General features: G+C 39.4%; 58 protein-coding genes and 5 tRNA genes (1 of these 63 cut by a window edge). 22 read left to right on the top strand and 41 right to left on the bottom strand.

The window, feature by feature from the left end:
• Nucleotides 1-1464, top strand: the 3' portion of a protein-coding gene (locus ACFSR3_RS03050; protein WP_379819666.1) for a B12-binding domain-containing radical SAM protein. The gene continues 777 nt to the left of window position 1, outside the view; the window shows 1464 of its 2241 coding nt (coding positions 778-2241); its start codon lies beyond the left edge, outside the window; the stop codon is at nt 1462-1464.
• Between the two features lie 10 nt (nt 1465-1474).
• Here the strand turns inward: ACFSR3_RS03050 and ACFSR3_RS03045 are convergent, their stop codons facing one another.
• The 4 genes from ACFSR3_RS03045 to ACFSR3_RS03030 form a co-directional block, all read right to left on the bottom strand.
• On the bottom strand, nt 1475-1861 hold the full coding sequence (locus tag ACFSR3_RS03045; protein WP_379819665.1) for a hypothetical protein: 387 nt from the start codon (nt 1859-1861) through the stop codon (nt 1475-1477).
• A gap of 82 nt (nt 1862-1943) precedes the next feature.
• A complete protein-coding gene (gene rimO / locus ACFSR3_RS03040) occupies nt 1944-3272 on the bottom strand; it encodes a 30S ribosomal protein S12 methylthiotransferase RimO (RefSeq protein ID WP_379819664.1) in 1329 nt (442 codons plus the stop codon).
• Between the two features lie 141 nt (nt 3273-3413).
• Nucleotides 3414-4934, bottom strand: a complete 1521-nt coding sequence (locus ACFSR3_RS03035) for an OmpP1/FadL family transporter (RefSeq protein ID WP_379819663.1) — start codon at nt 4932-4934, stop codon at nt 3414-3416.
• Nucleotides 4935-4999: 65 nt separating this feature from the next.
• Nucleotides 5000-6091, bottom strand: a complete 1092-nt coding sequence (locus ACFSR3_RS03030; RefSeq protein ID WP_379819662.1) for a hypothetical protein — start codon at nt 6089-6091, stop codon at nt 5000-5002.
• A 100-nt stretch (nt 6092-6191) separates the two neighbouring features.
• Here ACFSR3_RS03030 and proS point away from each other — a divergent pair, with 100 nt between their 5' ends.
• The 6 genes from proS to ACFSR3_RS03000 all read left to right on the top strand — a co-directional run bounded on the left by proS (nt 6192) and on the right by ACFSR3_RS03000 (nt 9440).
• Entirely contained in the window at nt 6192-7664 is a 1473-nt protein-coding gene (proS, locus tag ACFSR3_RS03025; protein ID WP_379819661.1) for a proline--tRNA ligase, read from the top strand.
• 82 nt (nt 7665-7746) lie between these two features.
• Nucleotides 7747-7818 (top strand) — tRNA-Glu (locus tag ACFSR3_RS03020).
• A gap of 21 nt (nt 7819-7839) precedes the next feature.
• Nucleotides 7840-7911: transfer RNA gene (locus ACFSR3_RS03015), tRNA-Glu, on the top strand.
• A 35-nt stretch (nt 7912-7946) separates the two neighbouring features.
• Nucleotides 7947-8201 (top strand): 30S ribosomal protein S20, encoded by a 255-nt coding sequence (gene rpsT / locus ACFSR3_RS03010; RefSeq protein ID WP_169521470.1) that lies wholly within the window; start codon nt 7947-7949, stop codon nt 8199-8201.
• Nucleotides 8202-8502: 301 nt separating this feature from the next.
• The gene (locus ACFSR3_RS03005; protein WP_379819660.1) at nt 8503-8757 is read left to right on the top strand and encodes a hypothetical protein; all 255 of its coding nucleotides are present in this window, start codon (nt 8503-8505) and stop codon (nt 8755-8757) included.
• Nucleotides 8758-8909: 152 nt separating this feature from the next.
• Nucleotides 8910-9440: an AidA/PixA family protein gene (locus tag ACFSR3_RS03000; RefSeq protein ID WP_379819659.1), complete on the top strand. Its 531-nt coding sequence runs from the start codon at nt 8910-8912 to the stop codon at nt 9438-9440.
• Nucleotides 9441-9442: 2 nt separating this feature from the next.
• Here ACFSR3_RS03000 and ACFSR3_RS02995 read toward each other — a convergent pair whose 3' ends face one another.
• The 8 genes from ACFSR3_RS02995 to ACFSR3_RS02960 form a co-directional block, all read right to left on the bottom strand.
• Nucleotides 9443-10669 carry a multidrug effflux MFS transporter gene (locus ACFSR3_RS02995; RefSeq protein ID WP_379819658.1) on the bottom strand — a complete coding sequence of 409 codons (1227 nt, stop codon included), beginning with the start codon at nt 10667-10669 and terminating at the stop codon, nt 9443-9445.
• A 128-nt stretch (nt 10670-10797) separates the two neighbouring features.
• Complete coding sequence (locus ACFSR3_RS02990; protein ID WP_379819657.1) at nt 10798-12228, bottom strand: glycosyltransferase family 2 protein; 1431 nt, start codon at nt 12226-12228, stop codon at nt 10798-10800.
• Nucleotides 12215-13060, bottom strand: a complete 846-nt coding sequence (locus ACFSR3_RS02985; protein ID WP_379819656.1) for a HEAT repeat domain-containing protein — start codon at nt 13058-13060, stop codon at nt 12215-12217. Before ACFSR3_RS02985 ends, ACFSR3_RS02990 begins: the two co-directional genes overlap by 14 nt.
• Entirely contained in the window at nt 13061-14284 is a 1224-nt protein-coding gene (locus ACFSR3_RS02980; protein ID WP_379819654.1) for a YaiO family outer membrane beta-barrel protein, read from the bottom strand.
• Nucleotides 14281-14649, bottom strand: coding sequence for a response regulator transcription factor (locus ACFSR3_RS02975; RefSeq protein ID WP_114757789.1), 369 nt, complete (start codon nt 14647-14649; stop codon nt 14281-14283). The genes ACFSR3_RS02980 and ACFSR3_RS02975 overlap by 4 nt, the downstream gene beginning before the upstream one ends.
• A 96-nt stretch (nt 14650-14745) precedes the next feature.
• Nucleotides 14746-16743, bottom strand: a complete 1998-nt coding sequence (locus tag ACFSR3_RS02970; protein ID WP_379819653.1) for a GAF domain-containing hybrid sensor histidine kinase/response regulator — start codon at nt 16741-16743, stop codon at nt 14746-14748.
• Between the two features lie 227 nt (nt 16744-16970).
• A complete protein-coding gene (locus ACFSR3_RS02965; RefSeq protein ID WP_379819652.1) occupies nt 16971-17435 on the bottom strand; it encodes a hypothetical protein in 465 nt (154 codons plus the stop codon).
• Between the two features lie 293 nt (nt 17436-17728).
• On the bottom strand, nt 17729-18637 hold the full coding sequence (locus ACFSR3_RS02960; RefSeq protein WP_379819651.1) for a phytanoyl-CoA dioxygenase family protein: 909 nt from the start codon (nt 18635-18637) through the stop codon (nt 17729-17731).
• A 232-nt stretch (nt 18638-18869) separates the two neighbouring features.
• On the opposite strand from ACFSR3_RS02960, the gene ACFSR3_RS02955 reads away from it, so the two are divergent.
• The gene (locus ACFSR3_RS02955; RefSeq protein ID WP_379819649.1) at nt 18870-20249 is read left to right on the top strand and encodes an exonuclease domain-containing protein; all 1380 of its coding nucleotides are present in this window, start codon (nt 18870-18872) and stop codon (nt 20247-20249) included.
• On the opposite strand, the gene ACFSR3_RS02950 is transcribed toward ACFSR3_RS02955, so the two are convergent.
• From ACFSR3_RS02950 to ACFSR3_RS02920, 7 genes are all read right to left on the bottom strand, one after another.
• Nucleotides 20242-21138 (bottom strand): helix-turn-helix domain-containing protein, encoded by an 897-nt coding sequence (locus tag ACFSR3_RS02950; RefSeq protein ID WP_379819648.1) that lies wholly within the window; start codon nt 21136-21138, stop codon nt 20242-20244. The two genes, ACFSR3_RS02955 and ACFSR3_RS02950, sit on opposite strands and share 8 nt — an antisense overlap.
• Before the next feature lie 66 nt (nt 21139-21204).
• A complete protein-coding gene (locus tag ACFSR3_RS02945; RefSeq protein ID WP_379819647.1) occupies nt 21205-22209 on the bottom strand; it encodes an aldo/keto reductase in 1005 nt (334 codons plus the stop codon).
• A 113-nt stretch (nt 22210-22322) separates the two neighbouring features.
• Complete coding sequence (locus ACFSR3_RS02940) at nt 22323-23090, bottom strand: helix-turn-helix domain-containing protein (RefSeq protein ID WP_379819646.1); 768 nt, start codon at nt 23088-23090, stop codon at nt 22323-22325.
• A gap of 77 nt (nt 23091-23167) precedes the next feature.
• A complete protein-coding gene (locus tag ACFSR3_RS02935; RefSeq protein WP_379819645.1) occupies nt 23168-24139 on the bottom strand; it encodes an aldo/keto reductase in 972 nt (323 codons plus the stop codon).
• A gap of 105 nt (nt 24140-24244) precedes the next feature.
• Nucleotides 24245-24841, bottom strand: a complete 597-nt coding sequence (locus ACFSR3_RS02930; protein WP_379819644.1) for a Crp/Fnr family transcriptional regulator — start codon at nt 24839-24841, stop codon at nt 24245-24247.
• 41 nt (nt 24842-24882) lie between these two features.
• Nucleotides 24883-25383: a hypothetical protein gene (locus tag ACFSR3_RS02925; RefSeq protein ID WP_379819643.1), complete on the bottom strand. Its 501-nt coding sequence runs from the start codon at nt 25381-25383 to the stop codon at nt 24883-24885.
• A 104-nt stretch (nt 25384-25487) separates the two neighbouring features.
• Entirely contained in the window at nt 25488-25841 is a 354-nt protein-coding gene (locus ACFSR3_RS02920) for a winged helix-turn-helix transcriptional regulator (RefSeq protein ID WP_379819642.1), read from the bottom strand.
• Between the two features lie 102 nt (nt 25842-25943).
• Between ACFSR3_RS02920 and ACFSR3_RS02915 the strand changes: the two genes are divergently transcribed.
• The gene (locus ACFSR3_RS02915) at nt 25944-26687 is read left to right on the top strand and encodes an SDR family oxidoreductase (RefSeq protein WP_379819641.1); all 744 of its coding nucleotides are present in this window, start codon (nt 25944-25946) and stop codon (nt 26685-26687) included.
• Nucleotides 26688-26793: 106 nt separating this feature from the next.
• A complete protein-coding gene (locus ACFSR3_RS02910; RefSeq protein WP_379819640.1) occupies nt 26794-27300 on the top strand; it encodes a GNAT family N-acetyltransferase in 507 nt (168 codons plus the stop codon).
• A gap of 66 nt (nt 27301-27366) precedes the next feature.
• Here ACFSR3_RS02910 and ACFSR3_RS02905 read toward each other — a convergent pair whose 3' ends face one another.
• Nucleotides 27367-27945 (bottom strand): PhnA domain-containing protein, encoded by a 579-nt coding sequence (locus tag ACFSR3_RS02905; RefSeq protein WP_379819639.1) that lies wholly within the window; start codon nt 27943-27945, stop codon nt 27367-27369.
• A 241-nt stretch (nt 27946-28186) separates the two neighbouring features.
• Between ACFSR3_RS02905 and ACFSR3_RS02900 the strand changes: the two genes are divergently transcribed.
• Both ACFSR3_RS02900 and ACFSR3_RS02895 read left to right on the top strand, forming a co-directional pair.
• A complete protein-coding gene (locus tag ACFSR3_RS02900) occupies nt 28187-29029 on the top strand; it encodes an SDR family NAD(P)-dependent oxidoreductase (RefSeq protein ID WP_379819637.1) in 843 nt (280 codons plus the stop codon).
• A 74-nt stretch (nt 29030-29103) separates the two neighbouring features.
• A complete protein-coding gene (locus ACFSR3_RS02895) occupies nt 29104-30024 on the top strand; it encodes a helix-turn-helix domain-containing protein (RefSeq protein ID WP_379819636.1) in 921 nt (306 codons plus the stop codon).
• Between the two features lie 66 nt (nt 30025-30090).
• On the opposite strand, the gene ACFSR3_RS02890 is transcribed toward ACFSR3_RS02895, so the two are convergent.
• Nucleotides 30091-30663, bottom strand: coding sequence for a dihydrofolate reductase family protein (locus ACFSR3_RS02890; protein WP_379819635.1), 573 nt, complete (start codon nt 30661-30663; stop codon nt 30091-30093).
• A 233-nt stretch (nt 30664-30896) separates the two neighbouring features.
• Here ACFSR3_RS02890 and ACFSR3_RS02885 point away from each other — a divergent pair, with 233 nt between their 5' ends.
• Nucleotides 30897-31322, top strand: coding sequence for a VOC family protein (locus ACFSR3_RS02885; RefSeq protein ID WP_379819634.1), 426 nt, complete (start codon nt 30897-30899; stop codon nt 31320-31322).
• A 181-nt stretch (nt 31323-31503) separates the two neighbouring features.
• Here ACFSR3_RS02885 and ACFSR3_RS02880 read toward each other — a convergent pair whose 3' ends face one another.
• From ACFSR3_RS02880 to ACFSR3_RS02860, 5 genes are all read right to left on the bottom strand, one after another.
• A complete protein-coding gene (locus tag ACFSR3_RS02880) occupies nt 31504-32397 on the bottom strand; it encodes a hypothetical protein (protein WP_379819633.1) in 894 nt (297 codons plus the stop codon).
• Nucleotides 32398-32422: 25 nt separating this feature from the next.
• A complete protein-coding gene (locus tag ACFSR3_RS02875) occupies nt 32423-33244 on the bottom strand; it encodes a hypothetical protein (protein WP_379819632.1) in 822 nt (273 codons plus the stop codon).
• A gap of 141 nt (nt 33245-33385) precedes the next feature.
• Nucleotides 33386-33468 (bottom strand) — tRNA-Leu (locus tag ACFSR3_RS02870).
• Between the two features lie 46 nt (nt 33469-33514).
• Nucleotides 33515-33587 (bottom strand) — tRNA-Lys (locus ACFSR3_RS02865).
• 35 nt (nt 33588-33622) lie between these two features.
• A tRNA-Lys gene (locus ACFSR3_RS02860) sits at nt 33623-33695 on the bottom strand.
• Between the two features lie 228 nt (nt 33696-33923).
• Between ACFSR3_RS02860 and ACFSR3_RS02855 the strand changes: the two genes are divergently transcribed.
• The gene (locus ACFSR3_RS02855) at nt 33924-34439 is read left to right on the top strand and encodes a shikimate kinase (RefSeq protein WP_379819631.1); all 516 of its coding nucleotides are present in this window, start codon (nt 33924-33926) and stop codon (nt 34437-34439) included.
• On the opposite strand, the gene ACFSR3_RS02850 is transcribed toward ACFSR3_RS02855, so the two are convergent.
• Together ACFSR3_RS02850 and ACFSR3_RS02845 are read right to left on the bottom strand one after the other, a co-directional pair.
• Nucleotides 34436-34936 (bottom strand): phosphoribosyltransferase family protein, encoded by a 501-nt coding sequence (locus ACFSR3_RS02850; RefSeq protein WP_379819953.1) that lies wholly within the window; start codon nt 34934-34936, stop codon nt 34436-34438. The two genes, ACFSR3_RS02855 and ACFSR3_RS02850, sit on opposite strands and share 4 nt — an antisense overlap.
• A 52-nt stretch (nt 34937-34988) precedes the next feature.
• On the bottom strand, nt 34989-35381 hold the full coding sequence (locus ACFSR3_RS02845) for an RNA-binding S4 domain-containing protein (protein ID WP_114757769.1): 393 nt from the start codon (nt 35379-35381) through the stop codon (nt 34989-34991).
• A 100-nt stretch (nt 35382-35481) separates the two neighbouring features.
• Between ACFSR3_RS02845 and ACFSR3_RS02840 the strand changes: the two genes are divergently transcribed.
• Entirely contained in the window at nt 35482-36474 is a 993-nt protein-coding gene (locus tag ACFSR3_RS02840) for a hypothetical protein (RefSeq protein WP_379819630.1), read from the top strand.
• A gap of 418 nt (nt 36475-36892) precedes the next feature.
• On the opposite strand, the gene ACFSR3_RS02835 is transcribed toward ACFSR3_RS02840, so the two are convergent.
• The 5 genes from ACFSR3_RS02835 to ACFSR3_RS02815 all read right to left on the bottom strand — a co-directional run bounded on the left by ACFSR3_RS02835 (nt 36893) and on the right by ACFSR3_RS02815 (nt 41201).
• Entirely contained in the window at nt 36893-37129 is a 237-nt protein-coding gene (locus tag ACFSR3_RS02835; protein ID WP_114757767.1) for a hypothetical protein, read from the bottom strand.
• Nucleotides 37130-37299: 170 nt separating this feature from the next.
• Nucleotides 37300-38259: a transketolase family protein gene (locus ACFSR3_RS02830; RefSeq protein ID WP_379819629.1), complete on the bottom strand. Its 960-nt coding sequence runs from the start codon at nt 38257-38259 to the stop codon at nt 37300-37302.
• Nucleotides 38260-38405: 146 nt separating this feature from the next.
• Entirely contained in the window at nt 38406-39254 is an 849-nt protein-coding gene (locus tag ACFSR3_RS02825; RefSeq protein WP_114757765.1) for a transketolase, read from the bottom strand.
• A 173-nt stretch (nt 39255-39427) separates the two neighbouring features.
• Complete coding sequence (locus tag ACFSR3_RS02820) at nt 39428-40753, bottom strand: serine hydrolase domain-containing protein (protein WP_379819628.1); 1326 nt, start codon at nt 40751-40753, stop codon at nt 39428-39430.
• A gap of 307 nt (nt 40754-41060) precedes the next feature.
• Nucleotides 41061-41201 carry a hypothetical protein gene (locus tag ACFSR3_RS02815; RefSeq protein ID WP_379819627.1) on the bottom strand — a complete coding sequence of 47 codons (141 nt, stop codon included), beginning with the start codon at nt 41199-41201 and terminating at the stop codon, nt 41061-41063.
• 338 nt (nt 41202-41539) lie between these two features.
• Here ACFSR3_RS02815 and tgt point away from each other — a divergent pair, with 338 nt between their 5' ends.
• The 5 genes from tgt (at nt 41540) to dnaB (ending at nt 47380) form a co-directional block, all read left to right on the top strand.
• Nucleotides 41540-42670, top strand: a complete 1131-nt coding sequence (gene tgt, locus ACFSR3_RS02810) for a tRNA guanosine(34) transglycosylase Tgt (protein WP_114757762.1) — start codon at nt 41540-41542, stop codon at nt 42668-42670.
• A gap of 26 nt (nt 42671-42696) precedes the next feature.
• On the top strand, nt 42697-43773 hold the full coding sequence (locus ACFSR3_RS02805; protein WP_114757761.1) for an LptF/LptG family permease: 1077 nt from the start codon (nt 42697-42699) through the stop codon (nt 43771-43773).
• Nucleotides 43760-44644, top strand: a complete 885-nt coding sequence (locus tag ACFSR3_RS02800; protein WP_379819626.1) for a DMT family transporter — start codon at nt 43760-43762, stop codon at nt 44642-44644. Before ACFSR3_RS02805 ends, ACFSR3_RS02800 begins: the two co-directional genes overlap by 14 nt.
• A 76-nt stretch (nt 44645-44720) precedes the next feature.
• Nucleotides 44721-45674, top strand: a complete 954-nt coding sequence (locus ACFSR3_RS02795; RefSeq protein WP_114757759.1) for an acetyl-CoA carboxylase carboxyltransferase subunit alpha — start codon at nt 44721-44723, stop codon at nt 45672-45674.
• A gap of 164 nt (nt 45675-45838) precedes the next feature.
• On the top strand, nt 45839-47380 hold the full coding sequence (dnaB, locus tag ACFSR3_RS02790) for a replicative DNA helicase (RefSeq protein ID WP_114757758.1): 1542 nt from the start codon (nt 45839-45841) through the stop codon (nt 47378-47380).
• Between the two features lie 411 nt (nt 47381-47791).
• Here dnaB and ACFSR3_RS02785 read toward each other — a convergent pair whose 3' ends face one another.
• Nucleotides 47792-47968: a histone H1 gene (locus ACFSR3_RS02785; RefSeq protein ID WP_114757757.1), complete on the bottom strand. Its 177-nt coding sequence runs from the start codon at nt 47966-47968 to the stop codon at nt 47792-47794.
• Between the two features lie 186 nt (nt 47969-48154).
• Between ACFSR3_RS02785 and ACFSR3_RS02780 the strand changes: the two genes are divergently transcribed.
• Nucleotides 48155-49417 carry an asparagine synthetase B gene (locus tag ACFSR3_RS02780; RefSeq protein ID WP_169521403.1) on the top strand — a complete coding sequence of 421 codons (1263 nt, stop codon included), beginning with the start codon at nt 48155-48157 and terminating at the stop codon, nt 49415-49417.
• Between the two features lie 77 nt (nt 49418-49494).
• Here ACFSR3_RS02780 and ACFSR3_RS02775 read toward each other — a convergent pair whose 3' ends face one another.
• The 6 genes from ACFSR3_RS02775 to ACFSR3_RS02750 all read right to left on the bottom strand — a co-directional run bounded on the left by ACFSR3_RS02775 (nt 49495) and on the right by ACFSR3_RS02750 (nt 53998).
• Nucleotides 49495-49854: a hypothetical protein gene (locus tag ACFSR3_RS02775; RefSeq protein ID WP_379819625.1), complete on the bottom strand. Its 360-nt coding sequence runs from the start codon at nt 49852-49854 to the stop codon at nt 49495-49497.
• 104 nt (nt 49855-49958) lie between these two features.
• On the bottom strand, nt 49959-50303 hold the full coding sequence (gene rplT, locus ACFSR3_RS02770) for a 50S ribosomal protein L20 (RefSeq protein WP_114757755.1): 345 nt from the start codon (nt 50301-50303) through the stop codon (nt 49959-49961).
• A 97-nt stretch (nt 50304-50400) separates the two neighbouring features.
• The gene (rpmI, locus tag ACFSR3_RS02765; RefSeq protein ID WP_114757754.1) at nt 50401-50598 is read right to left on the bottom strand and encodes a 50S ribosomal protein L35; all 198 of its coding nucleotides are present in this window, start codon (nt 50596-50598) and stop codon (nt 50401-50403) included.
• Between the two features lie 122 nt (nt 50599-50720).
• Nucleotides 50721-51272 (bottom strand): translation initiation factor IF-3, encoded by a 552-nt coding sequence (infC, locus tag ACFSR3_RS02760; protein WP_169521605.1) that lies wholly within the window; start codon nt 51270-51272, stop codon nt 50721-50723.
• A gap of 29 nt (nt 51273-51301) precedes the next feature.
• Nucleotides 51302-53248, bottom strand: coding sequence for a threonine--tRNA ligase (thrS, locus tag ACFSR3_RS02755; RefSeq protein ID WP_379819624.1), 1947 nt, complete (start codon nt 53246-53248; stop codon nt 51302-51304).
• Between the two features lie 342 nt (nt 53249-53590).
• On the bottom strand, nt 53591-53998 hold the full coding sequence (locus ACFSR3_RS02750) for a hypothetical protein (protein WP_379819623.1): 408 nt from the start codon (nt 53996-53998) through the stop codon (nt 53591-53593).
• A 121-nt stretch (nt 53999-54119) separates the two neighbouring features.
• Here ACFSR3_RS02750 and ACFSR3_RS02745 point away from each other — a divergent pair, with 121 nt between their 5' ends.
• On the top strand, nt 54120-55241 hold the full coding sequence (locus ACFSR3_RS02745; protein WP_379819622.1) for an acyltransferase family protein: 1122 nt from the start codon (nt 54120-54122) through the stop codon (nt 55239-55241).
• Nucleotides 55242-55954: 713 nt separating this feature from the next.
• On the opposite strand, the gene ACFSR3_RS02740 is transcribed toward ACFSR3_RS02745, so the two are convergent.
• Nucleotides 55955-56353: hypothetical protein (locus tag ACFSR3_RS02740; RefSeq protein ID WP_379819621.1), on the bottom strand; the 399-nt coding region annotated here is incomplete at its 5' end.

Here is a 56353-nt window from a genome sequence, read left to right as displayed (position 1 = left end):
AATACGGAACTTCGCTCACTTACGGATATCCGCGTGATGGAGTTTTTCGATTTCATTACACTGGATGATGGCGAAGCTCCTGTAGAATGCCTTATCGAACATATTGAAGGTAAGCGAAATATCGATCAGCTAAAACGCACTTTCGTACTGATGGATGGCGAAGTAAAATATATTGATAATTCAGGTTGCAGGGATTACAAGCAGTCTGATGTGGGTACGCCTGATTATTCGGATCTGTTGCTTGATGATTATATCTCGGTAATTGAGATCGTGAACCCTATGCACCGTATGTGGAGTGATGGCCGCTGGAATAAGCTAACCATGGCACACGGTTGCTATTGGGGTAAGTGTACGTTCTGTGATATATCTCTTGATTATATAAAAGTGTATGAACCGGTCGCGGCTAAACTGCTTGTTGACCGTATGGAAGAACTTATTACCCAAACCGGGCAAAATGGATTCCACTTTGTAGACGAGGCTGCGCCACCGGCATTAATGCGAGAAGTGGCATTAGAAATACTGCGTCGTAATCTTGCTGTTACCTGGTGGACGAACATCCGTTTTGAAAAGAGCTTTACGGCCGACCTTTGCAAACTGCTAAAGGCTTCAGGCTGTATTGCAGTTTCGGGTGGACTTGAAGTAGCATCAGATCGTTTGCTTGATCTGATTCAAAAAGGGGTAACCGTTGCACAGGTGGCACGCGTAACCCGAAACTTTACCGAAGCCGGTATAATGGTGCACGCTTACCTGATGTATGGTTTTCCAACACAAACGGCACAGGAAACAATTGATTCCCTTGAGATGGTACGCCAGATGTTTGAGGCGGGCATCTTGCAATCAGGTTTTTGGCATCAGTTTGCCATGACGGCTCATAGTCCGGTTGGGATGTATCCTGAAAATTTTGGAGTACTGAAAGAAAGTGAAAGTATTGGTAGCTTTGCTAATAACGATATAGTGCATATCGATAAGTCGGGGGCTAACCACGACAAGTTTAGCTTTGGACTAAAGAAGTCGTTGTTCAATTATATGCACGGTATTTGTTTCGACTACGAATTACAGGATTGGTTTGAGTTTAAAGTGCCACGTACTAAAATTGTCCATGATTATATTTACAATGTGCTTCAGGATGATGACAGCTTCAATGTAAAACCTACTGCTAAAGTAGTATGGACAGGGGGAAAACCTGTAGTATCTTATTTTACTAAAAATAAAAAGGGCAGGAGTTTTGAAACGGCTTCACTTACTTTTCATGATAAAAAAGAAAGTTTTACAGTTCAGGCTGATAAAGAGCAAGGGGAATGGCTGGCTTCATTCCTTGTAAAATCAGCAGTATCAGGTAAAGAAGTGATGACGTTTGCCAAAGCAAAACAAAGCTATGAAGATGCCGGCCTTGATGATTTCGAATTGCTATGGTATAGCAAACCCGTAAACACTTTACGCGATTACGGGCTTTTAGTATTGTAAAAGGATTTTTTTAGAACTTTTTAGATTCTTCCATTTTAGTGTATTTCTCGGCTTGTTCTTTAGAGAGCAGCGGCAAAACTTTTTTGTATATCCTTGCAGAGATGGCAGATGCTTTATCTCTTCTTTCATCGGCACTCATGTCTCTGTTTGTATTAAGATTCATGATACTTTCCCTTTCTCCTTCTATGATTTCTTTTATTGCTGCTTTTTGAAAATCGTCAAGAGTAAGTGCTTTGGTAAGATATTCTGTTGATTGTTCTACAAAGTCTACTTTTTCAGGTTTTCTGGAGTCGCGTTTGTATTGGTTTGGGGCAATACGACGGTCTACCTGCGCGCTTACTTCTGTTGAAAATAAAAATGCAAAAACAATAAGTATAAAAGATGCTCTAAGTTTCATAGGTGTTAAATAATAAATTCAAACATACTGAATTTGTGGGAAACAAAAAAGCTAAAGTTTTTAGGCTTTAGCTTCTGTTTATTTAGTTTGACGGTAAATCTGCCGGAACACCATAAAGGTCAAATTCGGTAGCGTCGGTAATTTTTATATTTACGAACTCACCTGTTTTAAGGTAAGCTATAGAAGCATCAATAAGTACTTCGTTGTCTACGTCCGGGCTGTCAAACTCGGTACGTCCTACAAAGTGAGCTCCCTCTTTACGATCGATGATGCAACGGAATGTTTGTCCGATCTTTTCCTGATTAAGTTCCCATGAAATCTGCGATTGAATATCCATAATCTCATTAGCACGTTGTTGTTTAACTTCGGCCGGAACATCATCTTCAAGCAGGTAAGCATGTGTGTTCTCTTCGTGAGAGTAGGTAAAGCAGCCAAGACGCTCAAAGCGCATTTCTTCCACCCAGTTTTTTAGAATCTGGAAGTCTTCTTCAGTCTCCCCCGGATAACCAACAATAAGTGTTGTTCTGATGGTCATTCCCGGAACCGTTTCTCTGAATTCTTTAAGGAGTTTTGTTGTTTTTTCCTGAGTAGTACCGCGACGCATTGATTTCAATACATTGTCGCTAATATGCTGTAGCGGGATATCTATATAGTTACAGATCTTTGGTTCACGCTTCATCAGGTCAAGTACATCCATAGGGAATCCTGAAGGGAACGCATAGTGAAGACGTATCCACTCAATACCTTGAACCTTGGCAAGGTTTTCAAGCAGTTCGGCAAGGTTACGTTTTTTATAAAGATCAAGACCGTAGTAAGTAAGATCCTGAGCGATAAGTATAAGTTCTTTTACGCCATCACGTGCAAGTCCTTCCGCTTCTTTAACCAGTTTTTCGATTGGCTGTGAAACGTGTTTTCCGCGCATAAGCGGAATAGCACAAAAACTGCACGGACGGTCACACCCTTCGGCGATTTTAAGGTAAGCGTAGTTTTTTGGAGTAGTGGTAAGGCGTTCTCCTAAAAGCTCATGACGATAGTCGGCTCCAAGTGCTTTCAATAGTCCCGGCAGCTCGGTAGTTCCAAAATACTGGTCTACGTTAGGGATTTCTTTTTGAAGATCCGGTTTGTAGCGTTCGCTAAGACATCCGGTAACAAAAACCTTATCTACAATACCCTGTTCTTTTTTGTCAACATAATTCAAGATCATGTTTACCGACTCTTCCTTTGCATTGTCAATGAATCCGCAAGTATTGATAACGATGATGTTACCCTCCTGATCCGCAGGGGCTTCGTGGGTTACATCTTTACCGCTTGCCCTAAGTTGTCCCATCAGCACTTCACTGTCATAAACGTTCTTAGAACATCCCAGGGTTATTACATTGATTTTATTCTTCTTTAACGATTTGGTTCTCATGTACTTGAAAATTGGAGTGCAAAATTAAGCATTTATTTCTATTTGTGTGGGGTTTAGTCTTCTAAGTTTCGCATAAGGGTGTTAAAAAAGCCGGACCTCATGGGAGAACCGGCTTCTTTTCCTTTATATGTAAGATGAAAATTAAAGGTCTATGGTATAAGAAAGCGTTATGTTATTGTTGGTGCTTTTGATGCGTGCACTGTCGGGGAAAGCTGTTGGAAGCATTTGTGACTGATAACTTCGCTGGTACCATGAGTATGCAAGGTCAAGTCTTGATATTCCAAAAGAATAACCTATACCTCCGGTAGCGCCGTTAAGATCGCCAATTGTTCTGCTTGTTTTATATGGGCTTTCCTCATAGCGGTAACCGGCTCTAAGGCTAAGTTGTTTAATTCGGTATTCTGCACCAACCCTTATCGTGCTGGCAAGATCAAGTGTGCTGCTTAGCTGATCGTTAATAGTGCCGTAGCCATGGCTTTTGTATTCGGTGTTACTGTAATCTTTAAGTGTGTAGTCAACACTTAATAATCCGCTTTTTCCAAAAACATACGCTGCACTTGCAGTCCATTTAGCCGGGTTTTTAATAGTATATCTGTCATAAACGAATACTGTTGCAGGGTCAAAAACAAAATTAGAAGCAGTACTGTTCTGGTCGCATTCAGGGCAATAAGAAGCTATTCTTTGCGAAACTTCATTACGTAATGTCATCCAGGTAGGAGACTCGTAAGCTATACCGGCCCTGAAAGCTTCGGTAAACTTGTATATTGCACCAAGGTTGAATGAAAAACCGCCTCCGTAAGTGTAACGTTGGTTGTCAAACTGTATTTCCTGCATTCCTGCACCTGAAGTGTTGTTAGGATCTTCGTAAAAGGTGGTGTTTTCGATATAATCGGTAAAATGGGCGTTCAGGTTAATGCCTAAATAAAGACGCTCTTTTAGCTGAGCAGCAAAGTTAAAAGCTACTTTTCCGTTAAAGCCTGATGTGGCAGTATAGTTTTCCTGGTAGTAATTTCCAGTCTGTGGAATGTTGCTTACATATGCCGGTCCGTTCGGATCAGTTCCGGGATTGAAAGCGTAAGCATTGTAGCCTAAATAAGCTTGCTGGTCATTGTAGCTTAAATTTTCAAAATAAGCATTATTAAGTGTATTAAGAGATATGGCTCCTTCATTGCCTACACCGTTAGCGTATCTTAAGAAATATTGGTCTATCGAATTGCGGGTATTAACGCCACGCGAAAAGCTGCGATTGTAAAAAGAGTTGTTGTTTTCGTAGTTAAAGCCAAGAGTGAATTTGCGTACTGTTGCGGCTTCGTTATTGTTGTTGAATACGAAAATGGCACCAATCTGATTAAGGTCAAAGTTGTTGTAATTCTCCTTTTCGGTATTGCCAAAATAATTTGACTTATTGTTTACATTGTAAGATGATAATGAAGCAGTACCGGAATTGTAGTTGAATATTGCAGCTCCGGCAGGGTTTATGGTCATGGCGGAAAGGTCACCACCTACGGCTCCCATTGCGCCGCTCATTCCTCGGAAACGGGCTGTTCCTGTTAGGTTATCTGTAGTGTAACGTACTGCGTTTTCGGCAGTATTTAGTGTTTGCTGAGCTTGCATAATACCTGTAGAAACTAAGCAGGCTGCAAAAAGTAAATATCTTTTCATAACATTGATTTTTAGCTAAAAAATCCCCATGCTCTTTAAACGTAACATGGGGACCTTGTATTGTGTTATCCTCTACGGCCTCCACCGCCACCGCGAGAGCCGCCGCCACCGCCGCCACCTGAGCGTCCGCCTCCAAAGCTGCCACCACCGCTGCTGCGTGATGGTGTACTAAAAGTAGGGCTGCTGCTTCTTGTTGGCGCGCTGCTTCTTGAAGGAGTGTAAGTATTGTTGCTGCGTGAGGAATTGTTATAAGAGTTGCGGCTATTGTTGTAGCTATTTCTTGAATTTCCTTCACTGCGATAAACGTTTCCTGAAGATCGTACCGTTGAAGACCCGCGTGCAGCTGTATTGAATCGGCTACTGCCATTTACGTTGTTGATACTTCTGCTACTGTTGCTTCTTGAGTAGGCACTGCTTCTGCTGCTGCTGTATGCACTTCTGCTGTTTGCGTAAGAGGCTCTTGAACCTGCTCTGCTGCCGCTATAGTATTGACCTCTGCTACCTGCATAATATGCTGTAGAACGTGGGTTGTAGTAATGGCCTCCACCACCGTAGTAGTATCCACCGCCATAATATCCGCCGTAGTAAGGGTATCCACCCCAACCCCAGCCATAGTATGGATAACCCCATCCGTAGCCATAATAAGGATAGCCCCAGCCAAGACCCCAGCCCCAGCCGCCTCCCCAACCTAAGGAAAGACCCCAGCCGCCATAATAGCTTCCGTAGTAAGGGTACCCCCAACCTCCGTAGCCGTAGCCTCCATAACCGCCTCCGTAGATATTTACGGTAGTGTTGCTGGTTTCTTCACCCCATCCGGGATAAGAGTTGTAGTTGTCGGCATAACCTTCAGTGCGTACTGTTGTTGCATCAATCGAGTCGTTAGTGTTTTCCGGAAGAGGAAATTCGTTTTGTAATGATTTGAAATAAGCTGAATAGTTCTGGCCTGAATTTTCGCCATCTCTATAATAAGTTACATTGCCGTCATTGTATTTATATACAGGATTACCATTAGCGTCGCGCGGTACAGATCCGTATACGCCATCACTGTCATGCGACGAGGTGTTTTGGTAGGAACTGCAGGAGGTAATAGCCAATCCTAAGATTCCCAATAGGCTGTAAAGGGAAAATCGCTGGATATTGAAGTAATTAGTTTTCATGGCTTTGCTTTTTTTATTGTTGAAGTATTCAAAAATAGTTAGTTTTGCTGAACTATATTATATATAAAAGTAAAACAATATTTGTGCCAATTTATTTAAAATGAGTAAAAATCTAACTACAAGAGCAGAAGATTATTCCAAATGGTATAATGAACTGGTTGTAAAAGCAGACCTTGCTGAAAATTCAGGGGTTAGGGGATGTATGGTTATCAAGCCATACGGCTATGCAATATGGGAAAAAATGCAGGCTGAACTTGATAAGAAGTTCAAAGAAACAGGACACCAAAATGCTTACTTCCCCTTATTTATACCCAAGTCGTATTTCAGCAAAGAGGCAAGCCACGTAGATGGTTTTGCTAAAGAGTGTGCGGTTGTTACTCACTACAGGCTGAAAACAGCCGAAGACGGGTCTATAGAAGTAGATCCTGAAGCTAAGCTTGAAGAAGAGCTTATTGTAAGGCCTACATCAGAAACGATTATATGGGATACTTACAGGAAATGGATACAATCGTACCGTGACCTTCCTATACTTGTTAACCAGTGGGCAAACGTAGTGCGCTGGGAAATGAGAACACGTTTGTTCTTAAGAACTGCCGAATTCCTTTGGCAGGAGGGGCATACGGCTCACGCGACACAACAGGAAGCTATTGCAGAAGCAGAACAAATGATGAATGTATATGCTGACTTTGCTGAGAACTTTATGGCTATTCCGGTTGTAAAAGGGGTGAAGACAGCTAATGAGCGTTTTGCAGGGGCTTTAGAAACCTATTGTATCGAAGCGCTTATGCAGGATGGTAAAGCGTTACAGGCAGGTACATCACACTTCCTTGGGCAGAACTTTGCAAAAGCTTTTGATGTGAAGTTTACCAACCAGGAAGGTAAGCAGGATTATGTATGGGCAACATCATGGGGAGTGTCTACGCGACTTATGGGTGCGCTTGTAATGACGCATTCTGATGATAACGGACTTGTACTGCCTCCAAACCTAGCTCCAATACAGGTGGTGATCGTACCGATATATAAAGGCGACGATCAACTTGCAGCTATTTCAGAAGAAGTAAACAAGTTAGTAGCTAAGCTGAGAAAATTAAACATTTCGGTTAAGTATGACGACAGGACTACCCAAAAGCCGGGATGGAAGTTTAATGAATATGAACTGAAAGGTGTACCGCTTCGCGTGGCTATAGGTCCAAACGATCTTGCTAATGGTACTTTTGAAGTAGCAAGAAGAGATACACTTACCAAAGAAGTTGTAGCTGCTGCTGATGTAGTAACGTATTTACAGGACAAACTTGACGAAATTCAGGCAAACCTGTTCAATAAGGCACTTGACTACAGAAACTCGCATATAACAGAAGTAAATACCTTTGAGGAGTTCAAAGACGTGCTTGATAACAAGGGTGGATTTGTGGCTGCACACTGGGATGGTACTCCTGAGACAGAAGAAAAAATAAAAGAGCTAACAAAGGCAACAATTCGTTGTATTGCATTAGACAGAGTTGAAGAGCTGGGTACGTGTGTGTTAACAGGTGCTCCAAGCGCGGGAAGGGTACTGTTTGCAAGGGCTTACTAAAAATTTTTTCATTTTTTTTGTTTCAACTCTTGCGGAAGTAAAAAATAGTTGTACATTTGCAACCGCAATAGAGAAACAAAATGGCCCGTTCGTCTATCGGTTAGGACGCCAGGTTTTCATCCTGGTAAGGGGGGTTCGATTCCCCCACGGGCTACTGAAATTTTGAGAATACAATGGTCCGTTCGTCTAGGGGTTAGGACGCCAGGTTTTCATCCTGGTAACAGGGGTTCGATTCCCCTACGGACTACAATTACAACATTAACAAGTTTATAAGTTAAGAAAATGGCAAATCACAAGTCAGCATTAAAGAGAATCAGAACTAGCGAAAAGAAGAGAGTGTTGAACAGATATCAGCACAAAACTACTCGTAATGCTATCAAAGCAATACGTTTAGCTACTGTGAAAAGTGAGGCTGCTGCTAAATTATCTTCAGTTATCTCAATGATTGATAAATTAGCTAAGAAAAACATCATTCACGCTAACAAGGCTTCAAACCTTAAGTCTAAATTGACTAAACACGTTGCTTCTCTAGCATAAGCTAAAAGACAACAATCCAATATACAAGGCTCTCCGTAAACACGGAGAGCTTTTTGTTTTGGTGATAGTTCATATATTTTATTAGATTTGGTTTGAGTTGTACGGATTGCAAACACATGTTACACAGTTATTGCTGACCTCATTAATATACAATATGAAAAATTACATATTACTTTTAAGCGTGATATTGTTATTAAGTTGAAAATATGGAAATAACAATATCAAATTTAATAACCTTCTTACGGAAGGTGGAAAAGATGAGACTTGGTGGTTCGAAGCTTTGGAGGATGATAATTATGTATTGATATATTATCATAGGTCTTACAATAAGAATTATAAAACCTATGATAAATATAAGGTTCTTACTGAGAATATTCCTCTCGATGAGAAGGAGGGATTTGAAGAATTGACATGGTATTTTAGAGAAAAGGATAGTTTGTTGTCGCTCGGGCCAAGATTAGAATATAAAGTAGTAAGCTATTCAAAAGATACTATACTGCTTTCTGGTTATAAATATAAAGGCAGTTTTAGAATGATAAGAACTCCCGATAGCTAATAGTTCGGATATGTAATGAATATCTCGTAAGGAAACCGCAGATTTGTAATCCGCACCATCGGCTAGTAACTTACAAGCTGCTAAAATCAGGTATTTCTACGTGGTTTTTGTGTCTGATTAAAAATCATCTTTGCAGATAAACGTGTTGCAAGATGATGTTAGACTACCAAATACCGCCAGCCATGGAACTGAATGCAATTGATGCCGGACTACTTACCGTTACTTTTATTATAGATACCCAATATATACTCACTAATTTTCCTGATGCCGCGCTAAATAAAAAAAGCCCTGTGCGCATCGATGGAAGTGCATTTTCAATGTTAGCCGATATGAGATCGGTGGTTACGGGTTACAATACCAGAAACCTTGTTCTGAAAGGGGCGATCGCTGATGTAATTGTTTTTGCTGCAGAACCTAAATATTATATTGCCAGGGAGTGTGTACAATTGTTTTCTGTGAGTCCTATGATTGGAAGGCTCGACATTCAGCCTTTCAATGATGGAATCGAATCCGAAGGGGAGAAACATAAAATACCTGAAGGAAAAAAATTCATGGCTATGATACGCCGTAAAGGCACAGAACAACTGGAGATACGTTTTTCGGTTTATACCCTGCAGCCAGATGGTACTTACGGACTTCACGGAATTTTTTACACAGACCAGCTCAAACTCGAAGTGGAATAGTTTTAATGCGCTATGATAGTGTCTGAGCTATCACTTTGGGCAAACTCTTTAATGTTTTTTCTTCCTATTAGCAGAATACCAAGTCCTATTAGTGTGGTTGAAGCCATGATAGCCACCATTGGTACCATAGAGTCTTTTACCAGTATTCCCACAGCCATAGATGCCAGTGAGCCCATTCCCATTTGCAAAGCGCCCAATAGTGCCGAAGCGCTGCCCGCATTCTTAGAAAATGGTGCAAGTGCTAATCCTGCAGTATTAGGATTGGTTAATCCAAGACACCCCAGGTAAAGAAACAGCATTATTATGGTAGAGTACAATCCCAGCCAGTTGTTTATTGCTGCTATTAAAAAAGCAGTACTTATGATTAATTGGAGTGAAAGACCTATATATACTAACTGTTCGCTTTTATACCAGCGCAACAATAATGAGTTGAACTGACTGACACCTATAAAGCTAACCGACATAAGGGCAAATATCCATCCATAAGTTTCCCCAGATACTTTAAAGATATCCATAAACAGCAGGGGAGAACCTGCTACATAGGTGAACAGACCCGAAAATGCAACGGCTCCCGAAACTGCATAGGTATAAAATTGGGGTGTGGTTAGCACTTTGGCAAAACCTGTTAGTATAGGTTTTGGCTTTAGTGATATTGAGGGGTCAGGTTTGTGGGTATGCGGTAGCCCAAAACGGGAGGCAAGCAATACGGCAAATCCCATAATTGCAAGTATAATAAATATGGTATGCCATCCCCATACTGCTATCACATAACTGCCTATGGTAGGTGCAAGCATTGGCGAAAGCCCTAATACAAGCAATAAAAGTGAAAATACTTTAGGACTGTCTTCAACAGGAAAGAGGTCACGTACCATTGCCATTGCAGCTACAGTTGCGGCGCAACTACCCACAGCCTGAATAAAACGAAGTCCGATAAACATATCTATGTTTTTAGTAACGGCACAACCTAAAGATGCTAACAGGTATACAGTAAGTCCTATATATAATGGTCGTTTTCTGCCATAGCGGTCTAATAACGGACCGTAAAGTAATTGTCCTGCTGATATTCCGATAAAGTAACTTGATAGCGATAGCGATACATTATTTACCGTGGTGTTCAGGTCATCGGCAATTGCCGAGAATCCGGGAAGGTACATATCGATAGAAAAAGGCCCCAGGGCAGTTAAGAAACCTAATATCAATATGAGTGTAATATATTTTTGTTTGGTCATGATGTTTTCGGAACTTTTTGCAAAGGTAGCTTCTACGATTGGAATTAATGAACCACAATGTTATTATTAGGGATTTTATAACATAGAAAAAGAAAAGCATCTGCCACGGCGGATGCTTTTTGAAGTATTTATTTTTTAGCAAATCCTTTACGGGTCATTTCGCCCCAGGTCTTTTTGCCTCTTGCTTTTTCGTAGTAACCTTTCAATGCAGCATATACTGTTATTGGGTGAAAATAGATGGGTTCTATAAAAGCGGCCATCAGCATTTTTGCAAAGTCTGTTCTTTTCCTGTATTTGTGGTAGGTGCGTTCTTCGGTATAGAGTGCCAGTACAGAGAACATCACGGCAAAAGTATAAACAAACAACAGCATTAGTATAAAGTAATGCCAGTTAAGTATACCTAATACCACAAAGGCTACAGTAATAATGATTCCTGCAAATTCAATAAATGGAGCAAGGAATTCGAAAAACGTCCAATACGGAACGCTAATCATACCTAAAAGCTTATACTTAGGATTCAGGAACATTTTTTTGTGCAACAATAGGGTTTCGATGGTGCCACGCATCCATCGGCTACGCTGCTTTACAAATATTGATCTTGTTTCAGGAGCCTCCGTCCAGCAAAGAGGGTCGGGGATGTAGCTTACGGTATAAGGCATTTTGTTTTCGAGCATATAACGCCTCATACGAACTACAAGCTCCATGTCTTCACCTACGGTTTTAGTATCATAACCTCCGGCCAGTAAAGCGATTTCCTTATCGAAAGCGCCAAAAGCACCACTAATAAGCAGTAGCCCATCGAGATGTCCCCATGCCATGCGCCCTAAGAGGAATGCTCTTAAATATTCAAGCACCTGAATTCTTGGCAGCATATTATCCGGAATGTTTACCTCTACAAGTCGGCCATCACGAATAACACATTGGTTCGCTATACGAACTACACCTCCGGTAGCAATTACTCGTTTGCCGTTGCCTTCTAAAAACGGTTTAGAGAGTTTTAGTAAGGAGTCTTTATCCAGTATGCAGTCAACATCAATACAAACCACATAAGGATTACTTGCAATATTTAAGCCTACATTAAGGGCATCGGCCTTACCACCGTTTTCCTTATCTACAACAATCAGTTTTTTAAAGGCTGCATTTTTAGAGGCGTAAACTTTACGTATCAATTTTGTGGGTATCTGCCCGTTGTACCTAAAATTAACAGGTTCCAATTCGTAACTTTCAATAAGAATTTCCATTGAATTGTCCTTACTGCCATCATTTACAAGTATTACCTGGTAGTTATTGTAGTTTAGTGAAAGTAGCGATCGTACATTTTCTTTTATCGTCAGGCCCTCATTATAGGCTGGAGCAATAAGTGAAAGTGCCGGAGCATATTCGCTGGAAAGCAGTACTTCATAATCAACAAAGCTATTGCGTTTAAGGTAGCTGCGTAATTCTTTTGCCGAAAGGTAAGCCAGTATCAGGTAGGAAGACATGATAAATACGGCATATCCTAAAATCAGGAGAAGATAAATATGTACAAACGCTGATACTTCAGAATTAAAATCGATCATCTCCCTGATTTTTTGTTGTTAGAAAAAGAAGTAGTTCCTGGGCTTCGAACTTAATCTGTTCGTTAGGTGCATTTTCGGCTAAATCTACTACATAAGGTAATTTGCGCGCCAGCTCTAAGGTATGAATAATCTTTAGCCCAAGGCTGATTACGGTTGTGTTCCCTGAAGTTAGTAATAACTCTATTTCATCATTGTCTTCTACATAATTGCGTTTAAAGGCACTTACAATATTTACCTGTTCCCACATATCTATAGGATCTTTATGATACGCAAGGTGTACAATACCCTTATTGCCATTAAGTTTGGTACAGGCTTTAATAGCGGCAATTTTTATTTCTTTACTTCTTGATTGTGAGAGTTTAACAAGTAGAGGGAAAGCTTTAGTGATTTTCATTTCGGCAAGTTCCTGAATACCGCTGCAAACCACATGCATTTCACGGTCTTTTAGTTTAGCTAATGAGGTTTCCATCAAACCGGATTCAAAATAAAAAGACTCCAGTATTTTTGCAGAAGTACCGTCGTAATTTTGATGCATGTTGATGATGGATTTCATCAGCTGTTTACGGAAGTATTTAATTTTAAAGTATTGGCTGTACTCTGGGTCGCTTATTATAGAAGCATAGGAGCGTCCTGCAAAAACTACATGCATAAATATGGTTTCTATAACTGCGTTATAGTTGTCATAATTTTTCCTTCGGGTTATTTTTTCCGACCTGATAACGATTATAAAAAGGAATAGCATACCGGCTATACCTATAAACAACAGTATAAGCCACAGCAGGATAGTGTCCAGCCATATACCTGATTTATATGAGTTCCAAATGTGTTCCATTTAAAATCGTTTTGTCAATATTAGCTGGCAGTTAAATCTGTGCCTGTACGAACTCGGATAATATTCTTCGTACTCATAGAGAAATACCGGGCGGATAAAAAAGGACTCGCCAAACCTGTGTTGGTATTGTATTCCTGCTCTGTAGGCTCTTAATGGTTCTGATGTTATACTGTATACTGAACTGTCGTAGATATACAGATAAGGTACTGTGCCATATTGTCCTTCAAGACGAATAAGGTTTTCTTTATCCTCATCATAATGCTGCAGACTCAATACATGCGACCATAAATTGTTTTGAATGTCATAGTAGGGCCTGTAAGCAAGCGTATAATTTTGGTATCGGTAGGCTACCTGTCCGGTGGCAAGTTCAACATCATCATCTTCAAAATGCATATAGCGTCCGCCAAGAGAAAAGTCAAACTGTCCCTGAGGAACAAAATAATATTCTGCTCCCAGGCGTATTTTGGGGAAAATGATCTCACCCTGCGATACACCGGCATTGGTGTACAAATAGCTTCGGTTATTGAATTTTTGGTAAAAATCAGCTTCAAGTTGCGCTTCGCCTTCACCATGACGATAACCAAAGTTAGCACGACCTATAAGTGTTGATTTTGTAAATTTTCTAAGGTACTCAGCATAACCGTAATGGGTAGGGGATTCCCCCGGATCATAAGTCGAAATATTAAGATAAGATACCGCAATAGCATTTTTCTTTTTGCGGGAAATGATATTTCTTAATCCGGTTACCCTTTCATTATTGGTGTAATCAGCAGGTAATTGGTCGAGAGTTGCAAGCGCTTCTTTGTCCATCCCTTTTTTTTCAAGACAGGTAGCTTTGATAATAAGAATGTCGGAATTACCGGGATTAAGCGCAAGATATTTGTCACAATAAGTAATGCAGGCATCATAATCGTACGACCAATAGGTCGTATTAACAATGGCTTCAAGAGCTTCAACGTTAGGACTATTTCTGTCAGTAAGTGGTCGCAGTGTTTTTTTAGCTTTAGCAAAGTCCTTTTTCCAACTGTAAACCCTTCCCTGATATACAATAATGTCTTCATTGCCGGGATAAGCTGATTCAAGTTTGTCAAGTATGTCGATTGCTTCGTTATACTTTTTACTCTCAGCTTTTTCCCTTACCTGTTTAAATGCCTCATCAATATCCTGAGCAAAGGAAAACTGGCATACGAACAATGTTATGAGCAAAGAAGCTATTATTTTCATCTGTTATTTTCTTTAAGAAGCTTATTAATCCTTACCAGCAATACCGATGGGCTTATGGGTTTCGCCATAAAATCATTGGCTCCAATATCAAAGGCATCGAGTTCGGTTTGTTCAATGCCTGATGATGTAAATATTATTATTGGTGTTTGGCGCCCGAGCGTAATGCGGACATATTGTGTCATTTCCATACCACTTATTCCGGGCATGTTAATGTCGGTAAGGATAATATCACAGTCATTATTCTTTATAGCTTCAAGGGCTTCTCGTCCGTCAGCAAACTGGTTGACTTCAAAGCCTTTTGATTCTAAAAAGAAAGACAATGACTTTCTTAAAAGGTCGTTATCTTCGGCCAGGATTATTTTCATAATAACTAAAATTAGTTGCAGGAAAACGTATTAATCCTGCTAAAATTAAAGTGCGAAATCTAAAAATATGGATTTTATGTCTAAATAGCTAAGTATTTAGCTTTTGTAGCTGCTTAATTTAACAACTGTATCGGTAAGGCCTTTCCTGAGTTTGTTCATCTTCTCGTCAGCCTCATCGGTAAAGTTAGTGTCTATAGCCTGCTTTTCTAAAAGAGTAAGATCCTTTAGTAAGTCATCCAGTTTGAATATTGGTAAGCTCGATTTCATGTTATGCGCAATTTTTCTCACTGCATCATAATCTTTGTTATCCATAGCGTTTTCGAGCAAATCAATTTCGTTAGGTACTTTGTTTACAAAAAGAGTAATCATTTCGTTAACAAAATTCTGGTCTTCACAAGACATCTCCAGCAGATAAGACAGGTCAATACCCTTAAATTGTTTAGCAGGTTTTTTATTCATTACCCTGTTAATCTCGCCTAATAACTCAACTTGTTTAAAAGGCTTAGGCACATAGCCGTTCATGCCAATGTCGAAACATTTTTGCTGTTCGCCTACAAGTGAGTGAGCCGTCATAGCAATGATAGGAATGTCTGACTTTAGTTCACAACGAATGTATTCTGTAGTCTGGTAACCATCTTTAACCGGCATCTGCAAATCCATAAGCAACAGATCGTAACGCTTGTTCAGGAACATTTCGATACCCTCTTCACCATTATTAGCAATGTCAAGGTCAAAACCAAACTCGTCTATTACACTTCTTGCAAGTTTCTGATTAAGAATATTATCTTCAAACAGCAATACCGACAAGTGTTTAAGCTTTTTAATAGATTGTTCTGCTTTTTGTACTTTTTTCTCCTGAGTGAAAACTTTATTATAGCTTAGTATAAAATAAAATTCAGATCCTCGGCCAAAGGTACTTTTTACATTGATGACACCATGCTGAAGCTCAACCAGCTGCTTAACAATATTAAGGCCAAGACCAGTACCGCCAAATCGGCGTGTGGTGCTTTCTTCGGCTTGGGTAAAGCGGTCAAAAATAGTTTCAAGCTTATCTTCAGCAATCCCTATTCCGGTATCTTTTACCGAAAACCTCAGGGTGTATGAATTATCATTCTCGGTTATTTTTTTAACCGAAATGGTAATGTCGCCTTCCTGAGTAAACTTAATGGCATTGCCGGTAAGGTTAGTAAGTATCTGATTTAATCTGCCTCTGTCACCCATAACCATATCCGGAAGATCGGCATCAAGGAAAAGATTAAACTCGATGGCATTACTTACTTTTACCTTCATTAGCTCATAAGTATGCTTAAGTGCACTTCTCAAACTAAAAGGTTGCGATTCGATAATTAACTGCCCTGATTCTATTTTTGAAAGGTCAAGGATATCGTTAATTATCAGCATAAGGCTTTCACCTGCTGTCTGTACGTTTTGTATATATTCTTTTTGGGTAGCGTCAAGTTCTGTTTTGCCTATCAGTTCGGTAAACCCGATAATAGCATTTAGCGGAGTACGTATCTCATGGCTCATATTTGCCAGAAAGCTGTCTTTTGCATAAATAGCCAATTCGGCAATTTCTTTTTGCTTATCGAGTTCTGTATTTCTTACTCTGAGTTCTAACTGGCTCATTACATGACGCGCTAAAATCCTAAGGGCATTTTTTTGCTCGTCATTAATGTCACGTACTATATGATCAATAGCGCAAATGGTACCAATGTTATGACCATCATGAGTTGTAAGTGGTATACCGGCATAAAAGCGTACTTTGAACCCATCATAAATATTAGGGTTATCAATAAGCTTTGGTTCTTTAGTAGCATCCGGCACTACCCACATGTCTGTATCCATTAAGGTATATTGACAAAATGTGGTATCCCTTTCTACTTCTGTAGCGTCAAACCCAACAGTGGCTTTAAACCACTGCCTTTTCTCATCGATAAAAGAAACATGGGCTGCCGGAACATCACATATGTATGCCACAAGTCGGGCTATATCATCAAATTCCTGTTCCGGAAGAGTGTCAATGATATTATAGCGCCTTAAAGCTACCAGCCTTTCCTTTTCATTGGGAGGTATAGGGAATTTAGTATCAGGCATCTGTAAATTTTATTTTGTTTGGATAAATGGTAACAAAAGGCAAAGCTGTAAGGAGCTGGCATCGCCTTAGTTTCCATTCAAATATATTAATTAAATAATAAATGAACAAAGTAAAAAAAATGAAGCCGGATTTTAATAAATAATGTCCTGATTTATTGAGTGCGGCGAAATAGGATCTAACTTTTGAATAGCATGAAAAAAGCCGGAATATCCGGCTTTAGTAATTATTATTTTTTAAGCATCAGTCCGTCAGAGGTCATGCGTTCTGAAAGTGCCTTTGCATAACCTTTAAGAAAATCATCTATAGATGATGGGTTGTAAGTTTTAGATTGTGCCGACCATACAAGTTTTTCTGTAGCGGCATCATATACATTGGCTTCAAGGAAATATACTTTATCATCAGTATAATAACCGGGAGAGTAGAAGTTATCGTAACCATACATATAGTAAGTACCAAACCCTCCATAATATGGAACTCCAATAGGATAGTATGGGGTACTTTCCTGCACATATCGGGTTTCGTGTTTAGCGTCAATAAGGGCAATGGTCATGATTGCATCGCAACCTTTTTCACGCATTTTTTGAACCACAAGCTCTTTGTCTTTCTTTTCGGCTGTTTTTCTGAAATTAGGAGGCAATACATCCATACTTTTTATTGACGAAACATTTCTGTCCGACAAAAGTTTTGACATACTGTTTTCAACGGCCTGTTGGGCATACGTATTATCGGTTAATGCTGCGACAAATACCTTTTTGTAACTTTCGTTTTTTAGATTAGGCTCTTTCTAAGATGCAGTAACAGATGTTGTTGATCCGCAACTAGCCAGAGCAAGAGAAGCTATTGTAAATAGCGTGAAGGTTAGTTTTCTCATAACAGTTTTTATTGGTTGTGTTGTAAATTTACTGTTTTTAAAATTATGGAATCTGTTTGAGGATTTATTTTAGCTGTGTTTTTTTAACATTTATATAATAGTTCTGCATCATCCTATAACCACTCTTTTGCTGCCTTGTAATTGTTTGGGAGGTAAGTAAGGTATTGTACCATTCGGGGTAATTTTCCGTGGTTTGCAGTAGCGCAATGCGGCAGCCTGTTATCCCAAACAATAAAATCGCCGGCACTGGCTGTTACAGGAACAGGACTCAGCATACGCAATGCTTTATCCCTGGGATTTTCATGCGGTGATAATTGCTCCAACCACGATTCAAGCTTGTTGTGAAAGCCCGGTACACAATGAAAGGCTCCGTCATCTGGACCACAATCGGTAAGGTACAGTAGCCCTTGCATGGCAAAAGGGACAGGTGTTTTAAGGCTTACGTCCCAATGCAAATTACTACCCATGAAATGGTATGAATTTGTTTCCGGAGGGTTAAAGCTCACTTTGTCAATAACTTTGTGAATAGCGTCTGATTTGTAAAGTTGTTCATAAGCTTTGCGAATTCTTAGCGATTGCCTGTTTTTATTTAGGGTTTCATGGTCTGAGAAATTAAGCATCAAACCCTTTTTCTGTTCGTGGGTTTTATACCATGATGTTTCGTCGTCAGGTGATGCGTCTAAAAAATCCCATATTGCCTGTTGGGTGGCTAAACAATCTTCCCCGCTTATGACATTTTTTACTATTATGTAGCCGTTGTTCTCCCAAAATTTAAGATCTTCCTTGGTAAGTACATCCTCAATGTCTTTCTCCTTAGTGATGTTATCTTTTTTTCTTTGGGCTAACCATGTTTTAAAGGTTTGCAAATCCGGTTTTTCAAAATAAAGGTATTGCAGGGTATTTTCCATGCTTATTCCGAGTCCATATAATGCTTCCATTTGTTCGTTCCAGGATTCGCCATCATTTTTAACAGACGGATTTTTTGATTTTTCCCATAATTTTTCAAGTATGTCGTAAGGCATGTTTTTTCAATGTTTATTTTCAAAAATAGAAAACAAGGCAATACGGTAACAGCGTAAAAATACCTGAGTTTATCTTAACTAAAATTGATATTTTAAATAACTGATGATATACACCGTAAAACTGAATGCTGTTTGTATTTGATTGTAATATACTTTAACATCTCAGTCTTTTCTTTTAACCTGTTATTAATTACATTGCAGCAGAATATCAATAGGTTGAGGTTTATAGAAGATGAAGAAGCAGGAGTATGCCATAGTAGATATTGAAACCACAGGAGGTAACGCGAGCGGCAGCCGTATTACCGAAATTGCCATTATTATTCATGATGGCATTAGTGTTGTTGACCGTTGGGAAACATTGGTCAATCCGCAAAAGGAAATACCTGTTCCTATTTTTGCTTTAACAGGCATCAATAATGAAATGGTACGCGATGCTCCCATTTTCGATGATATTGCCGATAAGGTTCACGAACTGCTGAATAACCGAATTTTCGTTGCACATAACGTAAACTTCGATTATTCGTTTGTTCGCCACCAGCTTGAAGAATCAGGGTTTAAATGGACAGCTCGAAAACTTTGTACTGTTCGCGCTTCACGAAAGATAAAACCGGGACTTGGTTCATACAGTTTAGGGAATCTTTGCCGGTCATTAGACATAACAATTGAGCACCGACATCGTGCAGGTGGTGATGCCGATGCTACTGCTATTTTGTTTTCACGTTTACTGGAATGGGATACCGATAACGAGATCGAAAAAATGCTGAAGAAAACAGCACAGGATCAGCGACTGCCGCCTAATCTTCCACCATCTGATTTCGAACAATTACCCGAAAAACCGGGAGTGTATTATTTTTATAATGAGGCTAAAAAGGTAGTATATGTTGGTAAGGCTGTAAACCTGAAAAAACGTGTTGCATCACATTTCAGCGGACATAAGATTACGCCTCAAAGGCAAAATTTCCTCAGGGATATTTACGGAATATCTTTTGAAGTATGTGCCACCGAACTGATGGCGTTACTTTTAGAATGTTCCGAAATAAAGAAACTTTGGCCGGTTCATAATAAAGCACTAAAACGCTTTGAAGCTAAATATGGTTTGTATGACTACGAAGCCCGAAATGGTTATCGATATCTTGCTGTTGGGAAGCTGACTAAATTCCAAAATTCTATTCAGACATTTGGCAGTTTTTATGAAGGTGTCAACCTTTTACAGAGCCTTTCAAGGGAGTTTGAGATTGATCATCGTTTTTGCAAATACTGTGTAGAAGGGGAGAAAGAAGGTAGTTACAAATACGATACTGTAAATTTACCGGATGTAAATGTTCATAATGAACAAATTCAAAACGCCATCAATTTTATTCTGGATAACAGGCCAAGCTTTGCTATTATTGATAAAGGCAGGTCAGCCGATGAACGCAGCTGTATTTGGGTAGAGAAAGGTCATTTTTATGGGATGGGGTATATAAGCACAGATATAGGCATTGAAGAACCTTCTGAAATAAAAACCTATGTCACACCCTACAGAAGTAACGATTATATCATGCAACTCATAAACAGTTTTGCAACACGTTATCCCGGAAAGGTTTTAAAAAGCTTAAGTCTTACTAATTAAACGTATGTCGGAATTCCACTGGTGACATATCGGTTTTCTTTTTAAACAGTGTACTGAACGATTGTGCGTGTTCAAAGCCAAATGCATAAGCTATTTCACTTATGGAAAGGTTAGTTGTAGAAAGCTTTTCTTTAGCCTTTTCAATTAGTTTTTCGTGTATATGTTGTTGGGTGTTTTGCCCGGTGTGCACACGCAGCAAATCGCTAAGGTAATTTGGCGAAAGATTCATCAGTCCGGCAATGTGATTTACCGTTAGTAATTGCTTTGGAGTATCTGTAATATCATTAAAATAGCTATCTACTATTTGCTCAAATTTTATCAGAAGCTGATGGTTGTTGTTTTTCCGGGTAATGAACTGGCGCTCATAAAATCGTTTAGAATAATTAAGGAGTAGCTCAATTTGCGAAAGAATGATTTCTTGTGTATGTTTATCTATATGGCTACACTCTTTATCGATCTTATGGAGTATCTCAATAAGGTCATTTTCTTCCTGTGCCGAAAGGTGTAACGCTTCGTTTACCGCATAGGAGAAAAAGCCATACGTATGGATGTTGTTTGCTAATGGATGTTTCAGCAAAAAGTCCGGATGAAAAATAAGCAAATCGCCTGATCCGCATTCTACTGTTTCCAGATCAAGATGCTGAACCTGGTTGGGAGCCGTAAAGCTTAAAACGCCTTTGTCGTAATCATAATGCTGCTGTCCATATTTTATTTTTCCCTTAGCTTCCCTTTTTAAAGCCACACAGTAAAAGCGGTTTACAAATCCTTTCCATATATCATCTTCGAGAAAGATACATTCGGCTAGGTTAATAACACTTACCAATGGATGACGCGGTTCAGGGAGTGACAATAACTTGTGAAATTCCGATATGGATTTAATTGCATTCATAGTACTAATTTAGTGATTACATACAATAGAAGAAAGGCTGCATTGTTAAAAATACAGCCTTATTTTTTAGTCAATAAGTCCCATACTGAATTCATCATACGGATTGCCTGTATCTGTTCCTAATGGAACAATGCTTTCCAGTTTTGACAATTCTGCCAGGCTCAGTTCAATAGCTGTTGCAGCTATGTTTTGTTCAAGGTATTTTCTTCTTTTTGTACCCGGTATTGGTAAAACACCTTTACTTATGATCCATGCCAAAGCCAATTGCGAAGATGTAATGCTTTTTTCTGCAGCCATGTTCTCTATCGCTTTTACCAGTTCCAGGTTTTTATAGAAATGCTCTTCCTGAAAACGTGGTATTGCACGACGGAAATCATTTTCAGGCAGGTCATCTATACTGCGGATTTCACCCGATAAAAAGCCACGTCCAAGAGGAGAGTAGGCAACAAAACCAATTCCCAGATCGTTTAGGGTTTTAAGGATGCCACGTTCTTCTACAGTTCGCTCGAATAAAGAGTATTCACTTTGTACTGCCGTAATAGGATGAACGGCATGCGCTCTTTTCACAGTTTCGGAAGACACTTCAGATAGACCTATATAACCTATCTTACCTTCTTTAACCAGTTCGCTCATCGCACCAACGGTTTCTTCTATTGGGGTATTCTTATCCAGGCGGTGCATGTAATACAAGTTGATGTAATCAGTGTTGAGGTTTTTTAGCGAACGCTCAACAGCTTTTTTTACATATTCTTTTTTGCCATTAATGGCCCATGTTACCTGATTGTTGTCGTCTATTTCCCAGCCAAATTTACTGGCAATAATATACTTGTCACGATTGTTTTTAATGGCTTTTGCAATGAGCTGCTCATTTTTAAAAGGGCCATACAGGTCGGCAGTGTCTAAAAAATTACCGCCCAGCTCTAATGATCTGTGAATGGTTGCTATAGCTTCCTGCTCATCTGCGGGGCCGTACATATTTCCCTCCTGAAAGCCTGTCATACCCATACAGCCTAAGCCAACAACAGGAACTGTCAGCCCCTGATTTCCTAATGATATCTTCTTAATTTCCATATTTTAGTTTTTTACAGGACAAAGTTCGGCATCATTAAAAAATTGGGTGTATGCAAATCCCTGAAGCTTGTATGTAAATCAGGGATAATAAAAAAGCCCTGCAATTGCAGGGCTTAAACTTTATCTAATACCAGATATTCTGAAGGTGTTTTTCCAAATCGTTTTTTAAAGGAATGCGAAAAATGCGAAAGGCTTTCAAAACCAAGGTCAAGGTAAATAGACGACGGCTTTTTGTTTTTCTTTTCGATGAGGTGTAATGCCTCTGATAGTCTTTTTTCGGTTAACCAATGTCTTGGCGCCATTCCAAATATTTTCTGGAAATCGCGCTTAAAACCGGCAAGGCTCCTTCCTGTGAGGTATGCAAATTTTTCAACCGGCATATTAAAATGGTAATTGGTTACCATAAACTTCTCCAGATCTATTTTATGTGGTTCAGAAAAGTCAAACAGGAAATCTTTCAGTTCCGGCATGGTATGCAGCAATGATTGCACTGCTTCACGCACTTTCAGTAATCCCATTGATTCGGTTATTCCAGCTTCCGAATTTTGCACATAGGGCATTATCGACTGAAAGAAACCCCGTAAAAAATCATTTCCCGGAATGAGCACGTTAAGCGGCCCATTGCACTTATTTATAGGTTCGGTATATTGCTCGAGCGCAATTTTTCTCAGCATTTCTTCCTGAAGACAAATAACAATGGTTTGGTAATCCCTGCCATTGGTTGGTAGTTTGGTAATTTCGCCCAACTGGTTTTTACGTATCAACAGCATTTGTCCATCGGTCATCGAAACGGTCTGTCCTTCTGTTTCAAGTGTAAAATGACCCGACACCTGCATTACAAGTGTATTGTGCTCAAAGAATCCTATTTTGTCCTTTCTCATTTTAGAGAGATAAGAATAGAATATTATTCCGGGTACTATTTCGTTGGGATTTGTCATTAGGTAAAGATACTAAATTCTTATCGCTGAAGATATGTGCCACCAAGTATAGACCCAACTGCAAAATTGGTGTTTAGTGCATTCATTTCTTCAGGGGTAAATGTAAGTTCCATAGCCTTTATGTTTTCCGGAAGCCTTGACCTTTTGCTCATACTTACCAATGGCATGATGTGGTCACCCTGAGCATTAACCCATGCAATAGCCAGTTGGGTAGGGGTAAATCCTTTTTCGTTAGCAATGGCTTTAAGTATTTCTACCTTTTCAAGGTTTTTTATCAGGTTCTCTCCCTGAAAGCGTGAAAAATGATTTTGGTAGTCGTTTTCGGCAAGAGGAGCTTTCATGTTTCCGGTTAACAGTCCTTCTGCAGTATTGGCAAATGCTACTACGCCTATACCAAGTTCTTTGGCTGTAGGCAACAGATCATTCTCTATCTGACGGTCAGCTAATGAATAACCTATCTCTAAAGCCGATACAGGATGTATGCTGTTTGCCTGGCGAAGTTGCTCTGGAGTGATTTCTGAAACACCAAGGTGGCGTACTTTACCTTCTTTTATTAAATCAGCGATTGTTCCGATTATATCCTCTAAAGGCACACTGCCATCCATACGGCAAGGCTGATACAGGTCGATGGTATCAATGCCTAAGCGGGTAAGAGAGTAATTAATAAAGTTTTTGATAGCTACAGGGCGAAGGTCAAGACCAATCCATTGTCCGTTGTAAAATATAGCCCCAAACTTAACGCTGATGAAAACGTCATCCCTGCGTCCTTTTATGGCTTTTCCTACCAGCATTTCGTTGTGGCCGCTACCGTAAAAATCTCCCGTGTTTAAAAAGTTGATACCGTTATCCAATGCCTGCTGAATGGTAGCAATGCTTTCGTTTTCGTCATTTTGAGCGCCACCCCATACGGAGGACATACGCATACAGCCTAATCCAAGTTTAGATACTAAAGGGCCGTTGTTGCCAAGCTGAATCTTTTTTATTGTTGTCATTATTAATTTTTATTGATGATTAACAATGCAAAGTTCAGCATAATACAGCGTTGCCGTTTTCGTGCACAGCTCAATTTAGTTGTCTGTACGGCTCAACAGAAAAGTCTATTTATTATCCAGAAGTCTTTTTTTAATACGGCTTAAAGATTGGTTTTTAATGCCGAGGTATGAAGCTATGTGAAAAGATGGTACACGCTGCACTATATTAGGGTGCTGCACTAACAGGTTTTGGTAACGTTTTTCGTGACTGAAGAATAACAACTCTTCAGAGCGCCCCTGCGACTGATTGAAGAAATGTTCTGCCAGTATCCTGCCAAAGCGTTCCCAGGGTTTGTGGTTTGCATACAGATTTTGCAAATCGTCATAAGGCAAATACACCACTTCAGCATCTTCAAGTGCCTCAATATAATATACGCATTGATATTGGTAAAGAAAGCTACGGAAGGATACAATGAATTGTCCCTCGGAGAAAAAGAACATATTTTTCTCTTCATCCGTTTTCTCATCATAATAATATACCCTGAAGATACCTTTTACCACAATGCCCAGATCTTTACAGACGATATTCTGTTTGTTGTAAAAGTCGCCCTTCTTTATTTCGCGCCTGCGCCATAAAGAGGCGCTAACAGAAATGTCGTTTTCCGTTAGCGCTGCAAATGATGTTAATACGTTGTTTAAAATCGCTGTCGAATCAGTATTCATTTTTAATATTCTGCATTTTCGCTATGCGATAAAAGTAGAAATTAATTTGTTTCAGAAAGGCCTCTGTTAAGCTTTCTTTGTTTGATAAACTGGAAAACCGATCCGGCAATAAACAGTAAAAAAAATACAAGTAATACCTGCTGTATTATGGGGGCAGTAGGGTCTTTTGCGAGAGGATGACCCAGCGGAACGCGTGTCAGGGTCTCGTTTACCGTAGGTACTAGTGACAGGAAGAAACTAAATGACAATAAGAAGTTTTCAAAGTAGCGTGCTTTTGTGTTTCCTTTCTTCTTTAGATGAAGGATAAAAGCTATTACAACCAGTACAACGATGAACAGGGAAAAAATATGCCCCGGATTAAAAGCACCATGTTTTGTAAAACCTAAAGCGGTTAACGATGTAATTACAGTTGCGTAAAAATAGATTTTACCGGATAGTTTACTTAAACTGATCTTTCCGAAATTAATGAATGATACTAATGCTGCAACAATGGCAAGTATACCGATAACTGTGTGAAAAATACCTAAGTTTGAAAGTCCCATATTTTTTTATTGCAAATTTTCAAAACAATAAAATGCGGGAAATTCACTTAAGTTAATCCGCCATAAGTTTTTTAGCTTATATAGCTGGTACTAGTTTTTAAAAATTACATATCCTGTGTAATAAGCTGACGGTGTTTTAGTCCCCATTCAGCAAGGTCGTTAATTATAGTCCTGAGCGTAAGTCCGTATTCTGTTAACTGATATTGTACTGTTATGGGCTGTGTATCCAGTACAGTACGTCTTACAAGTTTATTCATCTCCAGCTCCTTCAGCTCTTTGCTCAGCATTTTGTTCGAAATACCGTTTACATCATTCAGGATATCCGAAAATCTTCGTTGGTTGTAATAGCAGATAGAAGAGATTATGGATATTTTCCATTTACCATTCAGCACATCCATTGTATCATGAATTGCCATTATCTCTTTTGTATGGGCCGGATTGCAAGGGTTGTTACTCATAGGTTACTAGGTTACTCAAATGTTACTGTTACTTTTTGTAACAAAGTTACTTAAATAAACTAAAGTAGCCTAATTTTGCGGTGTAACAATAAAATATTTACAATGAGCTTTAATAATAAAAAAGTAGTTATAACAGGCGGAACAACAGGAATTGGTTTTGCCACCGCACAAGCATTTATCAACGAAGGTGCCAACGTATGGATTACCGGACGTTCTTCTGCTAATCTTGAAAAAGCAGCAGCTGAGATCAATAATTCAAGGTTAAAAACAGTTGTATCGGATACTTCTAAACTAGCAGATATTGCTATCCTTGAAAAAGCAATTGCTGAAACAGGAAATAAAGTAGATGTACTTTTCCTTAATGCAGCGATAGCAACTTTTAGTCCGATAGATCAAGTAACCGAAGAAGATTTTGATGCGCAGTTTAATACCAATGTTAAAGGACATTTCTTTACACTGCAAAAGTTTATCCCTCATCTTGCTGAAGGAGCATCGGTAATAATTACATCATCGGTAGTGGCAACTGCGGCAAACATAGGTACAAGTATTTATTCTGCAACTAAAGGTGCAATAAACAAGATTGCACATATTGCAGCAAACGAACTTGTAGACAGAAAGATCCGTGTAAACATGGTAAGTCCGGGGCCTATACAAACACCGGGTCTGGAATCTGTTGCGACAGCTGAAGCTAAAGAATATCTTGCTTCTGTAACCGGTTTACAGAGATTAGGACAGGCTGAAGAAATTGCTAAAACGGTATTATTCCTCGCTTCCGATGCGGCGAGCTTTATTACCGGAGCTGACATAGTTGCCGATGGTGGTTATACGCGATATGCAATGAAATAATTATCAGAAAGCTTTTAATTTAAAAAGGGCAGAAACATCATAAGGTGTTTCTGCTTTTGTATATAATAAGGTCTTTAATCACGATATGTTTTTTAAATTTACGCCTATGGAATACAAATTTAGAAAAGCGCAAAAAGATGATGCTTCCCAAATATGGGACATATTACAACAGGCAATAGACAGGCGTAAAGAAGATGGTAGCAAACAATGGCAGGATGGGTATCCTAACCCTGATGTAGTAAAAAATGATATCGAAAAAGGCGTAGGCTTTGTGCTGACCGATAGGGATAAAATTGTTGGCTATAGTGCTGTTTTAATTAATGACGAACCCGCTTATGCCGGTATTGAAGGCAAATGGATTACTAACGATGATTTTGTAGTGGTGCACAGGGTTGCTGTTTCTTCGGATTATATAGGGCAGGGATTGTCGGCTCAAATCTTAAAACATATACAAAGCTATGCTTTAGATAATAACATCCGCAGCATAAAAGCGGATACCAATTTTGACAATCCTGCTATGATGAAGATATTCGAAAAGCTGGGTTATGTGTACTGTGGTGAAGTTTTCTTCAGGGGCAGTGCCAGAAGAGCCTATGAGAAAGTATTGGAATAATCCAGATAAAAAACAAGAAACCCGGAACAGTGCTGCTCCGGGTTTTGTTTTTATTATAACGAAAGATTATTTCTTTACATATTTGGTAAGGATAACAATCTGTTGTCCTTCTATCTTGCCTTCAATTTGTTCGTGGTTATCATGAACCAAACGGATGTTACGAACCGCAGTTCCAATTTTAGCATTCAGCGTTGAACCTTTTACATCAAGGTCTTTAATAAGTGTTACGGTATCGCCATTCTGAAGGATATTACCGTTACTGTCTTTGTGCAATTGTACTTCTCCGTCGCCGGTATGGTCGCCTGTAGCTTTAGCCCATTCTAGGTTATCATCATCAAGGTACATCATGTCAAGCGCATCGGCAGCCCAACTTTCGTTACGGAAACGGTTCAGCATACGCCATGAAACAACCTGTACAGCCGGAACCTCGCTCCACATAGATGTAGGCAGTACGCTCTGCCAGAACTTACTGTCAAGCTCTTCTTTTTTGTCTATCTGGTTCAGGCATTTTTCGCTGATAAGTATAGAGCCGTCAGCACCCGTATTTTGCGCAGGTGGTACTTCATATATTACAAGGTTATCTGTAGCACCGCTTAATTCACACACGTTTCCGCTTCTTTGCTTTATTACTTCTTCTGGTTTCATTCTGATGATCTTTATTATGAGCGGCAAAGGTACAGAAATAGGGGGAATGGTTAAGGTTTAAATACCTAATAAAAGGAATTATGCTATATTTTTTTTCATTTAGATGAAATATTATTTTAAGATGAGGTATGTTGTCACAAAGCAAGTTCCTCATTTAGGCTAAGTCCTTCCCCGATTAGGCTACGTTCCTCATGTTGTATCTGCCGAACTTTGTACTATCAATTTTAAAAACATATAAATTATGTCAGATCAAAAAACAACAGATAGTACAAAAGTTTGGTTTATTACAGGAGCATCACGTGGGTTTGGCCGTGTGTGGACAGAGGCAGCATTAAAACGCGGTGACAAAGTAGTTGCTACGGCACGTAATCTTAAAAGTATAGCTGTACTTAATGAACAGTTTGGCGATAATGTACTTACGCTGGAACTTGATGTTACCAATGCTACTCAGGCAAAAGAAGCAGTACAAAAAGCCCATTCTCATTTCGGGAGGCTTGATGTCGTGCTTAACAACGCAGGTTACTCATTGGTAGGTACTATTGAAGAAGCCAGTGCCGAGGATGTAAAGGCTATGTATGATACCAATATTTTTGGTGCAGTTGCTGTTATACAGGCTGCTTTGCCCATACTAAGGGAGCAGGGCTATGGGCACATATTGGGAACATCAAGTAATCTTGGTCATGTAACCCTTCCGGTTATTGGCTACTATGCCTCATCTAAATGGGCCTTTGAAGCAATACACGAAAGCCTTTCAATAGAGGTTAAAGACTTTGGTATTAAAGTAACCATTATCGAACCGGGTGCTTATGCTACAGAATTTGGAAGTCAGGAGTCGCTTAAGTTTGCGCCGGGAATAGAAGTCTATGAAGATTTTAAAAACAGCTTCTTCCAAAACCTACAAAATCTTGAGCGTGGTAAACCCGATGCTACTCCGGCAGGATTATTTGCCGCGGTAGATGCTGAAAACCCTCCATTGCGTTTGTCCTTGGGTAGTAATAACCTTTCTTGGGTAAAAGGTGCCTATGCCGAGCGCATGGCTGAATGGGAAGCCTGGGAAGATGTGGCTATCGCAGCGCAGGGCTAATTAATTACAACAATAAGATAGAGGTAACCGGTAGTCTGCTGATTATCGGTTATCTTTATATAAATTTTGAGGAAATGAAAAAAGAAGAGAACCTGCCGTATAATTTTACTTCGCTAACCGAAGCAGCGAGGACTTTTGGCCTGCCGGAGCCTAATCATCCGCTTATAACTATACTTGGCGCAGAAAGTACTCAGGTGGTGGAGCGTTATGTTCCGCAGTCGCATGTGCTTAACTTTTATAAGATATCCTATAAGCCCCGCCTGAGCGGTCGCATAAAATACGGACAGCATTACTACGACTTTGATGAGGGTGGACTCCTTTTTGCAGCACCCGGTCAGATAATTGGGAAAGACGAAGATCATGGTGGCGTATGTTCGCAGTATACTTTGCTTATACATCCCGATTTTTTACTCACTTACCCTTTAGCAAAAAAGATTAAGCAATATGGTTTTTTCTCCTATTCGGCTAATGAGGCATTGCACTTGTCAGACAAAGAAAAGGCAGTTATAATTTCTATTTTTGAGATTATAGAAGAGGAGTTAAATAGCCGTCTCGACGATTTTAGTCAGGATGTTATTATCTCACAAATTGAACTCTTGCTTAATTATGCCAACCGTTTTTACCGACGTCAGTTTATTACCCGCAAAGCGGTAAGTAACGATTTGCTTCAAAACCTTGAAGAGATACTGGATGAATACTTTGGTGAAGAACAGTCTGCTAATAAGGGAATACCCACAGTACAGTATCTTGCAGGCAGGTTACATATATCTCCAAGCTATCTTAGCGATATGCTGCGTTCTCTTACCGGACAAAATGCCCAGCAGCATATCCATAATAAGCTTATAGAAAAAGCGAAAGAGCAACTGTCGGTAACAAGTCTTTCTGTTAGTGAAATTGCTTATAGCCTCGGTTTTGAGCATCCGCAATCGTTCAGCAAGCTGTTTAAAACTAAAACCAGTCTTTCTCCTGTAGAGTTCAGGAGGAGTTTTAATTAATAAAAAAACCGCTACACAGCAGTAGCGGTTTTTTTATGACTATGATAAGCTGTTGAGCTAGTGATATTATTTTTTGTCGGTTACATAATTCAGTTCTGTTACTCCCGAAGAAAACTGTTGGCTAGATAATAGTTTTAAAGGCATCTTGTTTTGTCCTTCTGTAAATAATGGAATGCCTTTTCCTAAAACGATAGGATTTACAAAAAGCCAAAAACCGTCAATCAGGTTTAGATTAAGTAATGAGTGGGTTGCTGCCGGACTCCCAAAAAGCAGTATTTCAGAGCCGGACTGTTGTTTAATTTCATTTATATGATTAACAAGATTATCATTTATGATAGTTGTATTGGTAAAATCCTTTTCGTTAAGCGTATTTGACAATACTATCTTGTGGGCGTTTTTATACCACGCCGAATGTTCAATGTCATGTTGTGAAGCATTTGGTTTGTCTGCTGCGGTAGGCCAGTAGGCTTCCATCATCTGGTAAGTTGTACGTCCGTATAGCGCGGTGTCTCCCTGACTTATTCTTTTCCCTACATGATTAAAGATTTCGTCGTCAACTTTTATCCAGTCCATTTCGCCATTTGGTCCGGCAACAAAGCCGTCAAGCGATATGTGCATAAATGAAATTATTTGTCTCATAATGTTCGTTTGTTGTTTTTGTAATGATTCAAAGATATGTTATATGCAGTATGGATTAAATGTGTATTAAAGACAAGCGGGAGGGGAGAATAGGACAAAAATTTAATTTACAAACCTTTCATCGTATTTCGCAATACAGTTCGATGACGTAAATGCCCCTCTCTTTTGGCTCTTTTGTACCTTAGTTATTTCATGGTTAATGGATAAATTTGAGAAACTTAAAAGCAAAAGTAATGGCAATAATCAATCCTCATATTAACTTCAACGGTAATGCCGAAGAAGCGTTTACATTTTACAAATCAGTATTTGGCGGAGCGTTTACAAATGTTGTTCGCCTGAAAGATCTGGCTGGTCCTGAATTTCCGGTGCCAACGGAAGACGAAAACAAAATTATGCATATCGCCCTGCCTATTGGTGGCAACCTGCTAATGGGAAATGATGTTCCTGCATCTTTAGGAAGAGTAAATGAAAATGAGAACAGGAGTAAAATTGCGATTAGCGCAGCGAGTAAAGAAGAGGCCGATAAATTATTCAATGGCCTTTCAGCCGGGGGTACTGTAGAATTTCCTATTGGAGACAGTCCGTGGGGTTCTTACTTTGGGATGTTCAGGGATAAATACGGTATTGAGTGGATGGTTGATTTTATACCGGGTAAGTAATTAAGTAATTACTAAGAGTAAATAATATTACGAATGGGATTCTGCTTCGCGGCTTCCCCAAAGTTCCGCTTTGAAAATAAAAACCGCAACAGCATAATTTAAAGGGGTTTTAGTTTTTTACTTCACTAGGAGGTATAAAATGTTATAGGGAATTGGAAGGAGTTATCATAAACGGCACTACTTATATTTTGACGATACGACTGTTTATTAAGGTAAAACCTTCAATCTTGATTTCATATTTATCATAAATTTCTTTTACAAATTGATTAATGTCACTTCCAGTGAAAATTTCTCCACAGCCATTATTTTTTAAACAATATTCTGGAGTAAATAAAATACCGGAATTTGCTAATTGAAAATAAATAGCTACCGCAGGTTTATTAGGATTTCTTGATACTAAGTTTGAAACATGAAAACTTCCTATTTCATTTGATCCTTGTATATCTAAAGCGGTTGTTTCTTGCTGCTTGATTTGAATAACTCTTTCTCCTCTGAATCCTTGCATTCTTTCACAATAAATAAATGAGTTAAGATCTACTTCATAAACTGTTTCAACAATGAAATCACCAATCGACATAACTTTTGTATTTTGAATAAGTTCATTAAATGCATTACCAGCTTGTGTGAATTTGTTTTCACAATAATTTTCAGGATTATGAAAATATGTTTGATACTCTTTGAAGCCTTCTTTTTCTCCTGTCCAAAAAGTCTCCCCTTGCTCAATCGTGGATGAATTAATTTTATACATGAAAGTTTTAGAAATCTCTGAAATTCCGACAATAAATTCTGAATTATCATCATTGCTAATCAATAATTCGTTTTGTAAAAAAAACGGAATATTAGGAAGTTCTATTTCTTTACATTTTTGTATGATGTTTAAGCAGTTTTCGACCTTACCAGCAAAGCTGATGCACAACTTGGAATTTAGTATATAGGTTTTAAGTATTCCTTGCATAGGGTTTACTCTCATTTTGTTCCCCCCAGAAATGGTATCATCAATAATATCAATACTTACTTTTGTGTCAGCAAAAAATAGAATAGTCCTAAGCTGCTTTTTTCCAATTATAAATGACATGTTTTTATGTTATTAGTTTTAAACTCTAATTGCTAAAAAGTGATAGATTGCTTTCAAAATCTCTACAAATTCTGCTTAATCTATTTATCAATTCATTACTGACCATACTTAATTGATTAGTATGGATTAATAATCTTGTAGGCTTTTCGGGATTGTCGTAATGAATATTGATATACTCTCTGTTTAGACCTTCTGATAACTTTTCCGAATGTTCGTTATTAAATTTTATTTCGAAAAGATTTTGTAAGTCAATGTCAAAATCTCTAACATAGTGTCCAACTGCCACAATAGTGATAGGGAATTTTCTAAAAAAAGGAGTTGTAAACAATTCCTTTCGAAGCCCTATACTTTCAGCTCTTTTATTTTTTGGAATATCTCTGCTGTAGCTGCCAGTTTCTTGGCTTAATTCCGAAGAAAAAGAATATTCATGGAAATTGATGATAAGATTCTGTACATCGTTGAAGTAAATTTTATCTATTATTCTTTGATAGTTGTACCAAGTTTTACTTGTTCCCCCATCGCCGCTAATAGCTTTATTTTCTTTATTGACTCTTCGAATTTTGTTTTTTTGTCCCTTATAAGAATAAAGAGGATTGTATTTGTTTTCAATGAACCAGCTTTCCACATCTGTAAATTGTTTGTTAGTTGAATGATTGTAGTCCCAATCAATACAGTTTTTCAGGAATTCTCGTTCGTGTTGGTCAGCTGATTTTTCTATATCTATAGCAGCTTCTTTGCCTATGATTAATATTTTTGAATTGGGATTTCCAGAGCCGATAAATAATTTTTTTTCTGTTGCAAGTTGAATAACTTCCTTAAATTCGGGAGTATAGTTTACTGATCTCATTTTGTATTAGGGGTTATTGGTTTTGTAGCTAATATATGAGATTTTTAAATATTGCTATTTCAAGGTTGGGTTTAAAATAAAAACCGCAACAGCAAAATTTAAAGCAAGCTTTATTTTCCTGTTGCGGTTTTATTTATTCTGTGACCACGATGGGACTCGAACCCATACGCCTTGTGAGCACCACCCCCTCAAGATGGCGAGTCTACCAATTCCTCCACGTGGCCAAAGGTAGTATAAACAAAAAAAGTTAAGCGTAAGCTTAACTTTTTGTGACCCGGCTGGGATTCGAACCCAGGACCCCATCATTAAAAGTGATGTGCTCTACCAGCTGAGCTACCGAGTCATTGCATTTCAGAAAATAAAATCAGGTCTTATTTGTGACCCGGCTGGGATTCGAACCCAGGACCCCATCATTAAAAGTGATGTGCTCTACCAGCTGAGCTACCGAGTCTGTTATTTCATTCCCTGAATGCGGGTGCAAATATACGCATCATTATTTCATTATTCAAAGCGTTTCTGCGAGAAATTTGCGATTTTTTTCATTATTTTTTTTAACGCCTTTATTTATAGGGGCTTATTGCGAAAGAAAATTTTACTTCATTTTAACCTTAACTTATAATTGAGCATTATTTTGAATGAAATAAGGGCTTCTCACAAAAAAAGTAATTAAAATTGCAGTATGAAAAAAGTGATTTTGTGTGGATATATGGCTTCCGGCAAAACGACAACAGCAAAACTTTTGTCAAAAAAAGCCAATTTAACCTATATCGACCTTGATGAGGTAATAGAAAAAAACACCGGAAAGACCATTTCGAAGTTATTTGAAGAGGACGGAGAGATCAAATTCCGTAAACTGGAACACCAAACCCTAACTACTATAGTAAATGAATCTGAGGGCTTCGTTTTAAGTTTAGGGGGCGGAACGCCTGTATATGCCAATAATCATTTGGTAATGCAACGTGACGATGTAGTGTCGGTATATCTTAAAACGGGAATAGGGGAGATTGTAAACCGCCTTAAAGCCCAAAAAGGTCTGCGTCCGCTGTTAGATGCCCTTAAAGAGGAAGAACTCGACGAGTTTATTGGGCAGCACCTTTTTGAGCGCAGTTATTATTACCATCAGGCAAAGCATGTGGTAGCTACCGACGGTAAATCGCCGGATGAGGTTGTAAACGAGATTATGAAGCTTATTTAATCTTCCAGATAAGCGTATTGTTCGTTGGTGCCTAAAACTACCTGAACGTTTTCGCGTAATGATGTAGAAAGCGATAATCCTTTAAAGTCGGCTTTAACCGGGTATTGTTTGTGATTACGGTCTACAAGTACTGCTGTCTTGAATTTCTTAAGCGGAACATTAAGAAAATGCCTCACACCATATATCAGGGTAGTGCCGCTGTTTAGTACATCATCAACCAGTATAAGGCTTTTGTTGGCATATTCTTCAGGTTTAAGCGAGGTTTCAATCGGGTCAAGCGGTTGCTGCTTGTTTATTTTTACCTCACAAAGTGTAGCTCTTATCTCCGATATCTTTTCTACTTCAGCGGCAAGTTTTTGTGCAAACAAATAACCATTGGCTGAAATTCCTGCAATAACAACTTCGGTGTCATCAGGGAAGGTTTCGTATATCTGGTAAGCAATACGTCTTGTTTTATGGTCTATTTCCTGTTGTGTAAGGATGATGTTTTTCATTATAGGGTATAATTTGTATCAAAGATAAAAAAACTGTTGGCTTCCTTTATGGATTTTATTCGTTGTCGAATTCGTCGTCGTTAAAATCCATGCCATATTCGTCAAGATCACGGCGGTCTTTTTTAGTAGGCCTTCCGGTTCCTGTAGCGCGGTAATGTGCTTTAGAAAGTTTAAGTAGTTCCAGATGCTCAAATGCCTCTGCCGGGGTTTCGTCCTTGCGGTAAATGTCTACCAGTTTGGGTCCGACACGATTTGCAGGAATGTCTAACACCTGGAGTATATAGTTTATCTGGTCACGACGTACAGTGACTTTATCTCCCGGGAAAACATCGCGTGATGCCTTTGCTTGCTGGCCATTTACAGTTACATGTCCTTTTTGTATGGCTTGTGTTGCAATGCTGCGTGTTTTATAGTAGCGAACACACCATAAATATTTGTCAATCCTCATACTAATTCGTAAAAATCGCTGTTATTAGCATTACAAAAATAAGAATTCTAAACGGGTTCCAAATGAAAATTGTATCTTGCGCCCATTAAAAAAAATTACGATGAAGAGATTTTTAAAGGCCTTCAGCCTTATAGCGTTTATTGCCATTTTTGCTTCATGTGGAAATGACGACGATGTTACTGCGACTCCTCCAAGAGATTATGGAGTTCAGAATGCTGCTGATACCGATAGTATAGTTAAGTTCCTGAAAACACATTATATCGTTCTTGACGAAACTAATTATCAGACAACTTTTCCTGAAATTACTGACGGAGTTACCGAACCTTCAATATGGGATAATACTACATATCCTTTAAAGAGCACTGTTGTTACAAGAAACAGTATAGATTATACTATTTATTATCTTACTTTCCGTCAGGGCGTTGGAGATGCTCCATCAGGTGTTGATGATGTTAATGTTAACTATAGAGGTACATTGCTTGATGGAACCCAATTTGATATTGCTCCGGTAGTTGGAGGAACAAATTTCTCGTTAAGTGAAACGATTTCAGGCTGGCAGGATATTTTTCCGTTCTTCAATTCAGGAACATATATAGAAGGTAACGGTGGTGAGCCGGCGTCTTTTACAGATTATGGAGCGGGAGCGGTATTTTTACCTTCAGGCTTAGCTTATTTTAATGGTTCAAGAGCCAGTATACCTGCTTATTCTTGCCTGGTATTTTCGTTCCAGCTTTTTGATGTTACTTATACCGATATTGATGGAGACGGGATATTGAATAAAGATGAGTTTGAATGGGGTAAGGATGATGAAACCGGTGAATGGAAAAAAATACCGGTTGTATTTAGTGATACCGATGGTGATGGTGTTCCTAACTATGCTGATGTTGATGATGATGGTGATGGATTTCTTACTAAAGATGAGATAAGAAAAGTAATAAATGGTTTACCAAGCACAAACCAATATTATACTTATGACGAAATGCTGGATGAAAACGGTACTGTTAAAGAAGAATTCAGATGTCCTAACAGCACCAGGGAGATACCGGTTCCTAAATATATGGATGATACCTGTAGAGGCGGAGTTGCCAATTAGGGTAGTGAAAAGCTATAAATGAAAAATCCCATCAGTCGTTGAGGCTGATGGGATTTTTTATTTTATATGTTTCAGTGTTTGGATTTTAGTCGGATTATCCAAATCCTAATATTGTCGTTTATTTATGCCTGGCAAAAATCAGACAGGAAAAGAACAAGAATAAGTGCTGTGTAGTAGTGTTTTAGTAGTGTTTTCATAGTAAGGGGGATTTAGCTAAATTAATCTTCTGTTTTTGGTTACTCAAATAAAGGAAAAATATTAGTCAGAAAAAAGCCTAAAACGACGAAATGCATGAATAATCAGGTGAAATGCGTAGTGGTAAAATTTTGATAACACAGTGATATTAGGCTTTACTTAAAGTTAATATTTGTTTTTAGTTTAAATATTGAATTTTCATGTGTATTTTTTCTTAAAACACCTACAGTGGTAGCTTTATTCCGCTTAGGTTTTCAAATTCCAGCCTCAGGGCAGATTTAATTCCTATAATCTCAAAAGGGTCGTAATTGAAAAAAGTATATTTTAATCTGGCAAAATGAGTAGTGTCTTTGTTTATTGCTGTGAAGTAACTTATGAGAAGGTTAAAGTTTTCTTCGGCTTTTACTTTATCTTCAGATGTTATAAAAATTGTAAAAACCTCTATTAATTTCTCGTTCATTAGTGTAATTTTAAAAATTGGGGCACAAATATAACACTGGCCGCAGCTTTTAAAATTACGTAATCATTAAGGTAATGTTGTGCAGATTAAGTTTATGGTTGTGGGCGAAAGTCAGGTAACAAAAAAATCCCGCTCTTTCGAACGGGATTCTTTATATGAGTAAAAGAAAATTATTTCTTTCTGCTTATTGCTTTTTCAGCAGCTTCAACGATAGCACCATTGTTTAGCTTATATTTTTCCATAAGCTGAGCCGGTGTTCCTGATTCTCCAAAGCTGTCATTAACCGCTACGAACTCCTGTGGAGCAGGGTTGTTAAGTGCAAGTACACGTGCAACGCTTTCTCCAAGTCCGCCAAGAATGTTGTGTTCTTCAGCAGTTACGATACATCCTGTTTTACCTACTGATTTAAGGATAGCCTCTTCATCAAGTGGTTTGATTGTGTGGATGTTGATAACCTCTGCAGAGATGCCTTTAGCTTCAAGAGCCTCAGCAGCAACAAGAGCTTCCCATACAAGGTGTCCTGTAGCTACGATAGTTACATCAGTACCTTCGTTAAGCATCATTGCTTTTCCGATAACAAAATCCTCTCCTGTTTCAGAAGTGAAGTTTGGTACTGATGGACGTCCGAAACGTAGGTAAACAGGTCCGTGGTGCTCAGCGATAGCGATGGTAGCTGCTTTTGTCTGGTTGTAATCACAAGTGTTGATTACTGTCATGCCCGGAAGCATTTTCATCAAACCTATGTCTTCAAGTATCTGGTGAGTTGCACCATCTTCACCTAGTGTAAGACCAGCGTGAGAAGCACAAATTTTTACGTTTTTGTCTGAGTAAGCAACCGACTGACGGATCTGGTCATATACCCTTCCTGTAGAGAAGTTAGCGAAAGTACCTGTAAAAGGAATCTTTCCACCAATGGTAAGACCTGCAGCCATACCAATCATGTTAGCTTCAGCGATACCTACCTGAAAGAAACGCTCAGGGTGATTTGCTTTAAAGTCGTCCATTTTAAGCGACCCGATAAGGTCAGCACAAAGGGCAACTACATTTTCATTTGTTTTTCCAAGTTCAGTTAGTCCCGCACCAAAACCAGAACGGGTATCTTTACTTCCTGTATTTGTATATTTTTTCATCTTTTTCGAGTATTGAGTAGTGAGATTTTAGTATTGAGAACTTAGTAGTGAGTATTGAGATTTTAGTATTGAGAAAAGTTCTCAGGTCTATTATCTATTATCTTCGGTCTAATGTCTCAAATCTAATATCTCAAATCTAAAATCTATTAATAATCACCAAGGGTTACTGCATTCTGGTCAAACGCTTTTTGAAGCTGCTCATCGTTTGGCGCTTTACCGTGCCATGCGTGCGTATGCATCATAAAGTCTACACCATTACCCATTTCAGTATGAAGAAGCACACATACCGGTCTTCCTTTACCTGTTCTTGATTTAGCATCTGCCATACCTGCAAGGATAGCCTCGATATTATTACCTTGTTGAATTTCTACTACTTCCCATCCAAAAGCAACAAATTTTGCGCTGATGCTTCCCATGTTAAGTACTTCGTCTGTAGAACCATCAATTTGTTTACCGTTAAGGTCGATTGTAGCGATATAGTTGTCTACTTTATAAGCAGAAGCATACATCATAGCTTCCCAGTTTTGACCTTCCTGAAGTTCACCATCACCGTGAAGGCTGTATACAAGGTGGTTGTCTCCGTTAAGTTTTTTAGCCTGAGCAGCACCCACGGCTACGCTCATTCCCTGTCCAAGAGATCCTGAAGCCATACGTACACCCGGAAGCCCTTCGTGAGTAGTTGGGTGGCCCTGAAGCCTTGAGTTGATGTGACGGAAAGTTGCAAGCTCAGATACCGGGAAGTATCCGCTGCGTGCAAGAACGCTGTAGAATACAGGTGAGATGTGTCCGTTTGAAAGGAAGAATACATCTTCGCCGATACCGTCCATGTCAAATCCTTCTTTACGGTCCATAATAACCTGGTAAAGGGCTACTAAAAATTCTGTACAGCCAAGCGATCCTCCAGGGTGACCTGAGTTTACCGCATGCACCATACGAAGGATATCCCTTCTTACCTGAATCGTTAAATCGTTAAGTTGTTGTGTATTAGGCTTCATTTTATCTGTTAAAGTTAAACTGGTGCAAAGATAATCAGATATTTCGATTTAGGAAGCTGTACATTCCACATTTCCAAAAAGTTATGAAAGAGGTGTTTATAAATAAAAATATTCCCGTAAAACAATGATTTTTACGGGAATATCTCAGTTTTTTATAAAAAGCACTAATGTGTTTAGTCTTCTTTTTTGGTAAAGGTATAAGAACCGCCTCCCTGCTCTATGATAAAACGTTTCGTTTCAGGATAAAATGTTATGGTAATACCGGCAGGAGAGAAGGTGAAAATATTTTTCTCGGCCGATTCTAACGGAAAAGACTGCTGGCCGCTCGCCTGTGCAGATAATATTTTTCCGTTGGTGCTGATAACAAAATTCACAGGCATTTGGGTATTGGTATAAATACCAATCAGCTGATCAAGTTCTGCTGTCGTATAATTGTATGTTTTAAATTCAGGGATTTCGAATGGCTTGCCAAAAGCCCAGCTAAGCAGGTTTATGCTAAGGTCGTTGGTGTTCATGTTGGCACCGTTAGATGTCATGGCAAGAGTTACTTTTTCGTTAGGGAAGTAAGCAAGGAACGATGTAAAGCCATCTATACCGCCACTGTGTCCGTATGATTTCTTTTCTTCAAAAGGAAAACGGAACATTCCCATGCCATATTCATCGCGAAGGGTTTTCATTTGCTCAAGACTTGCCTGTGATACCAGTTTTCCTGAAAAAAGCGCCTCTATAAATTGAGAAAGATCTGTAGGGTTAGATACAACAGCTCCGGCGCCCATTGGTACAGACATATCGGTTTCCATGTCTTTTTCCCATTTCCCCATATATCCGTAAGAGTTAGCTTCGTTAGCAGCAGGATTTATCTTTCCGCCCATATAGGTGTTGGTTAGCTTAAGGGGCTTAATGATTTTTTCGTTAAGCAGTTCCTTGTATGGTTTCTTGTATGTTTTTTCAAGAATGTAGGATAGCAAAACATAATTAGCGTTACTGTAATCGGCTTTTGTGTCAGGCTCAAAATCGCTTCCGCCGCGTGTAATGTTTTCGATCATCTGGGCTTCTGTCTGAGGAATGTTAGACCAGGCATAATACGACGGATCGTTAGTGAAGTTATGAATACCCGAACGATGGCTCAGCATTTGCGCAATGGTAATAGTAGAAGCTTCGGGAATGTTAGGGTAATAAGTGTCGAGCTTGTCAGTCAGCTTCAGTTTTTTTTCTTCAATGGCTTTAAATACCATAGTTGCGGTAAACATTTTTGAGATAGACCCTATCCTGAATTTTGTTGCTGCTGTATTCTTTTTGTTGTTCTCAACATCGGCAAAGCCTGTCGAACGGCTGTAAATTATCTTTCCGTCTTTGGCTATGGCTACGCTACCCATGTATTTGTTGTTAGCTTCAAGAATGTCCATGTACTGATCCAGTTTGGTTTTGTCCGGTGTTTGGGCTAATAGGGTAGTGGCGGTAAGGATGGAGCCTAAGGTAAGTATGATTTTGTTTTTCATTTTTGTTTGCATTGAATTCTCAAATGTAGTGATTTTTGATAGGAAGTCCGATGTCGGAAGTAGGGAGTCCGAAGTCGGATGTTGATGTTTCAAAGTTTCAAAGACCTTATCGTTCCATCTTATCCCCGGACGGTATTCAGTATTCAGTCTCAGTTTGCAGGGCTATGTGGTAAAATCCGCGTCTATCCGCTCAAACCCGCGTCATCCGCGTTCTGTTATTAAGCAACAGTAGTAACCCTAAACCTGACTGCAAAGGTACGAACGATATTTAGCTGTTTACTGAAGTTGCCTTTTCAGCAAAACTTTGTCACTTTGCAACTTTGCCACTTTGCGGCTTTTTAATGGTTTTCTCCCCGCACCCCTCTTTCCTAAAAATTACAATTACAATACCATGTTCAAAATCAAATTCATTTACAATTACATTTTCAATATCACTTTCATTTTCCATATGCAAAACATATGATGAAAGGAGAGATTTTTGAGGTGTAGCTGATTTTACTGTTTAATGGTTTTGTTTTTAATGGGTTAAAGATGTAATGCTGAATATCACGAACAAAAAGTGCAATATTATTTTGTATCATATGTGTTGACATAACAGTTTCAAAGTCTCAAAGTTTCAAAGTCGCAAGGTTTACAGCAATAGGCAATAGTTATGAGTGAAGCTGGCTCCCCTCTCTTTTGTAGAAGTGTTGGGGGAGGCCTATCCGGGCATCCGACCTCAAACCCTAAACTCTAAACAACAAACTCAAAACAATTGCCTATCTTTGCGCCCTGTAAAAGAGAGCCATGAAATTTGACTTAATCACTAAAGACCCGCAAAGTAAAGCCAGAGCGGGCAGCATAACTACCGATCACGGTGTTATCGAAACTCCTATATTTATGCCTGTGGGTACGGCAGGTACCGTAAAAGGCGTGCACCAGCGCGAACTTAAGAACGATATCAACCCTGATATCATTCTTGGGAATACCTATCACCTTTACCTTCGTCCGGGTACTGAAATTCTTGAAAAAGCAGGCGGACTGCACAAGTTCATGAACTGGGACCGACCTATCCTTACCGATAGTGGCGGGTATCAGGTATATTCACTTTCGGCTAACAGAAAGATTAAGGAGGAAGGGGTTAAGTTCAAATCGCATATCGATGGCTCGTACCATTTCTTTTCGCCGGAGAGCGTAATGGAAATTCAGCGTACCATTGGTGCCGATATCATTATGGCTTTCGACGAATGTACGCCTTACCCATGCGATTACCGTTATGCAAAACGCTCTATGCACATGACGCACCGCTGGTTAGACCGATGCATCACGCATCTTGAAAAAGTTCCGTATAAATACGATTACAGCCAGGCGTTCTTCCCAATTGTTCAGGGTAGTACCTATAAAGACCTAAGGGCACAATCTGCTGAATATATTGCTAATGCCGGTGCAGTGGGTAATGCCATTGGCGGACTTTCTGTTGGCGAGCCTGCCGAAGAGATGTATGCAATGACCGATGTAGTATGCAGCATTCTTCCGGAAGACAAACCACGTTACCTGATGGGAGTGGGTACACCTATAAATATACTTGAGAATATTGCCCTTGGGGTTGATATGTTCGACTGTGTTATGCCTACACGTAATGCCCGTAACGGAATGTTGTTTACAGCTAACGGAACCATTAATATCAAAAATAAGAAGTGGGCTGACGATTTCTCTCCAATAGACGAAATGGGCATTACTTTTGTAGATACCGAATATACTAAGGCGTATTTAAGACACCTTTTTGCATCGGATGAATTCCTTGGTAAACAGATTGCTACCATTCACAATCTTGGTTTTTATATGTGGTTGGTTCGTGAAGCAAGAAAGCATATCTTAGCAGGAGATTTCCGTGAGTGGAAGGAGATGATGGTGAGAAATATGAGCCAAAGACTTTAAGTATATAATCTAAAAGCATTTATCCTTTGAAAATAATAGACTGGTACATTTTAAAACGTTACCTGGCCACCTTTTTTGTAATGCTCATCATGTTTATACCTATTGGTATAGTGATTGACGTATCCGAAAAAATCAATAAGATATTGGCTAAAAAAGTGCCTTTTATGAAAGTTGCCGGCTATTATGGCGACTTTACCATCTATTTTGCTAATATGCTTTTTCCTATAATGCTCTTTCTTTCGGTAATATGGTTTACCTCTAAGCTTGCCAATAATACCGAGATTATTGCTGTATTAGGTTCTGGTATCTCTTATATGAGGTTTTTAAGGCCTTATATCATGGGGGCATCTATAGTATGCGTGTTGGCATTGGTAATGGGTATCTTCTTTGTACCGAGCGCGAGTAAGGGTTTTAACGATTTTAGGTATACTTATCTGAAAAATAACCCTGAAACACGGCAAAGTACCGAGGTGTACAAGCAAATTAGCGATAATGAGTATATCTATGTAAGTCATTTTAATTATCTCGATAAAATGGGTTACAACTTTAACCTTGAGAATTTTAAGGATAACAAGCTTGTTTATAAGATCAATGCTTCTTCTATAAAATGGAATGAGAAAGACAGCACTTATACATTAACTGGATATAATAAAAGAACAGTTGGGGCTATGGGGGATAAGCTGGAGTCTGAACCAGAGAAGAAATTCAAATTCAACTTTAAGCCGGATGATCTTACACCAACTATATATGCCGCCGAAACAATGACTCTTGGCGAGCTCAACAAGTTTATAGAAAAAGAAAAAGACCGTGGATCGGGTAATATAAATGCTTATTATGTGGTGCTCTACAGAAAGTATAGTATCCCTATTTCGGCGTTTATCCTTACGGTTATTGCGGTGGCGGTATCGTCTATGAAACGCCGTGGCGGTATGGGGGTAAACCTTGCCTTGGGTATTGCCCTGGCATTCGTTTACATCTTTGTCGATAAAGTATTTGGTACCCTTGCCGAAAAATCAAGCATGAGTCCGTTCCTTGCTGTATGGATTCCTAACTTTGCTTTCGGAATACTGGCTATATATCTGTTACGCAATGCAAGACGTTAAGCTAAAAAACTACCTGCACCTTCATTTTATAGTGTTCATCTGGGGTTTTACCGCAGTACTTGGTGCACTCATTACACTTGACGCCCTGCCGTTGGTTTGGTTTAGGATGTGTATAGCCGTAGGTATTACAGCCATTTATGCGGCTGTTACCAAGGCTCCGTTAAAAATTCCCTTTAGAACACTAATAGGTTTTCTTATTGCTGGACTGGTTATAGCCCTGCACTGGTTTACATTTTTTCAGGCTATAAAGGTTTCTAATGTATCGGTTACGCTGGCATGTTTGTCTACGGGTGCTTTTTTTGCATCGTTGCTGGAACCTATATTCTTTGGCAGGAAAGTAATTCTGTATGAAGTGCTTTTCGGGTTGCTTGTCATTGGCGGTCTGTATATGATATTTCACTTTGAAGGTAATTATCTTAGCGGAATATTGCTGGCGCTTTCATCTGCATTCCTATCGGCATCGTTCTCAATCATCAACGGAAAATATGCAACACAATACAGTCCTGTAACCATCTCATTTTATGAGTTATTGGGAGGGGTATTCTTTTTCTCCTTATACCTTTTGTTCTCAGGTAGCTTTACACCGGAATTCTTTATGGTATCGGCTAATGACTGGTTGTGGTTGTTTGTACTGGGTTCATTTTGTACAGCCTACGCTTTTATAGCATCGGTACACGTTATGAAATACCTAACGCCTTATACGGTTATGCTAACGATAAACATGGAACCCATTTATGGGATAATTCTTGCTTTGATCGTGTTTAAGGACAGTGAACAAATGAGCTTTTGGTTTTATATCGGGGCGGCTATAATACTGAGTACTGTGATACTCAATGGAATACTAAAAAACAGGACGAAAAAAGTAAACTAAATGGCGATTGGTATTTCCTAAATCGCTTAAAGTTTTATCTTTGCATTTCGCAATAAAATTAAAAATCTGCCATACTATGGAATATTTAGATTTTGAACTTCCTATCAAGGAACTTGAAGACCAACTGGATAAGTGTACAATTATAGGCCAGGAGTCTGACGTGGATGTATCTGCCACATGCAAACAGATCGAAGAAAAACTGGAAGAGACTAAAAAGAAAATATATAAGAATCTTACTGCATGGCAAAAGGTTCAGCTGTCAAGACACCCTAACCGTCCTTACACGCTGGATCACATTAAAGCACTTGCAGGAGATACTTTCCTTGAGCTTTTTGGCGACCGCAGCTTTAAAGATGATAAAGCGATGGTGGGAGGACTTGCTAAAATCGGCGGACAGTCATTCATGATCATTGGTCAGCAAAAAGGACATAATACAAAAACCCGCCAATACCGTAACTTTGGTATGGCAAACCCAGAAGGTTACCGTAAAGCCCTTCGTCTTATGAAAATGGCTGAGAAATTCGGTGTTCCTGTAGTAACTTTAGTAGACACCCCGGGTGCTTATCCAGGGCTTGAAGCTGAAGAAAGAGGACAGGGAGAAGCTATCGCAAGAAATATTTTAGAGATGGTACGCCTTAAAACACCTATTATTACCGTTATAATAGGAGAGGGAGCTTCGGGAGGAGCACTTGGTATAGGTGTAGGTGATAAAGTATACATGATGGAAAACACATGGTACTCTGTAATTTCGCCTGAATCATGTTCTTCGATCCTTTGGAGAAGCTGGGAATTTAAGGAGCAGGCAGCCGAAGCACTTAAGCTAACAGCTGACGATATGAAAAAGAACGGACTTATTGATGACATTATTCCTGAACCGCTTGGTGGTGCTCACTACGACAGGGAAAATGCATTTAAAGAAGTTGAAAAATATATCCTTAAAGGATTCAATGAACTGAAAGACTTATCAACAGAGGAGCTAATTGCTCAAAGAATGGATAAGTACAGCAAAATGGGCGAATTCAAGGAATAATAAGCCATAATAGCATTAATTAGTCCGAAGCCCTACGGTTTCGGATTTTTTTTGGGTTATCAACAAACCCACCCCTGTTTATTAACAGGTAATGAGTTAGTTATCAACAGCTACTCTTAACAATTGCTTAACGCAACCCTAATAAAAATTTTTACCTTAGCGATATGGATAATCTCAGAAACGTAAACCCGGTAAAAGTTGATAAGACAACCATTATCAACCTCGAAAAAGGCAAGCTGCCACCACAGGCGCTCGACCTTGAGGAGGCGGTATTGGGTGCCATGATGATTGACAAGAAAGGGGTTGACGATGTTATTGATATCCTGCAGCCGGATGCCTTTTACAAAGATGCCCACAAGCATATTTATGAAGCAATCGTACAGCTTTTTAACGATACACAGCCTATTGACTTGTTAACAGTATCTGCACAGCTTAAAAAGAATGCAAAACTTGAGCTGGCTGGTGGCGATTTCTATCTTATCCAGCTTACGCAAAAGATATCTTCTTCGGCTCACATTGAGTTCCACTCGAGGATTATACTTCAAAAATACATTCAGCGAAGCCTTATCAGGATATCAAGCGAAATTATTGAGGAATCGTATGATGAAACTGCCGATGTATTCGACCTGCTTGATAAAGCTGAATCAAAACTATATGAAGTTACCCAGGGTAACATCAAACGAAGCTCTGAAACTGCACAAAGCTTAGTTATACAGGCTAAGAAACGTATTGAAGAGATTGCCGGAAAAGAAGGTTTGAGTGGTGTGGCAACAGGTTTCCACGATCTTGATAAACTTACTTCAGGCTGGCAGCCTTCCGATCTTATCATTATTGCAGCACGTCCGGGTATGGGTAAGACCGCGTTTGTACTTTCTATGGCGCGTAATATTGCCATTGACTATGGTCACGGAGTAGCCGTATTCTCGCTGGAGATGTCCTCGGTACAGCTTATTACCCGTCTTATTTCGAGTGAAACGGGACTTTCTTCAGAAAAACTGCGTACCGGTAAGCTTGAAAAGCACGAGTGGGAGCAATTGAGTATTAAAGTAAAAGATCTTGAAAAAGCGCCGCTCTATATAGATGATACACCGTCGCTTTCCATTTTTGACCTTAGAGCAAAAACACGAAGGCTGGCATCACAATATGGTATCAGGATGATTATTATCGATTACCTTCAGCTGATGACTGCCGGAGGAAGCGGAAAAGGAGGAGGTAACCGTGAGCAGGAGATCTCGACCATTTCGAGAACGCTTAAGGCATTGGCCAAAGAGCTTAACGTTCCGGTAATTGCACTTTCGCAGTTATCGCGTGCGGTAGAGACCAGGGGTTCGAGTAAGCGACCGCTGCTATCGGATCTAAGGGAGTCGGGTGCGATTGAGCAGGATGCGGATATCGTATCGTTCATCTACCGACCTGAATACTATAAAATTGATGAATGGGATGATGAAGAGCGTTCGCCAACACAGGGTCAGGCAGAATTTATCGTAGCAAAACACCGTAACGGTGGATTGGATAACATCAGGCTCAAGTTCGTGGGAAGCCTTGGTAAATTTGACAACCTTGACGATTTTGGCTCACCATTCGATGAATTGCCTTCGAGCATGAACAGTAATAATGATTTCATCAAGAATCTGCCATCGGCAAATGATGCATTTGGCAGTAACATGAATAGCGGTCCGTCTAACGATGACGATGTTCCGTTCTAAGAAATTGAGATAACCACCTAACCGAACAATATATGGGGAAAACTACACATGACGACTTCGTGATAAGCGAAGCCATACGACAAATGGATGTTAACGGTGCCGAACATATCACTGTAAACGATTAAGACGGCATCATCCATCAACTAAACATTAAACTATAAATGCACCGTGGGAAGCGGTGCATTTTTATTATAAATATGAATATTTATTAAGTCCCGGAGGGACGAGATATTTATAGGAGATTGTAGTGACAAAAGCAGAAGCTCCGGAGGAGCGGCATATAAATAATTTATATACCGCTCCTCCGGAGCTTCTTGTGTACTAGACTTACATATAACTATAAATATGTCGCTTCTCCGAAGCTCATAAGTCGAATCGTAAAAAAAAGCCGCTTTAAAGCGGCTTTTTCAATTATTTTTTAGACTCTTCAACAGATACTTTTCTGAAGTCTTTTAGAAGTTTGCTTAGTTCAAGTGCCGATTTACGAGCTCTTGTTCCAGCTGCTTTGTTACCTTTTTCGATGTGAAGCTCAGCTTCAGCTTTGAATTTTTCGATTTCCGCGTTGATTTGAGAAAACAATTCTTTCATGGTTTGCTTATGATTAAATTAGGTTGCAAAAATAGCGTTTTTGCTGTATATACAAGGGTTTTTACGTTTTTTTGATGTTATTTTCTTCTTAAATTTTTACTTAATTGTTTGTTTTCCTTTCTGATGATAATACGCTTCAATTTCTGTCGTTAGTTTAGTATCTTTGGATTTACTAAAACAATGAAAATGGCATTCAAAAGAATATGTATTATCCTGCTGCTTGTTATGGGGTTTTCGGCGAAAGCTTCTATGATATTGCTGCCTATGGACGAGACTTCACAGCAGAACCATCTTAAGGCTTACGGGATTACCTATTGGGCGCTTGACAAAAGCTATAAGGCTAACTGGCTCCTGAATTACAGAGGAGGCTCTTTTTTATTGCCGGATGCCGATCAGATTCGTCGTGAATGCCAGATACGTGGCGTGAGCTTTGAAGTACTGAGCGATGGCGAAGCCAATGCGATCCTGGATGAGATAAGCAGTCCGTCGCAAAATATGGAGAATGTAATTCTTGAAAAAGCACCTAAGATCGCAGTATATACACCACCCGGAAAACAACCATGGGATGACGCCGTAACAATGGTACTTACATATGCTGAGATTCCGTTTACTGCCATTTATGACGAAGAGGTACTTAGCGATGCTCTTTTGTTATACGACTGGCTGCACCTGCATCATGAGGATTTTACAGGACAGTATGGTAAGTTCTTTGGGGCATACCGTAATGCACCCTGGTATATTGAACAAAAGAAAGATGCCGAGGCTCTGGCTGCCAAACTTGGTTATGCTAAAGTATCGCAGGAGAAACTGGCTGTTGCTTTAAAAATAAGAAACTTTGTTATTGGTGGCGGATTCATGTTTGCCATGTGTTCTGCAACAGATAGTTTTGATATTGCGCTTTCTGCTGAAGGAGTAGATATATGCGAACCGATGTTTGATGGTGATGCGAGCCAGCCGAACTATCAGTCGCAAATTGACTATAATAATTCATTTGCTTTTAAGGATTTTATATTGGAACGCAATCCGCAGGTTTATGAGTTCTCAGATATCGATACTACCAATGGACGTACCATAATGATGGATAAAGATTATTTTACGCTTATGGATTATTCAGCGAAGTGGGATCCTATTCCGTCGATGCTGTGTCAAAACCATACGCAACTTATAAAAGGTTTTATGGGGCAGACTACTGCTTTTAAGGCCGACAGGGTAAAATCGAACGTATTGGTTATGGGTGAGAACAAACAAACGGGTGAAGCACGTTATATTCACGGCACAAAAGGCAAAGGGATGTTTACCTATTACGGTGGTCATGATCCTGAAGATTATCAGCATAGGGTAGGCGATGCGCCAACGGTTCTTGACCTGCATCCTAATTCTCCGGGTTACCGACTTATCCTTAACAATGTATTATTCCCTGCTGCAAGGAAGAAGAAATTGAAAACGTAGTTTTTGTCGGATGTCGGAAGTCCGATGTTTTTATGTCTGAAATTATAAATAAAAAACGGCTCAATTGAGCCGTTTTTTTATTTTATCACCTTAACCGGCAATCCTCCATAAGCAGAAGAACCGGCAATCTTTTCAAGGTTTACATTTACATTAAGGCTATTGCTGGTGTTTATACCTGAAACATTTACTTTTAAGTCATCACTTGTACGGACCCCAGTGATGTTTACATCCATAGGTGAAGTCGTTTTTACAGTGATACTACCGTCCTCATTTAGTGGAACAAGACCGTATTTAGGTTCGCTTACTGTGGTGATAGGAGTGGTGGTTGGAGCATTGGCGTATGCCTTAGGTATGATATCCAGTTTCTCAAAGGTATTTACGACAAGGCAAAAAGCGATGATGGTCAGGATGATTTTAGTGTAGCGGTCAGTTTTCATAGTTGATGATTTAGGATTGCTACAATAAAAGTAAACAAAAAACCCGCTCATTGCTGAACGGGTTCTTTATGTAAGTAAGAATAAATATATTGTTTATAGACGAATTATTTAACTTGGTTTACGATAGCTGTAAACGCTTCAGGGTGGTTAGCAGCAAGATCTGCAAGAACTTTACGGTTCAATTCGATACCATTTGCTTTAACTTTACCGATGAATTGAGAATAGCTCATTCCGTGAAGACGTGCACCAGCGTTGATACGCATGATCCATAGAGCACGGAAGTTTCTTTTCTTTTGTTTTCTGTCACGGTAAGAATAAGCCATTGCTTTTTCTACCGCGTTTTTCGCTACTGTCCAAACGTTTTTACGTCTTCCAAAGAAACCTTTGGCTTGCTTTAATACTCTTTTTCTACGAGCTCTTGAAGCTACTGAATTTACTGCTCTTGGCATAATTTTACTTTTTTTTTGTAGCAGGCGTCCTGAAATTATTTCGGGAACTTAGTGGCCATGCTCCAGGGTTATTAATTTGTTTTAACCGAAACAGCTATTAGATTAATCTTAATTGCTGTTTAACGCTTCTTTCGTCTGTCTTGTGAACAAGCGCAGAGTGAGTAAGCGCTAGCTTACGCTTTTTAGATTTTTTAGTCAGGATGTGACTTTTAAAAGCGTGCTTTCTTTTGATTTTACCTGAGCCAGTAACTTTGAAACGTTTCTTAGCTGAGGATTTAGTTTTCATTTTAGGCATTTTGTTCCTGTATTTGAATTTACTCTTACTTACTTTATCTTTTTAGTTCTAATGTTTGAAAGTTGTAATGTTATAATGTTACGCACGCAACTTTAAAGATATTTCAACATTTAACTTTAAAACTAAGCTTTCTTTTTCTTAGGAGCGATGAACATGATCATCCTCTTACCCTCAAGAACAGGCATAGCTTCTACTTTTCCCCATTCTTCAAGATCAGTTGCAAGTCTTAATAGTAAGATTTGTCCCTGCTCTTTATAAATGATAGAACGTCCTTTAAAGAATACGAATGCTTTTAGTTTAGAACCTTCTTTAAGGAACTTCTCAGCATTCTTTCTTTTGAACTCGTAATCGTGCTCATCTGTCTGAGGTCCGAAACGTATTTCTTTTACGGTAATCTGCGTAGACTTCGCCTTAAGCATCTTATCGCGTTTCTTTTGTTCGTAAAGAAACTTTTTGTAATCCATAATTTTGCATACGGGCGGTTCGGCGTTTGGCGAAATTTCCACCAAATCCACTTCCTGCTCTTCTGCCATTTGTAGTGCTACAGAAGTTTTGTAAACTCCCGGCTCTACGTTGTCCCCAACAAGCCTTACTTCAGGGACACGGATTGCAGCATTAGTTCTATGCGCATCTTTTTTCTCTACTCGAGGCTGGAAGCCTCTGTTGTTTCTAATTGCTATGGCTTTAAAAATTTAAGTTAAACTTAGAATGCTTTTAATGTTTTATCTATTTCCTGCTGTACTGCAGCAGCAAATTCTTCAATTGTCATCGATTGGTTCGACTTGCCTGAGTCACCGTGGCGACGTACAGAAATCGTTCCGTTTTTCTCTTCTTCCTCACCAACAATAAGCATATACGGCATTTTCTGAACTTCAGCATCACGTATTTTCTTGCCTATCGTTTCGTTACGGTTGTCAATTAGGGCGCGAATTTCGTGATTTTCCAGCAATTGTAAAACTTTTTTAGCATAATTTTCATATTTCTCGCTCAAAGACAATATGATAGCCTGTTCCGGCATTAGCCAAATCGGGAAGTTTCCTGCTGTATTTTCAAGTAAAATCGCGATAAAACGCTCCATTGAACCAAATGGCGCACGGTGGATCATAACCGGACGGTGAAGTTCGTTATCTGAACCCTTGTATGTCAGGTCAAAACGCTCAGGAAGGTTGTAGTCTACCTGAATTGTGCCTAACTGCCACTGACGGCCAAGTGCATCCTTTACCATAAAGTCAAGCTTAGGGCCATAGAAAGCCGCTTCGCCATATTCTACTACAGTGTTAAGTCCTTTGTCGCGTGCCGCATTGATGATAGCGTTTTCTGCTTTCTCCCAGTTCTCTTCAGAACCGATGTATTTCTCTCTGTTCTCTTTATCACGAAGTGAAATCTGTGCGCTGAAGTTCTCAAAACCTAATGAACTGAATACATAAAGTACCAGGTCGATTACATTTTTGAACTCCGCATCAAGCTGATCCGGTGTACAGAAGATGTGTGCATCATCCTGAGTAAATCCGCGAACACGTGTTAAACCGTGTAGCTCACCACTCTGCTCATAACGGTATACGGTACCAAATTCAGCATAACGCTTCGGCAGGTCTTTGTACGACCAAGGCTTAGCATTGTATATCTCACAGTGGTGAGGGCAGTTCATTGGCTTCAGCAAAAATTCCTCACCTTCATTAGGTGTGTGGATAGGCTGGAAGCTGTCTGCGCCATATTTAGCGTAGTGGCCTGATGTTACATATAATTCTTTTTGCCCGATGTGCGGTGTTACCACCTGCTCATATCCGGCTTTTTTCTGTGCTTTTTTAAGGAACTGCTCAAGACGGTCACGAAGGGCAGCACCCTTTGGTAACCATAATGGCAGACCCTGACCTACTTTCTGAGAGAACGTGAAAAGCTCAAGCTCTTTACCAAGCTTACGGTGGTCACGTCTTTTAGCCTCTTCAAGAAGTTCAAGGTACTCGGTAAGGTCTTTCTGTTTAGGGAAAGAAATACCATACACACGTGTAAGCTGTTTGTTCTTCTCATCACCGCGCCAGTAAGCACCGGCAACGCTCATGATCTTGAATGCCTTGATAATACCTGTGTTCGGAATGTGTCCGCCACGGCAAAGATCGGTAAACGTAGCGTGGTCGCAGAACGTAATTGTACCGTCTTCAAGGTTTTCTATAAGTTCCGTTTTGTACGGGTTGTTCTCGTTTTTGTAGAATGCAAGTGCCTCAGCCTTAGTAGCCGAACGCATGTTGAACTCATATTTGCCTCTTGAAATCTCAAGAACCTTATCTTCAATAGCTTTAAAGTCTTTGTCAGAAATAGAATGGTCGCCAAAGTCTACATCATAGTAAAAACCATTTTCGATAGCAGGGCCAATAGTAAGCTTGATACCAGGGTACATTTCCTGTAACGCCTGCGCCATAACGTGCGAAGTAGAGTGCCAGAAGGCTTTTTTACCCTCTTTGTCATTCCATGTGTATAATACTAACGAACCGTCCGTCGTCAGTGGGGTCTTGGTCTCAATAGTTGTACCATTGAAGGAAGCTGATATAACGTTCCTTGCTAATCCCTCACTAATACTCATGGCAACATCCATAGGAGTTACCCCAGCGTCAAATTGCTTGACTGAACCGTCCGGTAATGTAATATTTATCATTAGTAAAAATTTATAAAGCGCAAATATAACGTAATGCCTTTACACATACAATATATATGTTAAGGCATTACGAATTGTTTTACATTATTTTATAGATGGTTAAAATGGGTGGGTTTTGTGGGGAGCTTTTTCCCGCTGTCGCCTTTATCTCTCCGCTACGCTGCGAGGATACCGGCTCTATCGGGGCTAGGGCTTCGCGGTTATCTTTACGTCCTGTCATTGCGAGGAGGAACGACGTGGCAATCTCTTGTGGATATGAGTTTTTCTAGTTGACACGAGGCTCTTTTTGTGTCTTTTAATTATTTAGATATGGGCGTGACGTTCGCACCGGAATTGGGAATCTTATCTATTATTCATTCTCACATATAATATATGTTTGTGTTTTTCAGGTCTGAAAACGTTTGGATGTTGAAAATAAAATATGTTTCCTCTTAGTTCGGCTGTAATGGTTGTATTGTTGTTTGTGAAAGAAATTGTTGTCTGAGGTTCATGTCTTCCTGATGATCCTTTTTGGTAAGAGGATTTTTCAAGTTTCCAGATACCATGTAAAGGGGTGTTAGTGCTGTCACCTGATAATTCGAATTCATGATTTTGGTTTAATGTTAGAATTTCATCATGATTTATAGTTGTTTTGTCAAACCAGACAGGATGGTCAATATGATAATCGCCAATAAATTTACGCTCATCAGGAGTACAGCTAAATAGAGAAATTATTGCCATTAATATAGTTGTAGTGGTGAGCTTGTTCATTTTGATGTAATTGTTTATAGCTTATCAAATATAAGTATTCTGCTGTACTCATGTATAGGTAAATTATTCCCACAATCACTGAATATTGTTTTTATTTGCGATTCCAATAAAACACTATTCAATGACAACAGGAACATTACAATCCAAACCCCATTATCCTATTCTTGACGGACTCCGCGGAGTTGCTGCCCTTATGGTGGTAGCCTTTCATATTTTTGAAACCCATGCTACCAGTCACCTCGACCAGTTCATTAACCACGGGTATCTCGCAGTCGATTTCTTTTTCCTGTTATCCGGATTTGTAATTGGCTATGCCTACGACGACCGTTGGGGAACCATGACGTTGAAAGATTTCTTCAAACGCCGACTCATACGCCTGCAGCCAATGGTTGTAATGGGTATGATAGTAGGAGCAGTGTTTTTCTACTTCCAGGATTCGGTAGTGTTTCCGGGAATCAGCGAAGTCCCGGTATGGAAAATGCTGCTGGTAATGATCATCGGTTGTACAGTATTACCACTACCACCGTCTATGGACTTGCGTGGTTGGGGCGAGATGCACTCTCTTAACGGACCCGCATGGTCGCTGTTTTTTGAATATGTAGGTAATATACTGTATGCGCTGTTTGTAAAGAACTTTTCAAAAACCGTACTTTCTATAGTGGTGTTCCTTTCGGCATGTTTCCTGATCCATTTGGCGGTAACAAGTCCGAACGGCGATGTAATAGGAGGGTGGTCACTTACGGGAGAGCAATTGCATATTGGTTTCGCCCGACTGCTATTCCCGTTCTTTGGCGGATTGCTGTTGCAGCGCATCGTAAAACCGGGTAATATCAGTAATGCTTTTTTATGGAGCAGTCTCTTGGTTATTGCGGTTCTGGCATTCCCGAGGGTGGGTGGTAGCGAAAACCTGTGGGCAAATGGACTGTATGATTCACTTTCGATCATCTTTATTTTTCCTCTTATAGTATATATAGGTGCAAGCGGAACGGTTGAGGGGAGTATGGCGCAGCGTGTGTGTAAATTCTTTGGCGATATTTCCTATCCTATATATATTACGCATTATCCTATTATATATACGTATACCGCCTGGGTAAAAGACAATGATAAGAGCTTTGCTGAGTCATGGCCTGTAGCACTGTTGGTTTTTGTGTCTTCGATAACGCTGGCTTATGCCTGTCTTAAACTCTATGATGAGCCTGTAAGAAAGTGGCTTTCGGCAAAACTGCTACTGAAAAAGGCATAGTAAATTCAAAAATAGATACACTTATATATGTGAATCCCGCTCCGGCGGGATTTTTTGTGTCTATATATAAGGAGCTATTTCCCGCTTTACGCTATATCTGCCTACCTCGCCGCGGCGGGTCGACAGGATGCCGCTTCAATCGGGGCTAGAAAAGGAGAATAAGGATATATAATGTATGTAAGTGCCGTAGGCGCATCCCTTTGTGTGCTTTATCGATTCAAAACAAAGGTCTTTGTGCATCTTTGTGACTTCTTTGTGTTCCCGATAACTATCGGGATTGTGGTATAGTTTTGTATATGACAGGAAGTATTTGGTGTGTGAAAACAAATTTTGCTGCATATTTTTCAGTTAGCGGACTAAAAGAAAGCCAGTTTTTGCATAATTTTCAAAGAATCCGGATTGCTGATGCAAAAAACCTGAAAAAACTTTCGCTTCCAAACTATATAATATCAGCAAGTTAAGTCTAAAGGTTAAAAAAATGTCAAAAAAAGGTTTGTAAAAGTTTGCCAAAGCGGAAAAAGGCGCTACTTTTGCACTCGCAATAACGAAGTAGTTCACTGATATCCTGACAACGTCTTAACCCTTGTGAATAAAGGGATTCTTTGAAAAAAGAAAATAAAAAAAGATGAAAAAAGATTAGGGAGTTAGAAAAACAAGCTTACCTTTGCATCCGCTAAAAGAGCGACGGACTTTGAAAACATGAAACGCATTTTTTACCTTATATGTAAGAGTAGAAAATAACTGAAAAAAAAGTTTTGAAAAAAGCTTGGAAGTAAAAGGAAAAAGATTTTATCTTTGCCCTCCCAAACCGAAAGGTCTGGATGCTGAAAAAGCTTTTGAAATTCTGAATCGGCTGAGTTTTTTAGAAAGAAATTTTTTTTCAAAAAAGCTTGCGTAGAAGAAAAGAAGTTGTACTTTTGCAGCCGCTTTGAGAACGAAAGTTCAGAAGCGAAAAAAACAAGAAGAAAACGTTCATAGACATATTGGATTGACAGCATAAGAGAGAGTAAGAAATACTCGCTTATCATAAAAAAAACATGACCTAGCAATAAAGATCGTAAAAATATTAAAATATACGATGAAGAGTTTGATCCTGGCTCAGGATGAACGCT

The organism is Flavobacterium suzhouense (genome assembly GCF_042684765.1).
Taxonomy (GTDB): domain Bacteria; phylum Bacteroidota; class Bacteroidia; order Flavobacteriales; family Flavobacteriaceae; genus Flavobacterium; species Flavobacterium suzhouense.
This window is presented reverse-complemented; position numbering and strand designations above follow the sequence as displayed.

Excerpts from the sequence above, each read along its gene's own strand:
- rpmI (WP_114757754.1), bottom strand. The coding sequence starts at position 50,598 with ATGCCTAAAATGAAAACTAAATCCTCAGCTAAGAAACGTTTCAAAGTT.
- ACFSR3_RS02940 (WP_379819646.1), bottom strand. The coding sequence starts at position 23,090 with ATGAGAAAGGACAAAATAGGATTCTTTGAGCACAATACACTTGTAATG.
- ACFSR3_RS02960 (WP_379819651.1), bottom strand. The coding sequence starts at position 18,637 with ATGCCTTACGACATACTTGAAAAATTATGGGAAAAATCAAAAAATCCG.
- ACFSR3_RS02800 (WP_379819626.1), top strand. The coding sequence starts at position 43,760 with ATGCAAGACGTTAAGCTAAAAAACTACCTGCACCTTCATTTTATAGTG.
- ACFSR3_RS02895 (WP_379819636.1), top strand. The coding sequence starts at position 29,104 with ATGAAAAAAGAAGAGAACCTGCCGTATAATTTTACTTCGCTAACCGAA.
- ACFSR3_RS02920 (WP_379819642.1), bottom strand. The coding sequence starts at position 25,841 with ATGAGTAACAACCCTTGCAATCCGGCCCATACAAAAGAGATAATGGCA.
- ACFSR3_RS02780 (WP_169521403.1), top strand. The coding sequence starts at position 48,155 with ATGGCATTCAAAAGAATATGTATTATCCTGCTGCTTGTTATGGGGTTT.
- ACFSR3_RS03030 (WP_379819662.1), bottom strand. The coding sequence starts at position 6,091 with ATGAAAACTAATTACTTCAATATCCAGCGATTTTCCCTTTACAGCCTA.
- ACFSR3_RS02775 (WP_379819625.1), bottom strand. The coding sequence starts at position 49,854 with ATGAAAACTGACCGCTACACTAAAATCATCCTGACCATCATCGCTTTT.
- rpsT (WP_169521470.1), top strand. The coding sequence starts at position 7,947 with ATGGCAAATCACAAGTCAGCATTAAAGAGAATCAGAACTAGCGAAAAG.
- ACFSR3_RS02840 (WP_379819630.1), top strand. The coding sequence starts at position 35,482 with ATGAAGAGATTTTTAAAGGCCTTCAGCCTTATAGCGTTTATTGCCATT.
- rimO (WP_379819664.1), bottom strand. The coding sequence starts at position 3,272 with ATGAGAACCAAATCGTTAAAGAAGAATAAAATCAATGTAATAACCCTG.
- ACFSR3_RS02935 (WP_379819645.1), bottom strand. The coding sequence starts at position 24,139 with ATGACAACAATAAAAAAGATTCAGCTTGGCAACAACGGCCCTTTAGTA.
- ACFSR3_RS02795 (WP_114757759.1), top strand. The coding sequence starts at position 44,721 with ATGGAATATTTAGATTTTGAACTTCCTATCAAGGAACTTGAAGACCAA.
- ACFSR3_RS02885 (WP_379819634.1), top strand. The coding sequence starts at position 30,897 with ATGGCAATAATCAATCCTCATATTAACTTCAACGGTAATGCCGAAGAA.
- ACFSR3_RS02955 (WP_379819649.1), top strand. The coding sequence starts at position 18,870 with ATGAAGAAGCAGGAGTATGCCATAGTAGATATTGAAACCACAGGAGGT.
- ACFSR3_RS02875 (WP_379819632.1), bottom strand. The coding sequence starts at position 33,244 with ATGAGATCAGTAAACTATACTCCCGAATTTAAGGAAGTTATTCAACTT.
- ACFSR3_RS02830 (WP_379819629.1), bottom strand. The coding sequence starts at position 38,259 with ATGAAAAAATATACAAATACAGGAAGTAAAGATACCCGTTCTGGTTTT.
- rplT (WP_114757755.1), bottom strand. The coding sequence starts at position 50,303 with ATGCCAAGAGCAGTAAATTCAGTAGCTTCAAGAGCTCGTAGAAAAAGA.
- ACFSR3_RS02890 (WP_379819635.1), bottom strand. The coding sequence starts at position 30,663 with ATGAGACAAATAATTTCATTTATGCACATATCGCTTGACGGCTTTGTT.
- ACFSR3_RS02925 (WP_379819643.1), bottom strand. The coding sequence starts at position 25,383 with ATGGGACTTTCAAACTTAGGTATTTTTCACACAGTTATCGGTATACTT.
- tgt (WP_114757762.1), top strand. The coding sequence starts at position 41,540 with ATGAAATTTGACTTAATCACTAAAGACCCGCAAAGTAAAGCCAGAGCG.
- ACFSR3_RS02900 (WP_379819637.1), top strand. The coding sequence starts at position 28,187 with ATGTCAGATCAAAAAACAACAGATAGTACAAAAGTTTGGTTTATTACA.
- ACFSR3_RS02965 (WP_379819652.1), bottom strand. The coding sequence starts at position 17,435 with ATGTCAAAACTTTTGTCGGACAGAAATGTTTCGTCAATAAAAAGTATG.
- ACFSR3_RS02950 (WP_379819648.1), bottom strand. The coding sequence starts at position 21,138 with ATGAATGCAATTAAATCCATATCGGAATTTCACAAGTTATTGTCACTC.
- ACFSR3_RS02945 (WP_379819647.1), bottom strand. The coding sequence starts at position 22,209 with ATGGAAATTAAGAAGATATCATTAGGAAATCAGGGGCTGACAGTTCCT.
- proS (WP_379819661.1), top strand. The coding sequence starts at position 6,192 with ATGAGTAAAAATCTAACTACAAGAGCAGAAGATTATTCCAAATGGTAT.
- ACFSR3_RS02910 (WP_379819640.1), top strand. The coding sequence starts at position 26,794 with ATGGAATACAAATTTAGAAAAGCGCAAAAAGATGATGCTTCCCAAATA.
- ACFSR3_RS02750 (WP_379819623.1), bottom strand. The coding sequence starts at position 53,998 with ATGAACAAGCTCACCACTACAACTATATTAATGGCAATAATTTCTCTA.
- ACFSR3_RS02990 (WP_379819657.1), bottom strand. The coding sequence starts at position 12,228 with ATGATCGATTTTAATTCTGAAGTATCAGCGTTTGTACATATTTATCTT.
- ACFSR3_RS02975 (WP_114757789.1), bottom strand. The coding sequence starts at position 14,649 with ATGAAAATAATCCTGGCCGAAGATAACGACCTTTTAAGAAAGTCATTG.
- ACFSR3_RS02855 (WP_379819631.1), top strand. The coding sequence starts at position 33,924 with ATGAAAAAAGTGATTTTGTGTGGATATATGGCTTCCGGCAAAACGACA.
- thrS (WP_379819624.1), bottom strand. The coding sequence starts at position 53,248 with ATGATAAATATTACATTACCGGACGGTTCAGTCAAGCAATTTGACGCT.
- ACFSR3_RS03035 (WP_379819663.1), bottom strand. The coding sequence starts at position 4,934 with ATGAAAAGATATTTACTTTTTGCAGCCTGCTTAGTTTCTACAGGTATT.
- ACFSR3_RS02745 (WP_379819622.1), top strand. The coding sequence starts at position 54,120 with ATGACAACAGGAACATTACAATCCAAACCCCATTATCCTATTCTTGAC.
- ACFSR3_RS02820 (WP_379819628.1), bottom strand. The coding sequence starts at position 40,753 with ATGAAAAACAAAATCATACTTACCTTAGGCTCCATCCTTACCGCCACT.
- ACFSR3_RS02785 (WP_114757757.1), bottom strand. The coding sequence starts at position 47,968 with ATGAAAGAATTGTTTTCTCAAATCAACGCGGAAATCGAAAAATTCAAA.
- ACFSR3_RS02815 (WP_379819627.1), bottom strand. The coding sequence starts at position 41,201 with ATGGAAAATGAAAGTGATATTGAAAATGTAATTGTAAATGAATTTGAT.
- ACFSR3_RS03000 (WP_379819659.1), top strand. The coding sequence starts at position 8,910 with ATGATGTTAGACTACCAAATACCGCCAGCCATGGAACTGAATGCAATT.
- ACFSR3_RS02845 (WP_114757769.1), bottom strand. The coding sequence starts at position 35,381 with ATGAGGATTGACAAATATTTATGGTGTGTTCGCTACTATAAAACACGC.
- ACFSR3_RS02835 (WP_114757767.1), bottom strand. The coding sequence starts at position 37,129 with ATGAACGAGAAATTAATAGAGGTTTTTACAATTTTTATAACATCTGAA.
- ACFSR3_RS02880 (WP_379819633.1), bottom strand. The coding sequence starts at position 32,397 with ATGTCATTTATAATTGGAAAAAAGCAGCTTAGGACTATTCTATTTTTT.
- ACFSR3_RS02980 (WP_379819654.1), bottom strand. The coding sequence starts at position 14,284 with ATGAAAATAATAGCTTCTTTGCTCATAACATTGTTCGTATGCCAGTTT.
- ACFSR3_RS02825 (WP_114757765.1), bottom strand. The coding sequence starts at position 39,254 with ATGAAGCCTAATACACAACAACTTAACGATTTAACGATTCAGGTAAGA.
- ACFSR3_RS02905 (WP_379819639.1), bottom strand. The coding sequence starts at position 27,945 with ATGAAACCAGAAGAAGTAATAAAGCAAAGAAGCGGAAACGTGTGTGAA.
- ACFSR3_RS02930 (WP_379819644.1), bottom strand. The coding sequence starts at position 24,841 with ATGAATACTGATTCGACAGCGATTTTAAACAACGTATTAACATCATTT.
- ACFSR3_RS02995 (WP_379819658.1), bottom strand. The coding sequence starts at position 10,669 with ATGACCAAACAAAAATATATTACACTCATATTGATATTAGGTTTCTTA.
- ACFSR3_RS02915 (WP_379819641.1), top strand. The coding sequence starts at position 25,944 with ATGAGCTTTAATAATAAAAAAGTAGTTATAACAGGCGGAACAACAGGA.
- ACFSR3_RS03045 (WP_379819665.1), bottom strand. The coding sequence starts at position 1,861 with ATGAAACTTAGAGCATCTTTTATACTTATTGTTTTTGCATTTTTATTT.
- ACFSR3_RS02985 (WP_379819656.1), bottom strand. The coding sequence starts at position 13,060 with ATGGAACACATTTGGAACTCATATAAATCAGGTATATGGCTGGACACT.
- dnaB (WP_114757758.1), top strand. The coding sequence starts at position 45,839 with ATGGATAATCTCAGAAACGTAAACCCGGTAAAAGTTGATAAGACAACC.
- ACFSR3_RS02970 (WP_379819653.1), bottom strand. The coding sequence starts at position 16,743 with ATGCCTGATACTAAATTCCCTATACCTCCCAATGAAAAGGAAAGGCTG.